The 41,650-nt window shown below is 72.3% G+C and carries 41 protein-coding genes and 1 pseudogene; 19 read left to right on the top strand and 23 right to left on the bottom strand.

From position 1 onward, the window contains the following. From AB0J64_RS45915 to AB0J64_RS45905, 3 genes are all read left to right on the top strand, one after another. Positions 1 to 1,541: AAA family ATPase (locus AB0J64_RS45915; RefSeq protein ID WP_364042279.1), on the top strand; the 1,541-nt coding region annotated here is incomplete at its 5' end. Positions 1,542 to 1,683: 142 nt separating this feature from the next. After that, entirely contained in the window at positions 1,684 to 2,160 is a 477-nt protein-coding gene (locus tag AB0J64_RS45910) for an RICIN domain-containing protein (protein ID WP_364042277.1), read from the top strand. A 94-nt stretch (positions 2,161 to 2,254) separates the two neighbouring features. Further along, positions 2,255 to 2,701 carry a hypothetical protein gene (locus AB0J64_RS45905; RefSeq protein WP_364042275.1) on the top strand — a complete coding sequence of 149 codons (447 nt, stop codon included), beginning with the start codon at positions 2,255 to 2,257 and terminating at the stop codon, positions 2,699 to 2,701. On the opposite strand, the gene AB0J64_RS45900 is transcribed toward AB0J64_RS45905, so the two are convergent. From AB0J64_RS45900 to AB0J64_RS45855, 10 genes are all read right to left on the bottom strand, one after another. Beyond that, positions 2,662 to 3,417: a hypothetical protein gene (locus AB0J64_RS45900; protein WP_364042273.1), complete on the bottom strand. Its 756-nt coding sequence runs from the start codon at positions 3,415 to 3,417 to the stop codon at positions 2,662 to 2,664. The two genes, AB0J64_RS45905 and AB0J64_RS45900, sit on opposite strands and share 40 nt — an antisense overlap. Further along, entirely contained in the window at positions 3,414 to 3,911 is a 498-nt protein-coding gene (locus AB0J64_RS45895) for a SigE family RNA polymerase sigma factor (RefSeq protein WP_364042271.1), read from the bottom strand. Before AB0J64_RS45895 ends, AB0J64_RS45900 begins: the two co-directional genes overlap by 4 nt. A gap of 69 nt (positions 3,912 to 3,980) precedes the next feature. Further along, positions 3,981 to 5,573 (bottom strand): phosphoenolpyruvate--protein phosphotransferase, encoded by a 1,593-nt coding sequence (gene ptsP / locus AB0J64_RS45890; RefSeq protein WP_364042269.1) that lies wholly within the window; start codon positions 5,571 to 5,573, stop codon positions 3,981 to 3,983. Then, entirely contained in the window at positions 5,566 to 5,847 is a 282-nt protein-coding gene (locus tag AB0J64_RS45885; RefSeq protein WP_364042267.1) for an HPr family phosphocarrier protein, read from the bottom strand. Before AB0J64_RS45885 ends, ptsP begins: the two co-directional genes overlap by 8 nt. A 10-nt stretch (positions 5,848 to 5,857) precedes the next feature. Then, a complete protein-coding gene (locus AB0J64_RS45880) occupies positions 5,858 to 6,862 on the bottom strand; it encodes a zinc-dependent dehydrogenase (RefSeq protein ID WP_364042265.1) in 1,005 nt (334 codons plus the stop codon). Beyond that, positions 6,859 to 7,287, bottom strand: coding sequence for a PTS sugar transporter subunit IIA (locus tag AB0J64_RS45875; protein ID WP_364042263.1), 429 nt, complete (start codon positions 7,285 to 7,287; stop codon positions 6,859 to 6,861). Before AB0J64_RS45875 ends, AB0J64_RS45880 begins: the two co-directional genes overlap by 4 nt. Next, positions 7,280 to 7,588 (bottom strand): PTS lactose transporter subunit IIB, encoded by a 309-nt coding sequence (locus tag AB0J64_RS45870; RefSeq protein WP_364042261.1) that lies wholly within the window; start codon positions 7,586 to 7,588, stop codon positions 7,280 to 7,282. Before AB0J64_RS45870 ends, AB0J64_RS45875 begins: the two co-directional genes overlap by 8 nt. Before the next feature lie 3 nt (positions 7,589 to 7,591). Continuing rightward, complete coding sequence (locus tag AB0J64_RS45865) at positions 7,592 to 8,725, bottom strand: PTS mannitol transporter subunit IICB (RefSeq protein WP_364042259.1); 1,134 nt, start codon at positions 8,723 to 8,725, stop codon at positions 7,592 to 7,594. Between the two features lie 33 nt (positions 8,726 to 8,758). Beyond that, positions 8,759 to 9,739 carry a 1-phosphofructokinase gene (gene pfkB, locus AB0J64_RS45860; RefSeq protein ID WP_364042257.1) on the bottom strand — a complete coding sequence of 327 codons (981 nt, stop codon included), beginning with the start codon at positions 9,737 to 9,739 and terminating at the stop codon, positions 8,759 to 8,761. Next, positions 9,736 to 10,497 (bottom strand): DeoR/GlpR family DNA-binding transcription regulator, encoded by a 762-nt coding sequence (locus tag AB0J64_RS45855; RefSeq protein ID WP_364042255.1) that lies wholly within the window; start codon positions 10,495 to 10,497, stop codon positions 9,736 to 9,738. Before AB0J64_RS45855 ends, pfkB begins: the two co-directional genes overlap by 4 nt. 88 nt (positions 10,498 to 10,585) lie before the next feature. On the opposite strand from AB0J64_RS45855, the gene AB0J64_RS45850 reads away from it, so the two are divergent. The 4 genes from AB0J64_RS45850 (at position 10,586) to AB0J64_RS45835 (ending at position 13,802) form a co-directional block, all read left to right on the top strand. After that, positions 10,586 to 11,440 carry a hypothetical protein gene (locus AB0J64_RS45850; protein WP_364042253.1) on the top strand — a complete coding sequence of 285 codons (855 nt, stop codon included), beginning with the start codon at positions 10,586 to 10,588 and terminating at the stop codon, positions 11,438 to 11,440. A gap of 28 nt (positions 11,441 to 11,468) precedes the next feature. Continuing rightward, positions 11,469 to 12,194 carry a LuxR C-terminal-related transcriptional regulator gene (locus AB0J64_RS45845; RefSeq protein ID WP_364042251.1) on the top strand — a complete coding sequence of 242 codons (726 nt, stop codon included), beginning with the start codon at positions 11,469 to 11,471 and terminating at the stop codon, positions 12,192 to 12,194. Positions 12,195 to 12,281: 87 nt separating this feature from the next. After that, positions 12,282 to 12,821 carry a hypothetical protein gene (locus tag AB0J64_RS45840; RefSeq protein WP_364042249.1) on the top strand — a complete coding sequence of 180 codons (540 nt, stop codon included), beginning with the start codon at positions 12,282 to 12,284 and terminating at the stop codon, positions 12,819 to 12,821. A 51-nt stretch (positions 12,822 to 12,872) separates the two neighbouring features. Continuing rightward, complete coding sequence (locus AB0J64_RS45835) at positions 12,873 to 13,802, top strand: aminoglycoside phosphotransferase family protein (protein WP_364042247.1); 930 nt, start codon at positions 12,873 to 12,875, stop codon at positions 13,800 to 13,802. A gap of 18 nt (positions 13,803 to 13,820) precedes the next feature. On the opposite strand, the gene AB0J64_RS45830 is transcribed toward AB0J64_RS45835, so the two are convergent. The 5 genes from AB0J64_RS45830 to def form a co-directional block, all read right to left on the bottom strand. Further along, on the bottom strand, positions 13,821 to 14,183 hold the full coding sequence (locus AB0J64_RS45830) for an MmcQ/YjbR family DNA-binding protein (RefSeq protein WP_364042245.1): 363 nt from the start codon (positions 14,181 to 14,183) through the stop codon (positions 13,821 to 13,823). Positions 14,184 to 14,193: 10 nt separating this feature from the next. Continuing rightward, the gene (locus AB0J64_RS45825; RefSeq protein ID WP_364042243.1) at positions 14,194 to 14,610 is read right to left on the bottom strand and encodes a CBS domain-containing protein; all 417 of its coding nucleotides are present in this window, start codon (positions 14,608 to 14,610) and stop codon (positions 14,194 to 14,196) included. A gap of 87 nt (positions 14,611 to 14,697) precedes the next feature. Further along, the gene (locus tag AB0J64_RS45820; protein ID WP_364042241.1) at positions 14,698 to 16,251 is read right to left on the bottom strand and encodes a pyridoxal-dependent decarboxylase; all 1,554 of its coding nucleotides are present in this window, start codon (positions 16,249 to 16,251) and stop codon (positions 14,698 to 14,700) included. Next, positions 16,244 to 16,864, bottom strand: a complete 621-nt coding sequence (locus tag AB0J64_RS45815) for an XRE family transcriptional regulator (RefSeq protein ID WP_364042239.1) — start codon at positions 16,862 to 16,864, stop codon at positions 16,244 to 16,246. The genes AB0J64_RS45820 and AB0J64_RS45815 overlap by 8 nt, the downstream gene beginning before the upstream one ends. Positions 16,865 to 16,871: 7 nt before the next feature. After that, the gene (gene def, locus AB0J64_RS45810) at positions 16,872 to 17,411 is read right to left on the bottom strand and encodes a peptide deformylase (protein ID WP_364042237.1); all 540 of its coding nucleotides are present in this window, start codon (positions 17,409 to 17,411) and stop codon (positions 16,872 to 16,874) included. Positions 17,412 to 17,529: 118 nt separating this feature from the next. Between def and AB0J64_RS45805 the strand changes: the two genes are divergently transcribed. Beyond that, a complete protein-coding gene (locus AB0J64_RS45805; RefSeq protein WP_364042235.1) occupies positions 17,530 to 18,276 on the top strand; it encodes a GntR family transcriptional regulator in 747 nt (248 codons plus the stop codon). 7 nt (positions 18,277 to 18,283) lie between these two features. Here AB0J64_RS45805 and AB0J64_RS45800 read toward each other — a convergent pair whose 3' ends face one another. Continuing rightward, the gene (locus tag AB0J64_RS45800) at positions 18,284 to 19,732 is read right to left on the bottom strand and encodes a VOC family protein (protein ID WP_364042233.1); all 1,449 of its coding nucleotides are present in this window, start codon (positions 19,730 to 19,732) and stop codon (positions 18,284 to 18,286) included. Between the two features lie 30 nt (positions 19,733 to 19,762). Between AB0J64_RS45800 and AB0J64_RS45795 the strand changes: the two genes are divergently transcribed. The 3 genes from AB0J64_RS45795 (at position 19,763) to AB0J64_RS45785 (ending at position 25,474) form a co-directional block, all read left to right on the top strand. Beyond that, positions 19,763 to 22,642: an FAD-linked oxidase C-terminal domain-containing protein gene (locus tag AB0J64_RS45795; RefSeq protein WP_364042231.1), complete on the top strand. Its 2,880-nt coding sequence runs from the start codon at positions 19,763 to 19,765 to the stop codon at positions 22,640 to 22,642. A 123-nt stretch (positions 22,643 to 22,765) separates the two neighbouring features. Further along, a complete protein-coding gene (locus AB0J64_RS45790) occupies positions 22,766 to 23,920 on the top strand; it encodes an FAD-binding oxidoreductase (protein ID WP_364042229.1) in 1,155 nt (384 codons plus the stop codon). Positions 23,921 to 23,947: 27 nt separating this feature from the next. Beyond that, a complete protein-coding gene (locus tag AB0J64_RS45785; RefSeq protein ID WP_364042227.1) occupies positions 23,948 to 25,474 on the top strand; it encodes an aldehyde dehydrogenase family protein in 1,527 nt (508 codons plus the stop codon). Here AB0J64_RS45785 and AB0J64_RS45780 read toward each other — a convergent pair. Then, positions 25,464 to 25,730, bottom strand: a complete 267-nt coding sequence (locus tag AB0J64_RS45780; RefSeq protein ID WP_364042225.1) for a substrate-binding domain-containing protein — start codon at positions 25,728 to 25,730, stop codon at positions 25,464 to 25,466. The two genes, AB0J64_RS45785 and AB0J64_RS45780, sit on opposite strands and share 11 nt — an antisense overlap. 159 nt (positions 25,731 to 25,889) lie before the next feature. Between AB0J64_RS45780 and AB0J64_RS45775 the strand changes: the two genes are divergently transcribed. Next, on the top strand, positions 25,890 to 26,684 hold the full coding sequence (locus AB0J64_RS45775; protein WP_364042223.1) for a methyltransferase domain-containing protein: 795 nt from the start codon (positions 25,890 to 25,892) through the stop codon (positions 26,682 to 26,684). A 113-nt stretch (positions 26,685 to 26,797) separates the two neighbouring features. Here AB0J64_RS45775 and AB0J64_RS45770 read toward each other — a convergent pair whose 3' ends face one another. Both AB0J64_RS45770 and AB0J64_RS45765 read right to left on the bottom strand, forming a co-directional pair. Continuing rightward, on the bottom strand, positions 26,798 to 27,313 hold the full coding sequence (locus AB0J64_RS45770) for a hypothetical protein (RefSeq protein WP_364042221.1): 516 nt from the start codon (positions 27,311 to 27,313) through the stop codon (positions 26,798 to 26,800). Positions 27,314 to 27,334: 21 nt separating this feature from the next. Further along, positions 27,335 to 28,261 carry a hypothetical protein gene (locus AB0J64_RS45765; protein WP_364042219.1) on the bottom strand — a complete coding sequence of 309 codons (927 nt, stop codon included), beginning with the start codon at positions 28,259 to 28,261 and terminating at the stop codon, positions 27,335 to 27,337. A gap of 133 nt (positions 28,262 to 28,394) precedes the next feature. Here AB0J64_RS45765 and AB0J64_RS45760 point away from each other — a divergent pair, with 133 nt between their 5' ends. Then, entirely contained in the window at positions 28,395 to 29,339 is a 945-nt protein-coding gene (locus AB0J64_RS45760) for a GNAT family N-acetyltransferase (RefSeq protein ID WP_364042217.1), read from the top strand. A gap of 148 nt (positions 29,340 to 29,487) precedes the next feature. Here AB0J64_RS45760 and AB0J64_RS45755 read toward each other — a convergent pair whose 3' ends face one another. Next, positions 29,488 to 30,246, bottom strand: a complete 759-nt coding sequence (locus AB0J64_RS45755) for a nucleotidyltransferase domain-containing protein (protein WP_364042215.1) — start codon at positions 30,244 to 30,246, stop codon at positions 29,488 to 29,490. Further along, positions 30,243 to 30,881 (bottom strand): nucleotidyltransferase domain-containing protein, encoded by a 639-nt coding sequence (locus tag AB0J64_RS45750; RefSeq protein ID WP_364042213.1) that lies wholly within the window; start codon positions 30,879 to 30,881, stop codon positions 30,243 to 30,245. The genes AB0J64_RS45755 and AB0J64_RS45750 overlap by 4 nt, the downstream gene beginning before the upstream one ends. 45 nt (positions 30,882 to 30,926) lie before the next feature. On the opposite strand from AB0J64_RS45750, the gene AB0J64_RS45745 reads away from it, so the two are divergent. Beyond that, a complete protein-coding gene (locus AB0J64_RS45745) occupies positions 30,927 to 32,792 on the top strand; it encodes a propionyl-CoA synthetase (RefSeq protein ID WP_364042211.1) in 1,866 nt (621 codons plus the stop codon). Between the two features lie 75 nt (positions 32,793 to 32,867). Then, on the top strand, positions 32,868 to 35,690 hold the full coding sequence (locus AB0J64_RS45740) for a hypothetical protein (protein ID WP_364042209.1): 2,823 nt from the start codon (positions 32,868 to 32,870) through the stop codon (positions 35,688 to 35,690). On the opposite strand, the gene AB0J64_RS45735 is transcribed toward AB0J64_RS45740, so the two are convergent. Next, positions 35,682 to 36,857: a HAMP domain-containing sensor histidine kinase gene (locus tag AB0J64_RS45735; RefSeq protein WP_364042207.1), complete on the bottom strand. Its 1,176-nt coding sequence runs from the start codon at positions 36,855 to 36,857 to the stop codon at positions 35,682 to 35,684. The two genes, AB0J64_RS45740 and AB0J64_RS45735, sit on opposite strands and share 9 nt — an antisense overlap. Continuing rightward, positions 36,854 to 37,510 carry a response regulator transcription factor gene (locus AB0J64_RS45730; RefSeq protein ID WP_364042281.1) on the bottom strand — a complete coding sequence of 219 codons (657 nt, stop codon included), beginning with the start codon at positions 37,508 to 37,510 and terminating at the stop codon, positions 36,854 to 36,856. Before AB0J64_RS45730 ends, AB0J64_RS45735 begins: the two co-directional genes overlap by 4 nt. Positions 37,511 to 37,659: 149 nt before the next feature. Here AB0J64_RS45730 and AB0J64_RS45725 point away from each other — a divergent pair, with 149 nt between their 5' ends. The 4 genes and pseudogenes from AB0J64_RS45725 to AB0J64_RS45710 form a co-directional block, all read left to right on the top strand. Then, positions 37,660 to 39,021, top strand: a complete 1,362-nt coding sequence (locus AB0J64_RS45725; protein WP_364042205.1) for a glycosyltransferase family 39 protein — start codon at positions 37,660 to 37,662, stop codon at positions 39,019 to 39,021. Positions 39,022 to 39,290: 269 nt separating this feature from the next. Next, positions 39,291 to 40,178, top strand: coding sequence for a hypothetical protein (locus AB0J64_RS45720; protein WP_364042203.1), 888 nt, complete (start codon positions 39,291 to 39,293; stop codon positions 40,176 to 40,178). A gap of 23 nt (positions 40,179 to 40,201) precedes the next feature. After that, the gene (locus AB0J64_RS45715) at positions 40,202 to 41,122 is read left to right on the top strand and encodes a hypothetical protein (protein WP_364042201.1); all 921 of its coding nucleotides are present in this window, start codon (positions 40,202 to 40,204) and stop codon (positions 41,120 to 41,122) included. Positions 41,123 to 41,143: 21 nt separating this feature from the next. Next, a pseudogene (locus AB0J64_RS45710) lies at positions 41,144 to 41,650 on the top strand (hypothetical protein); the annotation flags it as partial.

The raw sequence follows: 41,650 nt of genomic DNA, 5'->3' as shown, positions 1-41,650 counted from the left end.
TCGGCGCGGGCGCCGCCGAGGGCGCCATGGACGCGGCCAACATCCTCAAGCCCGCCCTGGCCCGCGGCGAGCTGCACGTCATCGCGGCCACCACGATCGACGAGTACCGCAAGAACATCGAGAAGGACGCCGCGCTCGAGCGCCGCTTCCAGCCCATCCTCGTCGCCGAGCCGACCGTGGAGCAGACGGTCGAGATCCTGGCCGGGCTGCGGGACGCGTACGAGGCGCACCACCAGGTGCGCATCACCGACGAGGCCCTGGACGCGGCCGCGACCCTGTCCGACCGCTACATCGCCGACCGGTTCCTGCCCGACAAGGCCATCGACCTCATCGACCAGGCCGGCGCCCGCGTGCGCCTGCGCTCGCGCACGCCCGGCGCCGACGTCCGCGAGCTGGAGGAACGGCTCGACGCGCTGCGCCGCGACAAGGACCAGGCCATCTCCTCCGACAACTTTGACCGCGCCAAGGAGCTCACGACGCAGATCGACAAGGTCAGGCCGGAGCTGGAGCGCGCCAGGCAGGGGACGGACTCCGTGCCCCTGGTCACGGTGGAGGACATCGCCGAGGTCGTCTCCCGCCGTACCGGCATTCCGGTCACCCAGCTCACCCAGCAGGAGCGCGAGCGCCTGATGCGCCTGGAGGAGCACCTGCACGAGCGGGTTATCGGCCAGGACGAGGCCGTCACCGCCATCGCGGAGGCCGTACGCAGGGCCAGGGCGGGACTGAAGGACCCGGACCGCCCGATCGGCAGCTTCCTGTTCCTCGGCCCGACCGGCGTCGGCAAGACGGAGCTGGCCAGGGCGCTCGCCGCGGCGCTGTTCGGCGGCGAGGAGCACATGGTCCGGATCGACATGAGCGAGTTCCAGGAGCGGCACACGGTCTCCCGCCTCATCGGCGCGCCGCCCGGATATGTCGGGTACGAGGAGGCGGGCCAGCTCACCGAGGCCGTCCGCCGCCGCCCGCACGGCGTGATCCTCCTGGACGAGATCGAGAAGGCCCACCCGGACGTCATGAACATCCTGCTGCAGATGCTCGACGACGGCCGGCTCACCGACGGCCAGGGCCGCACGGTGGACTTCACCAACACGATCGTGATCATGACGAGCAACATCGGCGCCCAGCTCATCCTGGAGTGGTCCGGCGCCGCCAAGGAGCTCGAGGACCGGCTCATGGACGTGCTGCGGCACTCGCTCCGGCCGGAGCTGCTCAACCGCATCGACGAGACGATCGTCTTCCAGCGGCTGGAACGCGACCAGCTCCGCCAGATCGTGGACCTGATGCTGGAACGCACCCGGCAGCGCCTGCGCGGCCAGGCGGTCATGCTGGAGGTCACGGAGGCGGCCAAGGACTGGCTGGCCGAGCGCGGCTACCAGCCCGAGTTCGGCGCCCGGCCGCTGCGCCGTACCGTGCAGCGGGAAGTGGACAACCGGCTGTCCACGATGCTGCTGACCGGTGAGGTCACCGAAGGCGGGACGGTCACGGTGGACGTCGAGGGAGACCACCTCGTGTTCCGGGCCACCGCCCCGGAACCGGTCGGCTGAAGGGGGCTCGGCGACCATAAGGATAACGGCGATAGAGCCGTGGCGGACCCCCTAATTATCGGGATTGGTGGAGAGATTCACGCGGGCCGATATTTGGTTTGCGTCATTCGACCTCCACCATTCCGTTCAAAGGGGAAATGCCATGAAACTGGCGACCCGGGTATTCAGTACGACGCTGGCGCTGCTCCTCGCCGGCACCGGTACGGCGTCGGCACAGCCTGAGAAGGCGGCGCCGTCCGTGCGGCACTTCTACAACGTGCGTTTCCAGCGCTGCCTGGACGCGGACACGAACACCGGCGGGAACGGCGGCAAGGTCCAGCTCTGGGACTGCGGCCCCTGGAACCAGCAGGACTGGGAGGTCCGGGCGGACGGCTCCCTTTACAACATGCGTTTCCAGCGGTGCCTGGACGCGGACACGAACACGGGCGGGAACGGCGGCAAGGTCCAGCTGTGGGACTGCGGCCCGTGGAACCAGCAGCAGTGGGTTCTCCGCGACGACGGCTCGGTGTACAACGTGCGTTTCCAGCGGTGCCTGGACGCGGACACGAACACGGGCGGCAACGGCGGGATCGTTCAGCTGTGGGACTGCGGCCCGTGGAACCAGCAGTGGTGGCGGTGATCAGGCGGGCGTCTGCCCAGGAAACATGTGGTCCTCCTCGTCCATGATCGGGACAATCCGGTATGAGAATTACCGCTGAAGAGGAGACAGCTGGATGGCTGCTTCGCGAGCCGCCCTCACACGCGACGACCTGAGGCTCAAAGTCGCCGTCCAGCGTGGGCGGCTCGGCGGCGCCCATCGCGCGGTGCAGTTCCGGCCCTCACGGTGGAAGCGACTGCGGGAGCGCGTCAACGCGGGGAACGCTCCCCGAGAGCTGCGCACCGCAAGCACCCCGGCAAGAGACCTGCCGGCCGACCACGGGCCGAACCCCTCAGTGCGAAGCGATCCGAAGCACAGCAACCTGCTCCACCAGGCCGTCTACGCCGAGACCCTGTTCCTGACGGGCGGCACGACGGCGTTCAGGGAGGCGGCACAGGAGATCTTCGCCGTCACCAAGGACGGGCCACCCCACGCCGCGACGCGGCATTACGTTCCATCTCGCCCATCGCGGAACGGCAGGCATCACGCACCGCCCGGGCCGGGGCGCGGCTCCTGGTCGTAGACTCCGACCGACCAGAGACCCCGCTGGGGGCCGGTCTCGGCCGCCAGGCGCTCCGGCATCGCGGTGATCGCCTCGCGATCCCACGGTCCGTCGCACTTGCCCGCCCGCCGGTCGGCGAGGGCGCACTTCTCAGCCAGCCCGGCCGATCCGATCGGCGCGTCGGCGGGGAAGACCCAGACCTCGAGATGCTGCGGTGCCCGCAGCCAGTCCTGTGTCACCGACGTCTGGTCGTACTGGACCTGGAGACCCGGGCCGAGCCGTACGCACGGGGTGAGATCATTCCACCTGCCCTTCGCGTCCCGGACCAGGACCCACCCCTTCGGGTCGGCGCACCGGATCCCGATCCCCGTGTGGACGCTGGTCGGCCGGAACGTGATCCGTACTCTTTCCCCCACGGACCGGTAGGACCGACCGTAGATCAACGACACCGGCCCGTACCTGCTCCCCACTGTCCGCGGCAGTTCGACTCCCTTCAGGAAGTGCGCCGTGACGCCGGTGGCCGGCTCGGCGTGGTTCGCGCCGGGCCACGGCACGCCGGCCAGAGAAACAACCGCCACGGCAGCCGCCGCCACAGCCGCCCCCGCCGTCACCCGCCTGCGCAGGCGCGTCCTGGCTCCCTGCCGTCTGATCTCGCTCACCAGGGGAGCCGGCCCGTCCTCGCGGACGCTGTTCTCGGCGAACGCCGCACGCAGGTCGTCCTCGGTGTACTGAGTCATTGAAGCGCCTCCAGCTTCAGGTCGTCCAGCGCAGGATCCACGCGAAGCCGCGCCAGCGCCCTGCTCAGCTGTTTCTTCACACTGCCGACCGAGCAGCCGAGCACGTCGGCCACCTGCTCCGGGGTCAGATCGTCGAAGTAGCGCAGGACGAGCGCCGCGCGTTGCCGGGCCGGCAGGCCGCCGACCGCCGCCCAGAGGGCCGAGCGGCGCGCGACGTCCGTCTCGAAGTCCGGCGCGGCCGGGCCCTCGGGCAGCGCCTCGGTCGGCACCTCGCCCCTCCAGCGCCGCCGCCACCAGGAGGCGTGCGTGTTGACGAGGATCCGGTACACGTACGGATCGGGGTCGTCCCCGATCCTGCGCCACGCCGTCCATGCCTTGACCAGCGCCGTCTGCACCAGGTCCTCGGCCGCCTGCCAGTCCCGGGTCAGCAGGTACGCCGTACGGCACAACCGCTCGTGTCGTTGCCCGACATATTCGGCGAACCCATCCGCCATCGCGCCCTCCAGATCCGTTCCCCGTCACGGTGTACTACCGGTTGGAGGGGCGGTCCGGGTGACAGGACCTCAGGACAGGGCGGCAAGGGCGCGGTCGCGGCACTCCGCCAGGGTGAGCCCCGCCAGCGCCTCCCGTACGGCGGGCACGCACACGGGGGCCATGGACAGGCTCGTCACGCCGAGCCCCACCAGCAGGGGCGCGAGCAGCGGGTCGCCGGCCGCCTCCCCGCACACCCCGACCGGCTTGCCCGCCTCCTGCCCGGCCTCGGCGCACATGGCGATCAGCTGCAGCAGCGCGGGCTGACGCGGATCGAGCAGGTCGGCGAGGGCGGAGTGCTGGCGGTCGGCGGCGAACGTGTACTGGGCCAGGTCGTTGGTGCCGACGCTGAGGAAGTCCACCTCACGCAGCAGCCGCCCGGCCCGCAGCGCCGCCGCCGGGACCTCCACCATCGCGCCAACCCGGGCGATGCCGCGGGCTCTCGCCCGCCGCACGAATCCGGTCGCCTCGGCCACGGTGGTGACCATGGGCGCCATCACCCACGCCTCGGCGCCCGTCTTGCGGGCCGCCTCGGCGATCGCGTCGAGCTGGGTGTCCAGGACGTCCGGCAGCAGGCGGTCCACGCGCAGGCCGCGTACGCCCAGGGCCGGGTTCGGCTCGGCGGGCAGGCCGAGGAACGGCAGCGGCTTGTCGGTGCCCGCGTCGAGCGTCCGCACGATCACGCTCTCCGTCTGCGCGAACACCTCCGCGTACGCGGCCACCTGCTCCTCGAACGACGGCGCCGTCGTACGGTCGAGGAAGAGGAACTCCGTCCTGAACAGCCCGACCCCCTCCGCGCCCGGCCGCAGGTCCTGGGCGGAGCCGATGTTGAGCAGCAGCTTGACCGGGTGGCCGTCCTTCGTCCTGCCCGGGCCCCTGCCTGCCGCCAGCCTGGCCCGCTCCGCGCGGTCGCCCTCCTGGACCTCGGCCGCCTGCTCCTCGGTGAGCCCGACGGCGACCTCGCCGGTGCCGCCGTCCACGCCGACGACCGTGCCGTCGGGGACGTCCATGATCCCCGCGCAGGCCACGACCGCGGGAAGGCCCCGGCCCCGGGCCAGGATCGCGGTGTGGCTCGTCGGGCCGCCCCGCTCGGTGACCAGCGCCAGGACGTCCTGGCCCAGTCCGGCGGTGTCGGCGGGGGAGAGGTCCTCGGCCACCAGGACGTACGGGTGGCCGGGGGCGGGCAGGCCGGGCATGGGCAGGCCCAGCGCGAACGCCACCGCCCGATGCCTGAGGTCGTCGAGGTCCGCCGCCCGCTCGGCCATGTACCCGCCGAGCGCCGCCAGCGCGTCCCGGTGCTCGGCGAAGGCCGCGTCCAGGGCGTGGGCGGCGTCCATGCCCTCCCGTGCCCGACGCTCGGCGTCCTCCAGGAGCATGGGATCCTCGGCGATCATGGCCAGCGCCTCGAGGATCTCCGCCGCCTCATGCGTGGCGGCGGAGGCGCGCCGGGTGAGGTCGGCGGCGAGCGCCGCCAGGGCCGAGGCGACGGTGGCCGCCTCGGCGGCGGGATCGGTGACCGGGCGCGGCGGGGGCAGCGTCGGAGGGGCGGCCATCCGGATCAACGGCCCGGCCGCGCGTCCCCGGCTCACCCCGAGGCCCGTGAGAGGCCCCGAGGGCTCAGGCATCGAGGGCCTCTTCCGCGTCCAGGTCGCGCGAGAGCAGCGCCACCAGCGAGTCCAGCGCCTCCTCCGCCCCCGGCCCGTCCGCCTCCAGCGTCACCTCCGTGCCGTGCACGGCCCCCAGCGACAGCACCCCGAGCATGCTCTTCGCGGGCACCGCCTTCTCCCCGAGCCGCACCGTCACCGGCACGCCGAGCCGCGCCGCCGCCTGCACGAACAGCTTGGCCGGCCGGGCGTGCAGGCCGCTGGCAGAGGCCACGACCACCGTTCGTTGTGCCATCCCGCACCTCCTAGGGTTCAATTGTGACCTTGATGGCCGCGCCCCGGCTGACGAGGTCGATCCCGTCGAGCACCTGGGGCAGCGGCAGCCGGTGGGTGATGAGGTCGGAGACCACCACGTCGCCGGAGGCCACCAGCCGCAGCGCCTCCGCGTTGTGGGCGGGGCTGGAGCCGTTCGCGCCGACGATGGTCAGCTCGCGGTAGTGGACGAGGTTGGAGTCCAGTGTGACCAGCGGATCGTCCTTGGGCAGGCCGCCGAAGAAGCTGATCCGCCCCTGCCTGGCCGCCATCCGCACCGCCTGCTCCTGCGCCGCGCCCGAGGCCGCCGCCGTGATCACCACGTCGGCGCCGCGCCCGCCGGTCAGCTTGAGCACCTGCTCGACGGGGTCGGCGTCGATCGCCGCGTCGGGGCGTACCAGCTCGGAGGCCATCGCCAGCCGCTGCGCGTTGACGTCCACCAGGAAGACCCGGGCGGCGCCGCGCGCCCGCGCCAGGCGTACGTGCAGGCAGCCGATCGGCCCCGCGCCCATCACCACCACGTCGTCGCCCGCGCCCACGCGTGCCAGCGACTGGCCGTTCAGCACGCAGGCGAGGGGCTCGGCCACCGACGCCTCCGCGAAGCCGACGCCGGGCGGGATGGCGTTGACGCCGTTCACGGCCAGCACCTTGGCGGGGATCACCATGTACTCGGCGAAGCCGCCGTCGTAGTGGTAGCCCATCGACTCCTGGTTGGGGCAGACCGTCAGGCGGCCCCGCCGGCACTCGGGGCACGTGCCGCACGGGATCGCGGCGATCACCTGCACCCGCTCGCCCGTGTCCACGACCTCGCCGGCGATCTCGTGGCCCATCACGCGGGGCGGCCTGATGTGGTGGTGCCCGAACTTGAGGATCTTGGCGTCGGTGCCGCACGTCGAGCAGTTCCGTACGCGGATCTTCAGCTCGCCCGGCCCGGCGACGGGCTCGGGCGCGTCCTCGATCCTGATGTCGCCGGGGGCGTGGAATCTGGCGACCTTCATGCGGCAAGCTCCTTCATCACCTGGGAGACCTCCGTGGCCTCGCGCAGCGTCCTGGCGCGGTCGGGGTCGAGCAGGATCTCGGCCAGCGCCGCCAGCAGCGGCACGTGCCCGTCGTCCTTGGCCGCGATGCCGACGCAGAGCGTGACCCGCTCGCCGTCCCAGTCGACGCCGCCGGGGAAGCGCACCACGCAGATGGCGTCCCGTTTGACGTCCTCCTTGGAGGCGTTCGTCCCGTGCGGGATGGCCACGCCCTCGCCGACGTACGTGGAGATCGTCCGCTCCCGCTCGAGCATCGCCTCGATGTACGGCTCCGCCACCGCCCCCACCTCGACCAGCGCCCGCCCGCACCGGCGGATGGCCGCGGCGCGGTCGGGGGCGCTCTCGTGCAGCAGCACGGCCCGCGGGTCGAGCAGGCCGTCACGCATCGACGGTGCCGCCGTTCTTGATCGTGTTGATCAGCTTGGTCACGGCGGGGTCGCCGAGGAAGATCTGGAACGGCACCAGCACCTTCCCGGGTGCGGCGGCCCTGGCGCGGTCGGCGAGCCCGGCGTGGCACAGGACCACGTCGGCGTCGTCGGGGATGGAGTTCACGGGCGTGTGCTCGACGGTGACGCCGGTCGCCTTGAGCTGCTTGCGCAGCGTGGAGGCGAGCATCACGCTGCTTCCCATGCCCGCGTCGCAGGCCACGACGATCTTGCGGATGTCCTTGCTGTCGATGCCGGCCATGGGTCAGGCCTCCCTGTTGGCGGGTTCGGTGGCGGATTCGGTGTCGGGTTCGGTGACGGCTTCCTGCGAGCCCTCGGGCTCGTCCTTCTTCTCGCCCCTGCCGAAGCCGAGCAGGACCGCGGCGACGGCGAACGACACGCCCGCGGCCACGAGAATGCCCAGGCTGGAGCCGAGCCAGCCGCCCTTCGGGGTGACCGCTATGTAGGCGAAGATGCTGCCGGGCGACGGCGTGGCGACCAGGCCGGCCCCGGTGACCATGAACGTGAACACCCCGGCCGCGCCGCCCGCGATGACGGCCAGGATGAGGCGGGGCTTCATGAGCACGTACGGGAAGTAGATCTCGTGGATCCCGCCGAAGAAGTGGATGATCATCGCGGCGGGCACGCTCGGGCGCAGCTGGCGCGGGCCGAACAGCAGGTACGCCAGCAGCAGGCCGAGTCCGGGCCCCGGGTTCGACTCCAGCATGAACAGGATCGACTTGCCCGTCTCCGCCGCCTGCGCGACGCCGAGCGGGCCGAGCACGCCGTGGTTGATGGCGTTGTTCAGGAACAGCACCTTGGCGGGCTCGATCAGCACGGAGGCCACCGGGAGCAGGTTGTGGCCGATCAGCCAGCTGACCGCGTGGCCGGCGGCCGTGGTGACCGCCTGGACGATCGGGCCGATGCCGAGCATCCCGACCACGGCCATGGCGCCGCCCACGATGCCCGCGGAGAAGTTGTCCACGAGCATCTCGAACCCGGCCTTGGTCCGTTCCTCCGTGAACTTGTCCACATATTTCAGGATCAGGGCGGTGAGTGGGCCGATGATCATGGCGCCGAGGAACATCGGGGCCTCCGTGCCCACCACGACGCCCATCACCGCCACCGCGCCCACGACCGCGCCGCGCTGCCCGTGCACCATCCGGCCGCCGGTGTAGGCGATGAGGATGGGGAGCAGGGTCGAGATGATCGGGCTGACCATCTTCGCGAGCGTCTCGTTGGGCAGCCAGCCGGTCGGGATGAAGAGCGCGGTGATCAGGCCCCAGGCGATGAACGCGCCGATGTTCGGCATGATCATGCCGGCCAGGTGGCCGCCGATGCGCTGGATGGTGGCCTTGACACCGGTTCCGGTGACCGGGGGAGTGTAACTGTCGGCCATGGGACTTGCTCCTTCGGGGGGATGAGCAGTTGATCAGCCGCTGTGCTGGGTCAGAGGGGTGCCTGCGGAGGTGAGGAGGCGGGACGGGTCCGGCGGGCCGACGGTGACGGCCGCGGGGTCGATGTCGGCGGCGGCGATGTCAGCGGGGCCCGGCATGCGGCTGCCGGGCAGGCGGACCGCCGCGGCGCCCCAGGCCAGCGCCCGCGCCAGCGCCCCGGGGCCGTGCCCGCCGCCGGCGAGGAAACCGGCCAGCATGGCGTCGCCGGCTCCGACGGAGCTGCGCGGCTCGGTGACGGGGGCCTCGCCGTACCAGATGCCCTGGTCCTCGACGAGTACGGCGCCGTCGGCGCCCAGGCTGGCCAGCACGGTACGCGCGCCCGCGGCCCGCAGCTTGCCGGCGGCCTCCACCACGTCGCCGAGGCAGCGGATGGGCATGCCGGTGACGCCGGAGAGCTCCTCGAGGTTCGGCTTGACCAGCGCGGGCGCGGCGCCGAGCGCGCTGGCGAGCGCCGGGCCGCTGGTGTCGACCGCCACGTGGATGCCCGCTCCCGCGAACCTGCGGCACAGCCGGGCGTAGACGTCGGCAGGGACCTCGGGGGGCAGGCTGCCCGAGGCGACCACCCAGTCCGCCTCGTGGGCGGCGTCGAGCACGGCGTCGGCGACCGTGTCCAGCTCGCCGGCCGACAGCGCCGTGCCCGGCTCGTTGATCTTGGTGATGGTGCCGTCGGGCTCGGCCAGCGTGACGTTCGACCTGGTCGGGCCGGCCACCGGGACGGTGACCATGTCGAGCCCCTCCGCCGCGAGGAGCCGTACGAGCTGCCTGCCCTCGTCGCCGCCGAAGGGCACCACCGCCCGGCTCGCCACGGCGTTGGCCAGCAGCGCGCGTGAGACGTTCACGCCCTTGCCGCCGGGGTCCAGGCGGGCGGCGGCGGCGCGGATGACCGCGCCGCGGTCGAGTGCGGCGATCTCGATGGTGCGGTCGAGGCTCGGGTTGAGCGTCAGAGTGAGGATCATGCCCTGATCACCTCCGGGCCCGCCGCCGCGAGGTCGGCGGCCAGGGCGACGTCCAGCCCGGTGTCGGAGATCACCACGTCGATCTCGCCCAGCTCGGCGAACCTCGCCAGGTACGTGTTCGTGAACTTCGTGTGGTCGGCCAGCAGCACGCTGCGCTGCGCGGCCTTGACCATGGCCCGCTTGATCGCCGCCTCCGCCGGGTCGGGCGTGGTCAGCCCCCGGGCCAGCGAGCAGCCGTTGGTCGCCATGAAGGCCACGTCCACGTTGAGGCCTGCCAGCGGGCGCAGCGCCCAGTCGTCGACCGTGGCGAGCGTCTTGCCGCGCACCCGGCCGCCCAGCATGATCACATGCAGGTTGGCGCGGGCGGCCAGCGCGGTGGCCAGCGGTGGCGAGTTCACCACGACGGTGAGCTCGCGGTCGGCGGGCAGCACCTTGACCAGGCGGCCCGTGGTGGTGCCCGCGTCGATGATCACGGAGCCGTCCTCGGGCAGCTCGGACAGCGCGGCCTTGGCGATGCGCTCCTTCTCGGCGGTCAGGACCTCGTCGCGGGCGGCCAGCGCGGGCTCGAACCCGAGGCGCTCCACGGGGATCGCGCCCCCGTGCACCCGGCGCAGCACACCCGCCCGCTCCAGCGACGTGAGGTCGCGGCGGATCGTCTCGGTGGTCACGTCGAGCTCGGCGGCCAGCGTCACCACGTCGACGCGGCCCGCGGCCCGCGCCCTGCGCAGGATCTCCTGCTGCCGTTCCTCGGCGTACATGATGTTGGTTCACCGCCGTTTCGGGTTGGTTTCTTCTGTATTTGAACCCGTTTTCGTTGGACGGTCAAGGGCTGGTAGGTATAGGCGAATGCGAAGGAAGCCCCTGGCCGCCGCAGCGGCAGCCGTACCCCTCGTCGTCGGGCTCGCCGCGCCCGCGTACGCCGCTCCGAAGGTCCCCGCGGGCACCACGGCGTCGTGGCTGGTGTTCGACCGGCAGGCCGGGAAGTTCGTGGCCACCCGGAACGCGCACAGGAAGTTCCGCTCCGCCTCGGTCGTCAAGATCCTCATCGCGATCGACTACCTGGAGCGGCGCAAGAGCGTGCCCGCCGCCGACGCCAGGCTCCTGAAGGTCATGCTGCGCTCCAGTGACGACGACGCGGCCTCGACCTTCTGGGACCGCGACGGCAAGGGGCTGATCATCGTGCGCATGGCGCGCAAGCTCGGCCTGTCCGACACCGCGCCGCCGCCCGCCTCGAAGCCCGGGTTCTGGGGCTACACCTCGCTGAGCGCGTACGACATCGTGCGGACCTACCGCTACCTGCTCGACAGGGCCGACGCCCGGGTCAGGGACACGATCCTCGGCCACCTGCGGCAGTCCACGCCGTGCGGGACGGACGGTTTCGACCAGACGTTCGGCATCCCCGACGCAGTGCCCCGGCCGTGGGCGGTCAAGCAGGGCTGGTCGGGCTTCGGCACGACCCCGCCCACGCGCTGCTCCGACGCCAGGGCCGTCGGGGCGCCCATCTCGTGGATCTCCCAGCGGGCCGTCGGCTCGGGGGTGCCCGACTACGGCCGCCCGGTGCTGCATACGACGGGGCTGGTGGGCAAGAACGACCGGTACGTCATGGCGGTGCTGACGGCGCACCCGGCGGGCGGCGCGTGGAGCGCCTCGGTCAAGCGCATCACCAAGCTGACGGGCGAGCTGTACCGCGGCCTGTCCTAGACGGCCGTCGTGGAGCGGAAGGAGGCCTATGGGCGACAGCGTGTCGTTGGCCCAGCTCGTCCATCGTCTGGAAACGGTGGTGGGCGAACTACGAGGAATCCCCGTCGACGTCGAGCGGGTGGATGACGACGCGCTCGTCCGGGAGCAGATCGCGCAGGTCGTCCCCGCGGCCGGCGAGCTGCGCGCCATGCAGCCGTTGAGCGCGACGGAGAAGGGCTCCGAGGAGCAGAAGAGCAGGCGCAGGGTGCTCGATGCTCTGGAGCGTGGCATGACGATGCGCACGATCGTCCACGCGAGCGTGCTGGACGACCCTCGCAAGGCGGCCCGGATCAGGCAGTTGAACGCCTCCGGTGACCTGCACCGGGTCGTCGACGAGCCGGTGCAACAGGTGCTCATCTTCGATCGTGCTGTGGCGTTCCTGCGGATGACCCCGTTCGTCCACGCGCCGGGCACTTTGGTGATCAGGCAGCAGAGTCTCCTCGCCGCCCTCATCGACCTGTTCGAGCGGACCTGGGCGACGGCCAGGGAGCTCGACGAGCCGACGCACAGACTGAGTGTCCGCGAACGCGAGGTGCTCGCGCTGATCGCGGAGGGGCGCTCCAACAGCGCCGTCGCGCGCGCCCTGTCGATCACGGAGGCGGCCGTCGGCAAGCACGTGGCCAGCCTGTTCGCCAAGCTCGAGCTGCCCGAGACCGCTGACGACAACCGGCGGGTGCTGGCGGTGCTCGCCTACCTGCGCGGCACGGTGAGGTAGTGCCAAACCCACCGCGATCTCGCCCTGGCCCCCATGCGAGCGGAGTCCCGGGCGAAGTTCAATGACGTCGTGCAAAGAATGACTGGATTGCTGATCGGCGCGATCTTCGGCGCGGTTTTCGTCGTTGTCAATGCGCAGAGCCCGCTGAACGCCGTGACCGTGAACCTTCTGCGGGCAGCCGCCTGCCTGGCGGCCGCGAGCGTCATCGCCATGTGGTTCGCCACAGCCCGGAGGGAGCGGCCCGCCGCGGGATCGCAGCGGAACATGTTCGGCCGCGGCTACCTGATCGTCGTCGCCGCCGAGGCGATCCTGCTCTTCGGCGGGCTTCGGGTGCTGGCCGCCTTGGGGCGTCCAGAACAGGCCAACGTGGCGTGGGTGGCATTGGTGGTTGGCGTGCATTTCATCGCATTGGCACCGATCTGGAAGGACTGGGGGATCGCCGTGCCCGGGGTGGTTCTCACCCTGCTCGGCGCCGGTGGCCTGGTTCTGACCTGGACGGCCGCCGTCGCCTGGGTACCGTTCGTGAGCGGCGTGCTGTCCGGGGTGATGCTGCTGATCGGCGCGGTCTCCTTCGGCTGGCGCGCTGTGACGACTCGGACGCCGCAGGGTGGCGCATCGCCACGCTGACGAACGAGCTGTACCGGAGCATCGTCAAATAGAGGTGACCGTTTGCGACATATGCCACGGGCGACCGGAGGCCGGCGCATCACCTGGGCCGAGGTGCCCGCCGAGGTGAGGGCCTCGATCGAGAAGCTGCTCGCAGGCGAGGTGGTCAGCGCGACCAGCCAGCCGGGCGGCTTCTCCGAGGGCGTGGCCGCCCGGCTGCGCCTCGCCGACGGCAGGCGCGCGTTCGTCAAGGCGGCGAGTGCGCTCGTGGCGCCTGGGGTGGCGCGGTTCCACCGCCGGGAGATCGAGGTTTCCCGGCGGCTCCCCGGTGAGGTTCCGGTGCCCCGGTTGCTCGACGCCTATGACGACGGCACGTGGGTGGCCCTGGTGTTCGAGGACATCGAGGGACGGCTGCCGGCCCAGCCGTGGCAGCGTGACGAGCTCGACCGCGTGCTCGCGGCCACCACCACGCTGGCGCGGGTGCTGACCCCGTCGCCGATCGACCCGGCCACGCCGGCTCCACCGCGGCTCGGCGGGTGGCTCGCGCTGGCGGGCGAGGGCGGCGCGGGGCGGCTTGCCTCGTTGTCGAAGTGGGGGAGCGATCACCTCGACGAGCTGATCGCTCTCGAGGAGGGGGCGGCTTCGTCCCTCACGGGGGAGACGCTCCTGCACGGAGATCTCTACCCCTTCAACATCCTGCTCACCCCAGAGCGCGTTCTCGTGATCGACTGGCCCCACGCGTGGATCGGCGCCCCGCACTGCGACGTGCTCACGCTCCTGTCGAGCGCGTCGCTGAGCGGGCTGCACCCGCAGGCGCTGTCCGAGGAGCATCCGCTGACCCGCGACCTCAGCCCGGAACCGGTCAACGTCTTCCTCGCCGTGCACGCGGGCTTCCTGCTGCGGCTGGCGGCCAACGCCGGGCCGGGCGCCGACCGGCATCTGGTCGACATGGCCACCGCGCTGGGCACGGCATCGCTGCACTGGCTCCGGCAGCGGCTGTAGGGCGCCTCGTCCGACCGCCTAAGCAGGCGGCCGGCCGGCTTGCAGAGCCTCCTGCTCCACGCGCACCTTCTTCGGCACGCACATCCGCCAGGCCTCCAGCACCAGCTCCCGCATCTCGGCCACGTCGAGGGCCGCCACGCGCGCCACCACCCAGTTGAAGCGCATGTCGGACTCCCTCGGCATCAGGAACCTGTCCGGCTCGGCCGCCACCAGCGCCGCGCGCTCCTCTTTCGGGAACCCGAAGCCCATCAGCGTCTCGTCCCGCGAGAACGCCACGTAGACGATCTTGCCGACCCGGAACTTCACCCGGTCCCGGATGAGGTGCTCCGACGAGCGTGGGAGCGTGCGCGCGAACTGCCGTACATCGTCGACTGTGAACACGCGGCACACGTTACTGGTTGCCCTCCGCGGCCGAAATGTCGGCGAGCGCCGAGTTGGGGTCGCGTTCGAGAGCGAGGTCGCCGAGGCTGACGATGCCGACCGCGCGGCCGTCCTCGACCACCGGCAGACGCCGCACGGCGTGCGAGCGCATGAGCTGGACCGCCTGGTCGATGCTGGTGTCCGGGCCGACGGCCTCGACGTAGGGGCTGCATGCCTCGCGTACCGGAGTCTCGGGGGTCTTGTCCGCCGCGACGACGCGCACGGTGATGTCGCGGTCGGTGATGATGCCCCGCATCCGCCCGTTGTCGTTGACGATGACGGCGCCCGCGTCGTTGTCGCGCATCAGCGCCGCCGCGACGGACACCGGCTGGTCGGCCTCGACCGTCGCGGGGTGGGACGTCATTACATCGGCCACGGTCTTCGCCATGGGAATCCTCCTGGTAGAGCGGTCCAGCCGACCCTCTACCCGGGCGGGTAGGCGACTCACGGGACTTTGTCGTGTCTCTGCGTTCGGCTAGAGCGTCTTGGCCGCCAGGCGGATCTCGTCGAGCAGGACGGTCAGGTCACGCTCGGTCGTGTCGGGGTGCAGGAAACACGCCCGCAGCGCATGACGGCCGCCCAGCCGGGTGCCGGTGATGAACGCGTTGCCGCGCGCCTGCACCGCGCCCGGGATCGCCCGGTTGACCGCGTCCGACCCCGGGCGGTAGCGGAAGGCGGTGATCGAGGTGGTGACGGGGGCGATGAGCTCGAAGTCGTCCGACTCCTCGACCATGGCGGCGAGCGTGCGGGCCAGCCCCGCCGTGTGGTTCACCAGCCGCGTGACGCCGGACCGGCCCAGGTGCGACAGCGTCGCCCAGGTCTTGAGCGCGCGGAACGGCCGGGTCTGCTCGGGCCCGTACTCGGAGAACCACCCCAGATCGCCCGCGTTGTCGTCGATCAGGTACGACGGCACCAGGCTGAACGCGGCCCGCGCCGCCCCCGGGTCGCGCAGCAGCGCGCAGCCGCAGCCCACCGGGACGCCGAGCCACTTGTGCGGGTCCAGGGCCAGCGAGTCGGCCCGATCCAGGCCCGCGTAGTGCGGCGCCGCGCCGTCGGCCAGCACGCCGAGCCCGCCGTACGCGCCGTCCACGTGGAACCAGAGCCCGTGCTCGGCCGCCACGTCGGCGATCTCGTCCAGCGGGTCCACCGCGCCGGAGTTGACGGTGCCCGCGCTGCCCGCCACGCAGAACGGCCGCAGGCCCCGCCCGACATCCTCCTTGATCATGGTACGGAGCGCGCCCACGTCCATCCGGTACGCGCCGTCCACCGGGACCGTGCGGACCTGCCGCGATCCCAGACCGAGCAGCTGGGCCGCCTTGTGCAGGCAGCTGTGGCCCTCCTCGGTGACGTACATGACCATGGGCGGCCGTCCGGACAGGCCCTCCTCACGGACGTCCCAGCCGTCGGCGAGCGCCGCCCGCTGGCGGGCGGAGGCCAGGCAGATCACGGTGGCCATGGACGCGCCGCTGGTCAGCAGCCCGCCGCCGGGCGGATGCGGGAACCCGACCAGCTCGGCCAGCCACCGCACCACGGCCCGCTCCAGGTGCGGGCCCGCGTGGTCGCCCCCGGCGCAGCTCGGGTTCAGGGCCGCGGCCAGCGGCTCGACCAGGACGCCTGCGGGGTTGGGCGGGGAGTTCACCCAGCCGAAGAAGCGGGGGTGGCCGTTGCCCATCGGGTACGGCAGCACGTGGGTGCGGGCGTCCTCGAGCAGCTCGTCGAGCGCCCGCCCGTGCTCGGGCAGCTCCTGGCCGCTCAGCCAGACCCGCTCGGCGTCCGGCACGGGCTGCCACACGGGCCGCTCACCGAGACCCGCCAGGTGCTCGGCCGCGATCGCGACCGCCGCGGCCCCGGCCCTGCGCAGCCCGCCGTCCGCCGCGTCGGCCAGGCGCATGCCCTGCGCGGTCGTGTCGCCGGGGCGCTCATGGTGTGCGCCCGCGTCGGCGAGGTGCTCGTGGTGTGTGCACGCATGGGCGGCGCGCTCCGGACGTGTGCTCGCGTCGGCTGCGAGGTGCGGGTCGCGGTCAGCCATCGGGCGATTCCTTCCATGGGTCGTGCTCCCCGGCGCCGCCCAGCTCCATCGCCAGGTAGTAGACGCAGTCGACGGCGCCGTCGTTGGCGAAGGCGTGGCGGCAGTCGCCCGGGTAGTACGCCGAGTCACCGGCCCCCAGCTCGTACGGCCTGCCGTTGATCGTCAGCCGTAGGCTGCCGCGCTCGACCGCGAGATACTCGCGCGACCCCGGCGCGTGCGGCGCGAACTCGCCCGCGTCCACGCCCGGCCCGATGGTCGTCCGCATGAACTCGAACTCCACGTCCGCCAGCACCGGCGACAGCACCCGCCGCTCCCAGCCCGAGGGGTCGCGCAGCACGCGCTGCCCGGCGTGGCGCAGCACCCGCATCGCCGCGTGCGCGGGCTCGTCGAGCAGCCGGGCGATCGACGTGCCGAGGGCCGTGGCCAGCCGGTCGAGCACCAGCACCGTCGGTGTCTTGGCGCCCCGTTCGACCTCCGAGACCATGCTCCGGCTGATGCCGCTCAGCGCGGCCAGCCGCTCGACGGTCAGCCCGCGCGCCCGCCGCTCCGAGCGGATCCGCTGCCCGAGCTCGGCCATCGACAGGCCGCTCGACAGGACCCCTTCGCCTTCCATGTGTCCACTATAGCGGCGGTTTGTCCGCGATAGCGGAATGGGCCTCCTTGTACGCGGCCAGCACCTGCTTGCGACGCTTGGCGGGAAGGCGGTCGATGTACAGGTGACCGTCGAGGTGGTCGGTCTCATGCTGGAGGCAGCGGGCCAGCAGCCCCGTGCCCTCGACGGTGACGGGCTCCCCGTCGGCGTCGAACCCGTGGACGGTGGCGTGGTCGGCCCGGGGGAGCGGCGCGTACTGGCCGGGGACCGACAGGCAGCCCTCGTCGTCCGCGTCGAGGTGACGTTCGCCGACTCCCGGCAGCTCCAGGGTGGGGTTGACGACGACGCCCTTGTGGTGCTGCCCGTCGGCGTCGGGGCAGTCGTAGATGAACACGCGCAGCGGCACGCCGATCTGGTTGGCGGCCAGGCCCACGCCCTCCGCCGCGTACATGCTCGCGAACATGTCGTCCACCAGCGCCTTGAGCTCACCGTCGAACCGGGTGACCGGCTCGCACGGATGATGCAGCACCGGGTCGCCCACGTGCACGATCGGCCGGACCTCTCCCACGACCAACGCCTCTCTCGAATCGTCAACAGTGCGTCCCGACATGGTAGTGCTCACCTGCGGAGACTGCCCCGGCGTGCGGGGATGATCGCGGCTCGTCCCGTACGGGTAACATGCCACCATGCCGCCCACCCGCGAACACGCCGAGCTGAAGCTGCAGCCGTTGCCGCAGGCGGGGCGGTCACTGGCCGAGCAGGTGATCTCGGAGGTGCGCCGGGCGGTGCACACGGGCGCGATGGTCCCCGGCCGCCTCTACTCCGTCTACCAGGTGGCCGAGCAGCTCAACGTCTCCAGGAGCCCGGTGCGCGAGGCGATGCTGCGGCTGGCGGAGGCGGGGCTGGTGCAGGTCGAGCGCAACCGGGGGTTCCGCGTCGTGCTGCCGCACCCCCGCGAGATCGTCGAGATCTTCGGGGTACGGCTCGCGCTGGAGCTGCCCGCCGTCCGGCGGGCGGCCGGTGGCGGGGCCGCCGGGCTCGGCGCGTCCCTGCGGGCGACGATGGAGGAGATGGCGGCCGCGGTGGGCGCGGGCGACGAGTCCCTCTTCTTCCACCTGGACCAGACGCTGCACGACCACATCCTGGCCGCGGCGGGCAACGGCAGGGCCCGCGCGATCGTCGGCGGGTTGCGCGACACCATGCGCATCCTCGGCACGTCCACCGACGACCGGTCCCGCACGCTGCGGCAGGTGCACGAGGAGCACGAGCCCATCGTGGCGGCCGTCGCGGCGGGCGACGCGGACGGAGCGGTACGCGCGATGCGGGCCCACCTGACCAACACCGGTCTCATCCTGGCCGGGCAGGCGGCCAGAGCGCAGGGGGAGCCGGTCGACGTGGACGCACTGTGGGCGGCCATCGTCGACGAGCCGTGAACGATGGTCAGGCAGCACCGGGCAGGGTGATCTCGCTGTCCAGGCCGAGCTCCGCGCGCACGCGTGCCAGCGACGCCGCCCGGACCGAGGCGTACAGCTCGTAGGGGTCGTGCAGCGCTCTTCCGAGGACCCCGGCCAGGGCGTCGGGGCCGAAGTCGGCGCCGGTCCTGGTCGCGTCCTTGGTGCCGTCGGAGGTCAGGTTGGACTGGAAGATCCCGGCGGCCGAGCGCGGCAGGAAGTCCTCGTACACGATGGGCCGGGCGCTCACCCAGCCTTCGGAGAGGAGGGCGGTGAGGTCGGCCGGGGGCGCGGCGCCGGGGCGGGCGTCGCGGACGTGGAAGGTGAAGTAGGCGAGGTCGCCCGTGACGAGCTCGGCCTCGCTGCGCGGCACGCGGCCTTCCCAGAGCTTCGCTGCGAGCTCGTTGCGTTCTTCCGCGGTGGCGGAACGGCCCGCGAGCATCACGTCGAGCTCCGCGGACAGGTCGTCGTAGAGCGCGCGCCCGGCCGGCGTCACCGCGATGCCCCGCGCCTCCACCTCCCCGAACCGCACCCGCAGGTCGTCCCGTACGACGCCGCCGTCATCCTCCTTGAACAGCCGCGGCTCGGCCAGCGCGCGGAAGGAGGTCTGGCGCAGCAGGAGGTCGGGGCCGTCCCAGCGGGGCGGGCCCTGAATCGCGTCGATCATGGTGATGCCGCGCTCGCTCATACGGGCGTAGAGGGCGTCGATGTCGAGCACGCGCGGGGTCAGGTGGTTGATGTGCGTGCTCGCCACGCCGCCGATGTCGGCGGCCACCGCTGACACCCGCTCCAGCTCGGCGTACCAGCTGCGCGAGACGGGCTCCGCGGACAGCTCGAACGCCCGCGTGGCGAGGGTGAGGAACTCCTCGGCCGCCGCGTCGTCCAGGCCGCCCTCGGCCTCGGCGCGGTCGGCCAGGTCGAGCAGGCGCGGCGGGAACAGCCGGCGGGCCCCGAGGAACTCGCCGAGCCGGCGTTCCAGGTCCTCGTCGAAGAAGCGCCGGTCGCCCGTCACGAGCATGGACGTGAACACCCGGAAGGGATTGGCGGCCAGCTCGGCCTCGTCCACGGGACGGAACGCCGTGGAGACGACCGGCACGGAGCTGCCGGCCGCCTCGCGCAGGTCGTAGTAGCCGACGGGGTACATGCCCATCGCGCCGAAGATCCGCGCGACCTGCGCCAGCTCGGCCGGGGTGCCCACGCGGATCGCGCCGTGCCGCTCCGCGGTGACGCGGCCGATGGAGCCGAGCCGCTCGGCGCCCGCTCCCATCCGCTCCATCACCTCGCCGTTCACTTCCTGGGCGACGTCGACGAGCGTGTTGTACGCCGGGACCTCCGTGCCGTACATCGTGGACAGGCGCCGGGCGAAGGCCGCCCGGAGCGCGGTGGAGCCGACCATCGTGCCTCTTCTCTCCTTGCCGCTGGTACGGGTGAGTGGCATGTTACAGGTGTCGCATGTAGCATGCTACTCATGGATCGGGCCGCCGCTCTCGCGAACGACCTCCGCCGGCGCGGAGTCACCGACGTGCTCACCGACTCCACCACGCGATCCGTCCACTCCTCCGACGCCTCGCTCTACCGGGTGCCGCCCCTGCTGGTCGCGCGGCCCAGGTCGGCCGAGGACGTGGCCACCGCGATCGAGCTGTGCGCGCACTATGAGGTCCCCCTGACAGCGCGCGGCGCCGGCACGTCCGTCGCCGGGAACGCCATCGGTCCCGGGCTCGTGCTGGACTTCAGCCGTCACATGAACCGGGTGCTGCACGTCGACACCGAGACGCGCACGGCGGTGGTCCAGCCGGGCGTCGTCCAGGCGGCCCTGCAGCGGGCGGCGGCGCCGTACGGGCTCAGGTTCGGCCCCGACCCGTCCACCCACACGCGCTGCACGATCGGCGGCATGATCGGGAACAACGCGTGCGGCTCCAGGACGCTCGGCTACGGCCGCACGAGCGACAACCTCGCCGGGCTCAAGGCGGTGGCCGGCGACGGCACGGCCCTGGACCTGCCCGCGCAAGGGGGCCCGGCCGCGCTGCGCGACCTCGTGATGGCCAACCTGGCCACGATCAGGACCGAGTTCGGCCGGTTCGGGCGGCAGATGTCGGGGTACGCGCTGGAGCACCTGCTGCCGGAGCGCGGCTTCGACGTCGCCGGGCTGCTGACCGGCAGCGAGGGCACGCTCGCCGTGCTGACCGAGGCCACGGTGAAACTGGTGACCGACCCGGCGCACCGGGCCCTCGTGGTGCTCGGCTACCCCGACATCGCCGCCGCCGGGGACGCCGCACCCGCCCTGCTGGAGCACCGGCCCACGGCCTGCGAGGGCATCGACGCGCGCATCGTCGACGTGGTGCGCCGGCGGCGGGGACCGCAGGCGGTGCCGCCGCTGCCGCGCGGGGCGGCCTGGCTGTTCGTCGAGGTCGCGGGGGACGACGCGGCCGAGGTGGGGGAGCGGGCCGCCCGGCTGGCCTCCGGCGGCGAGGACGCGCTCGTCGTCACCGACCCGGCGCGGGCCACGGCGCTCTGGCGCATCAGGGAGGACGGCGCCGGCCTGTCCGGGCGCAGCCCCGCCGGGCTGCCCGCGCACGCGGGGTGGGAGGACTCCGCCGTGCCGCCCGCGATGCTGGGGCGCTACCTGCGCGACTTCGAGGCGCTGATGGCCGAGCACGGCCTGACCGGCCTGCCGTACGGGCACTTCGGCGACGGCTGCCTGCACATCCGGCTCGACGTACCGCTGGACCGTCCAGGCGGGACCCTCGACCGGCCGGGCCTGGCTGGGACGCCGGTCGACGGGACGCTCGACCGGCCAGGTGGCACGCTCGACCGACCGGGCGGGGCCCTCGAGCGGCCGGGTGGGCCGAAGGCGCTCCGGGAGTTCCTGGTCGCCGCGGCCACGCTGGTCGCCGGCTACGGCGGCTCGCTGTCGGGCGAGCACGGCGACGGCCGTGCCCGGAGCGAGCTGCTGCCGCTCATGTACTCCGAGGCCGCGATCGACCTCTTCGCGCGGGTCAAGGCGATCTTCGACCCGGGCGACGTGCTCAACCCCGGCGTGCTCGTCCGCCCCCGTCCCGTGGACGCCGACCTGCGGATCCCGGCCGCCCGTCCGGTGCGCGACCAGCTCGCCCTGGCCTACCGCCACGACGGCGGCGACTTCAGCCAGGCGGTGCACCGCTGCACCGGCGTGGGCAAGTGCCGCGCCGACAACACCGCGGCCGGCGGCGTGATGTGCCCGTCCTACCTGGCCACCAGGGAGGAGAAGGACTCCACCCGGGGCCGCGCCCGTGCGCTGCAGGAGATGGTCAACGGCTCCGCCGTCGCGGGCGGCTGGCGCTCGCCCGAGGTCCACGAGGCCCTCGACCTCTGCCTGTCCTGCAAGGGCTGCGCCTCGGACTGCCCGACCGGGATCGACATGGCCGCGTACAAGTCCGAAGTGCTCCACCAGAGCTACCGCGGGCGGCTCCGCCCGGTCACGCACTACTCCCTGGGCCGCCTGCCGCTCTGGGCCAGGCTGGCGAGCCGGATGCCGCGCGCGGCGAACGCCCTGCTGCGGATGCCGGGGCTGCCCGCGATCGCGGGGGTGGACCGGCGGCGCACGCTGCCCGCGTTCGCGCCGGAGACCTTCCGGGCGTGGTTCAGGCGCAGGCGCCCGGCGGAAGGCAGGCCGGTGCTGCTGTTCGTCGACACCTTCACCGACCATTTCGCGCCGGAGGCGGGCCGCGCCACGGTGAAAGTGCTGGAGGCCGCGGGCTACCGGCCGCGGATCAGCGAGCGCCGCCAGTGCTGCGCGCTCACCTGGATCTCCACCGGCCAGCTCGACACGGCCAGGAAGATCCTCGGCCGTACGGTCACCGAGCTCGGCGAGGCCGCGGCGGAAGGCGTGCCCATCGTCGGCATGGAGCCGTCCTGCACGGCGGTCCTGCGCTCGGACGCGCTGGAACTCCTCGGCGAGCAGACAGCCGCACCGGTGGCGAGGATGACCCGTACGCTCGCCGAACTGCTGCTGGAAACCCCGGAGTGGCGGCCACCTCCGCTGCACGGGCTGGAGGTCGTGGCCCAGCCGCACTGCCACCACCACGCCGTCATGGGCTGGGATCACGACGCCCGGCTGCTGCGCGAGGCGGGCGCGGACGTGCGGCGGCTGGGCGGCTGCTGCGGCCTCGCGGGCAACTTCGGCGTGGAGAAGGGGCACTACGAGGTGTCCGTGGCGGTGGCCGGGCAGCAGCTCCTGCCCGCGCTCCGGCAGGCGGGGACGGAGACGGCGGTCCTGGCCGACGGCTTCTCCTGCCGTACGCAGATCGCCGATCTGACGTCCCGGCAGGGCGTCCACCTGGCCCAGCTGCTCGCCGATCGACTGCCATGAAGCCTGCTCATGCTCAATCCGCTGCACGTGCGAACTGCCGACAAATGGCGTTGCTTGACCGCTTCCTCCGGCTCTGTCCGATCCGCGATGCTGGAGGTGGTCACTGGTGAAAGGAACCGATCAATGGGACGTGAGCTCCCCTCGCATGCCTCGGCGGTCATCATCGGCGGCGGCGCCATGGGCGTCAGCTCGGCGTACGCGCTGGCCGCCGCCGGGGTGAGCGACGTGGTCCTGATCGACAAGGGGCCGCTGGGCTCCGGCTCGACCTCCAAGGCGGCCGGGGGCGTGCGCGCGCAGTTCTCCGACCGGGTCAACATCGAGCTCGCCGTACGCAGCCTGGAGACGTTCGAGACCTTCGGGGAGCGTTTCGGCCAGGAGATCGACCTGCACAAGCCCGGCTACCTGTTCCTGCTCGACTCGCCCGAGTCGGTCGCCGAGTTCGAGAAGAACGTCGCGGTCCAGAACGACCTCGGCGTGCCCAGCCGGATGATCTCGGTGCGGGAGGCCATGGAGCTGTCCCCGCTGATCGACGCCGACGGGCTGCTGGCCGCCGCCTACTGCCCCACCGACGGGCACTGCACGCCCGAGTCCGTGGTCCTCGGCTACGCGGGCGCGGCCCGGCGGCTCGGCGCGCGGCTGCTGCCGGGCTGCGCAGCGACCGGCATCGAGACGGCGGACGGCCGCATCGTCGCCGTCCTGACCGAGGGCGGCCGCATCGAGACCGACACCGTGATCTGCGCGACCGGCGCCTGGTCGCAGCCGATCGGCGCGTGGGCGGGCGTCGACCTGCCGGTGTCCCCGCTGCGCAGGCAGATCCTGGTCACCGAGCCCGTGCCGGATCTGCCGCCGACCGCGTTCACCATCGACTTCGGCACCACGTTCTACTTCCACCGCGAGGGCCCGGGGCTGCTGCTCGGCATGTCCGATCCCGACGAGACGCCGGGGTTCAAGCTCGACCGGTCCGACGCCTGGCTGCCGCGGCTCGGCGAGGCCATGGCCCGCCGCGCCCCCGCGCTGATGGAGACCGGCATCGCCACCGGATGGGCCGGCCTGTACGAGGTGACGCCCGACCACAACGCGCTCATCGGGACCGCCCCGGACGTCGACCGGTTCATCTACGCCACCGGCTTCTCCGGCCACGGCTTCCTGATGAGCCCGGCCGTCGGCGAGGTGGTCCGCGACCTCTACCTGGGCCGGACGCCGTTCGTGGACGTCTCCGGCTTCGACGCCCGCCGCTTCGCCCTGGCCGGTGCCAGGCCCGAGCTCAACATCGTCTGACAGACCGTCTGATAAGGGGAGAACTTGATGGTGCACACGCTGCCTGGCGCCGACGAACTGGCCGCGATGGCGCGGGAGACCGCCAAGCGCTGCGGTGTGGAGGTGCCGGACGGCGCCGTCACGATCACCTCGCCCATCAACGGCGCGTGCCTGGCCACGGTGGACTGGGTGGACGCCGGAGCCGTCGATGACGCCGTCGCGCGCGCCAGGCAGGCGTTCCTGACCTGGCGGGCGGTGCCCGCGCCGGCGCGGGGCGCGCTGGTGAAGCGGCTGGGCGAGCTGCTGTCGGAGCACAAGACGGACCTCGCCACGCTGATCAGCCTGGAGGTCGGCAAGATCACCTCCGAGGCGCTCGGCGAGGTCCAGGAAATGATCGACATCTGCGACTTCGCGGTGGGCCTGTCCCGCCAGCTGTACGGGCGCACGATCAGCTCCGAGCGGCCCGGCCACCGGCTCATGGAGACCTGGCATCCGCTGGGCGTCGTCGGGGTGATCAGCGCGTTCAACTTCCCCGCGGCGGTCTGGTCGTGGAACACGGCGATCGCCCTGGTGTGCGGCGACCCGGTCGTCTGGAAGCCGTCGGAGCTGGCGCCGCTGACCGCCCTGGCCTGCGCGGCCCTGCTGGAGCGGGCCGCCGCCGAGCAGGGCGCGCCGGCGTACCTGAGCCAGGTACTCATCGGCGGCCCCGACGTCGGGGAGGCGCTCGTGGACCACCCCGGGGTCGCCCTGGTCAGCGCCACCGGCTCGACGCGCATGGGCCGCGCGGTGGGCCCGCGCGTGGCCGCCAGGTTCGGGCGGTCGCTGCTGGAGCTCGGCGGCAACAACGCGGCCGTGGTCTGCCCCTCGGCGGACCTGGATCTGGCCGTGCGCGGCATCGTGTTCTCCGCCGCCGGGACGGCCGGCCAGCGGTGCACCACCATGCGCCGGGTGATCGCGCACACCGACGTCGCCGACGCGCTCGTCGAGCGCCTCGCCGACGCCTACGGACGGCTGCCGATCGGGAACCCGATGGCGCCGGGCACCCTGGTCGGGCCGCTCGTCAACGGGCGGGCGCACGCGGCCATGCGCGCCGCGCTGGAGGCCGCCGTGGAGCAGGGCGGCACGCTGGTGGCTGGCGGCGGCCGCCGCTTCGCCGACCAGGCGCCCGACGCCTTCTACGCCGAGCCGGCGCTGGTGCGGATGGCGGAGCAGACGCCGATCGTGACCCAGGAGACGTTCGCGCCCATCCTGTACGTCCTGCCGTACGAGACCCTGGAGGAGGCCATCGCGCTCAACAACGCGGTGCCGCAGGGCCTGTCGTCCAGCATCTTCACCCGCGACCAGGCCGAGGCCGAGCTGTTCCTGTCGCCAGAGGGCTCCGACTGCGGCATCGTCAACGTCAACATCGGCACCTCCGGAGCCGAGATCGGCGGCGCGTTCGGCGGCGAGAAGGAGACCGGCGGCGGCCGCGAGTCGGGCTCGGACGCCTGGCGCGCCTACATGCGTCGTGCCACGAACACGATCAACTACTCCGGCGAGCTGCCGCTCGCCCAGGGAGTGGAGTTCAGCGTCTGACCGCCGCCACGCTCTCGCGCTCGAGGAAGCGCGTCGGCACCACGGTGCGCCGCCCCTGGGCGGCGCCCGACCCGCCGATCTGGGCGAACAGACGGTCGGCCGCGGCCCGGCCCATGTCGTACGCCGACTGCACGACGACGGAGATCCGCGGGCGCACCAGCGTGGTCCACTCCAGGTCGTCGAACCCGAGCAGCGACACCTGGTCGGGGATCGGGATGTCGCGTTCGGACAGGAACGAGAAGGCAGATTTCGTCATGTAGCTGGTCGGCGGTGAACAGCGCGCTCGGCGGGTCCTCGACCGCGAGGCGCGCACGTCAAGGGCTGACTCGTGTCTCATATATAAAGACAATTCTTCTTGAATGATGAGACGAGCGCTAGTGTGGTCGTCATCGGAGCGGAACGAAGGAGCTTGGCGATGAACGCCGTCTACACGCATGGCCACCACGAGTCGGTGCTGCGCTCGCACCGCTGGCGCACTGCCGAGAACTCGGCCGCGTACCTGCTGCCGCACCTCAAGCCGCACATGAAGGTGCTGGACGTGGGCAGCGGCCCCGGCACGATCACCGCCGACCTGGCGGGGCTGGTCGGGCACCTGACGGCGTCCGAGGTGAGCGAGGAGGCGCTCGGCCTGGCCAGGGCCGAGCTGACCGCCAGGGGAGTGGAGAACGTGGACTTCGCCGTCGCGGACGTCCACGCGCTCGACTTCCCCGATGACACGTTCTGCGTGGTCCACGCCCACCAGGTGCTGCAGCACGTGGGCGACCCGGTGCGGGCGCTGCGGGAGATGCGCAGGGTGACCAAGCCCACCGGTTATGCGGCGGTGCGCGACAGCGACTACTCGGCGTTCGCGTGGTATCCGCTGCTGCCGGAGCTGGACGAGTGGATGGCGCTGTACCAGAAGGTCGCCCGGGGCAACGGCGGCGAGCCCGACGCGGGGCGGCGGCTGCTGTCGTGGGCCAGGGCCGCGGGCTTCACCGACGTGACGGCCACCTCGTCCACCTGGTGCTTCGCGACGCCTGACGACCGGGCCTGGTGGGGCGGGATGTGGGCGGACCGGATCCTGAGCTCGTCCATGGCCGAGCAGGCCCTGGCGAGCGGGGCCGCCACGGAGGCCGACCTGCGGCGGATCTCGGAGGGCTGGCTGAAGTGGGCGGCGGCCGAGGACGGCTGGATATCCGTCCTGCACGGCGAGATCCTCTGCCGCGCCTGACGCCCCGGGAGCCGCGGCTCAGGGCAGCGGGCGCCCACGTGTCTCACACGCCGAGCGTGCGGGTGTGGTGCAGGGCGGTCACAGGCCGAGTGTGCGGGTGTGGTGGAGGCGGGTCACAGGCCGAGCGTGCGGGCGCGCTGCCACTGCGGGTCGCGGTAGAGGACCATGTCGGCGCCGATCATCTCGTCGGGCGCCGACAGCATGGTGATCTCGCCCACGGCCTGCAGCTCCAGCAGCAGGTCGCGGACCCGCGGCCCGACCGGCAGCCGCCCCGCGGGCAGCCCCAGCCCGGCCCGCACCGCGTCGGCGATCTCGGACAGGTGGAACGGCCCCTCGAAGCCCGCCACGACCCCGCGCACGACGGCCGACGTGATGAGCTGCTCGGCCTCGGCGTACGCGAGCTGCCAGGTGATCTGCTCCTTGCGGCGCCCGGTGGCCGCGCACGCCGTGCAGGCCTGCGTCAGCCCGGGCGCCACCTCCTCCTGGGCGGAGCCGAGGCAGACCGAGCACAGCCCGTTCTCGACGGCGTGCAGCTCGGCCGTCATCCGCCCGGCCAGCACGGCGCCGCACTCACAGGCGAACGCGTCACCCAGGATGCCGGACTGCGGAAAGATCGAATGCGTCGTCACCGAGCCGACTCTACAGAACCTTCAGTTGTGCACGTCCGCCAGCCCGTGCAGCCGGCGCAGGGCCTTGCGGGCCGCGGCGGCGACCCGCTCGTCGGGATGGTGGTCGATGAACACCCGCAGCACCTGCCCCGTCCAGGGATGGTCCCCGAACGCCAGGATGGCGATCGTCCCCGCCTGCTCCTCGGCGCCCATCCCCATGGCGATGGACTCGATCACCTCGCCCGTCTCACCCCCGAACTCCAGCAGCGCCGCCGCCATGTCCACCAGCACCCACGCGATCTCGCCCGGCGCGGGCTGCCGGTCCTCGCGCCCCGTCCTGGCGGCGATCACCGCCCCGAGCCTGGGCTCCTCCAGCAGCCCCGACAGCGCCGACCGGCCGGACTCCCCGAAGTCCGAGGACAGCAGCTCCACGCCGACCGCCCGGCTCAGCGGGCTCACCGTGCCGAGCACCGAGGCGATCTCGGCCGCCGCCGCGTCCGTGTCCCGCCCCTTGAGCCATCCCGCCAGCTCCTCGCCGCGCTCCGCCTCCGGATAGGAGCGCAGGCCGTGCAGCAGCGCCGCCGCGTCGGCGTCCGCGAGCGACCCCATGACCGGGACGTCCTGCCCCGTGGTCTCCGCGATGATCAGCCGCGCCGTCCACAGGCCGAGCCAGCTCAGCGTGTACGGCTCCGCCTGCCGTACCAGGCCCAGACCGGTCAGCTCCTCGGGCACCCGGCCCGGATGCGGCTCGCGCGCCAGGAACATCCTGATGAGCTCCAGCAGCAGCCCCTCGTCGGTGGCCAGCCGTTCGCGGCAGTGGTCCGCCCAGAAGGCCAGCACCTCCGCGTCGGAGCCTTCCGGCTTCAGCTCCTCGGCCAGGGGAGCGGCGCGTACGGCTGCCGCGAGCGTGGCCTCCTCCGGCAGCCGGACCGGGGGTTGCAGGGGCAGGGTGTCGTCGTAGGACCTCACGAGCCCATCCTGTCGCGATATTTCCGCTACAGTGCCACCTGACACCGAAAAGTCGGAAGAAAGGGGGCGCTGAGATGTTCGGTATGGGTTCGGGCGCTTACTGCGCCGTCCACTTCTGCTTCTCGGAGGAATCGTGCTTTTCCGCACCGCGGTCGAAGAAGATCTAGACCGCCTGCTCGGCTGCGTCGTCGACGAGTCCATCAGCTGGGCGCATCCTGAACGGCTGCTCTCGTTCCTGGAGAACGGCAACTACCGTTTCGACCGCATCTGGCTCGCCGTCGCCGACGACGGCGAGATCCTGGCCCGCGCCGTCTGGTGGGGCTTCCCCGACGGCGACAAGCCGCTCGCGCTCGACTGCGTCTACGTCCACCCCTCGGTGAGCGACCGCGCCGACCGCGTCGGCCTCGCCGCCGAGCTGCTGCGCCACGCCCACGAGGCGTACGGGCTGGCGCCCGAGTACCACGTGTTCGTCGGCAACGGCTGGCGCGACGACCCCAAGGCCGCGGCGGCCATCGCCTGGCGCTGGGAGGCCGCGGGCCGCGTCGGGCTCACCCACGAGCTGGAACGGCTCCGCTACGAGTGGGCGGACGGGCCCGTGCCCGAGCCGTCGGACCGGCTCGTCTTCCGCGGCGAGGAGGACGACGAGGCGTTCGTGGAGGCGTTCCGCCGGGTGGCCGCCGGGACGCTCGACTTCCACACCCGGCAGGCCCTGGCCACCATGGACCCCGTGGCGCAGGCCCGCGAGGACGTCCACGACTACAAGTCCATGCCGGGCGACCGGTCGTGGTGGCGGCTGGCGTACGACAAGAGCGGGGACCTCGTCGGGGTCGCCCTGCCGTCGGCCAACAACGGCGGGCCGGTGGTCGGCTACCTCGGCGTGGTGCCCGAGCACCGCGGCCACGGTTACGTCGACGACCTGCTCGCCGAGATCACCCGGTTCCTCGCCGAGCGCGGGGTCCGGCGGATCGCGGCGGACACCGACGCCGGCAACGTCCCGATGGCCAGGGCGTTCGAACGGGCCGGGTACCGCAACTTCGCCGTCAGGCTCGTCCTGTCGCCGGATCCCGTGAACGCGTGACGCGCGCGGGCCGTCGCACGCGTCATCGTCGACCTCATGACATGGGACGTCGAGAAGCCCGACCTCGACGCGTACCTTGCCAGGATCGGCTGCGGCGGCCCGCTCGAGACGCTGCGCCAGGTGCACCTGGCGCACGCGCGCTCCATCCTCACCCCGCCGCCGTGTCCACCACTGGGCCCCGCGCCCGGGCGCGCAGCACCAGGTCGTGCAGCGCGTCCGCGGCGGTCGCGCGCTCGGGCAGCGCCGAGCCGTCCCGGGCGCGCTCCAGTTCCCCGGTCATCCGCTCCACATCCGACTCCAGCCCGGGCGCGGACGGCGCCGGCCCGTGCTCGGCCTCCCGCTTGGCGGCGACCAGGTCGGGCAGGTACGCGGGCCCGTACTCGTACAGGCGCGTCAGGTCGGCCTCCAGCTCTCCGGTACGCATGAGATGCGTCCCGGTGGCCAGCACGCGGAAGGTGTAGAGCAGCGGCTTGAGCTCCCCGCTCTTCGTGAACAGCCGCCACTGCGTACGCGCGAACCCCAGGTAGTGGTGGGCGTGATGCCGCGTCAGGCAGCCGGGGGCGAGCGCCACCAGCTCCTCGTGCACCGGCGACGACGTCACGACCAGCGGCGACAGCAACTGCTCGAGCACGTAGCCGTTGCGCCCCAGCAGCAACCGGCAGAACTTGGCCAGGTCGTGCGTGACGAGATCCACCTCCACGCCGTCGCGCGTCCACATCCGCTCCAGCGTCTCCGGCCCGTGCCGCAGCCCCGCCACCTCCTCGACCGGCAGCACGTGCACGCCCCGCAGGTCCACGTCCGAGTCCACCGAGGGGAACCCGTACAGGTGAGCCCCGCTCACCGTCGCGAACACCAGCGGGTACGGCTGCTCCCCAGCCACCTCAGCCAGCCATCCGGGCAGGTTCACAGGAACTCCTTGCGCACGCTCACCAGGAAATCCTCCACCCGCTCCCGATCCGGCCGCTCCGGCAGCACGCCGGGTGCCGCGGCCACCTCGGCGGACAGCTCCGCCCGCCAGGCGTCCACCTCCGCCCACGGCACTTCGCCGCGCCGGATTGCCAGCAGTCGCTCCCTGTACGGCCCCACCTGAACGAGCGGCTCCCCGTGGCGCACCAGGTGCAGGCCGCTGAGCAGCAGCCGCACCATGTGCATGGCCTGCTTCCACTTGGGCGCGGCCGGGTCGAGCCGGCGGAACTGCGCCTCGGCGTACCCGGCGAACGACTGCCGGGCCCGCTCCGACAGGAAGGCCGCGCGCAGGTCGCGCAGCCGCCGCCCGGCCGGCGTGATCACCTCCACGATGGGGGACCACAGGCACTCCAGCACGGTGGGGTTGGCCTCGAGTGCGAGGACGCAGAAGCGCTCGACCTCCCACGAGAACTGCTCGGGCAGCGGCCCGTCCCGGTGCGTCGCCGGCTTCTCCAGCCGCCAGAACGCGGCCGTCGGCGCCACGAAGACGCCCCGCCTGTCAGTGTCGGAGGCGTCCGTCTCGAGCCCGTACGCCCGCGACCCCATGACGACGGTAAGGATCATGTCATCGGTCACCCGGATATCTTGCGTCATGGGGGCGGTGGCTGGTCTGATCGAAAAGTGGGCGCTTATGACGAGGCTTACCGGCGGAGCATCGAGGACCCCGGCGCGTTCTGGGCGGAGGCGGCGCGCGGCATCGACTGGGACGTGGCCCCCGCCACCGTCACCGCGGACGGCCGATGGTTCCCCGACGGGCGGCTCAACACCTGTCACAACGCGGTGGACCGGCACGTCGCGGCCGGTCGCGGCGACCAGGTGGCGCTGATCTACGACAGTCCCGTCACCGGCGCCACGGCGACCTTCAGCTACGCCGAGCTGCTCGACCAGGTGGCCAGGACCGCGGGGATGCTCAGGGATCTCGGCGTGGAAAAGGGCGACACCGTCGTCATCTATCTGCCCATGGTGCCGGAGGCCGTGGTCGCGATGCTGGCCTGCGCCCGGCTCGGGGCCGTGCACTCGGTGGTGTTCGGCGGGTTCGCGGCCAGGGAGCTGGCCGTGCGGATCGACCACGCCAGGCCCAAGGTGGTGCTCTCGGCGTCCTGCGGCATCGAACCGTCCAGGGTGGTGGCGTACAAGCCGCTGCTGGACGCCGCGCTGGAGCAGGCCGAGCACCGGCCCGGCCACTGCGTGATCCTCCAGCGGCCGCAGTGCCCCGCCAGGCTCGAGGAGGGGCGCGATCTCGACTGGGCGCAGGCGGTGGGCGAGGCCGAGCCCGCCGCGTGCGTGAGCGTGGCCGCCACCGACCCCCTCTACGTCCTCTACACCTCCGGCACGACCGGCATGCCCAAGGGCGTCGTGCGCGACAACGGCGGCCACGCCGTCGCGCTGCACTGGAGCATGTCCCACGTGTACGGCGCCGCCCCCGGCGAGGTCTACTGGGCCGCCTCCGACGTGGGCTGGGTGGTCGGCCACTCCTACATCGTGTACGCGCCGCTGCTGGCGGGCTGCACAACCGTGCTGTACGAGGGCAAACCGGTCGGCACCCCCGACCCGGGCGCGTTCTGGCGGGTGGTGGCCGCGCACGGGGTCCGGACGCTGTTCACCGCGCCGACCGCGCTCCGGGCCATCAAAAAAGAGGACCCATCCGGAGATTTCGCGAAAAAGCATGATCTGTCCGGGCTGCGTTACCTCTTCCTGGCCGGCGAGCGCCTCGACCCCGACACCTACCACTGGGCCTCCGACCTGCTCGGCATCCCCGTCATCGACCACTGGTGGCAGACCGAGACCGGCTGGCCCATCGCCGCCGACTGCGTCGGCCTCGAACGGCTGCCGCTCAAACCGGGCTCGCCCACCAAGCCCGTCCCCGGCTGGGACGTACGCATCCTCGACCCCGACGGCAACGAGTGCCCGCCCGGTGTGGACGGCGCCGTCACCGTCAAGCTGCCGCTCCCGCCCGGCGCGCTGCCCACGCTCTACCGTGACGAGGCCCGCTTCGCCCGCTCCTACCTGGAGCGCTACCCCGGCCACTACCTCACGGGCGACGGCGGCCACGTGGACGCCGACGGCTACCTGTACATCATGGGCCGCATAGACGACGTGATCAACGTCGCCGGCCACCGGCTCTCGACCGGCTCGATGGAGGAGGTCATCGCCTCTCATCCCGACGTGGCCGAGTGCGCCGTGATCGGCGTGGCCGACCAGCTGAAGGGCCAGCTCCCCGTCGGCTTCGTGGTGCTCAAGGCCGGGGCCGTGCGCGACCCGGCGGAGCTGGAGCGCGAGCTGACCGCCCTCGTACGCGAGCGCATCGGCCCTGTCGCCGCCTTCCGCCGCGCCGTCGTGGTGTCCCGGCTGCCGAAGACGCGATCGGGCAAGATCCTGCGCGCCACGATGCGGGACATCGCCGACGGCCACCCGTACACCACGCCGTCCACCATCGAGGATCCGGCGGCGCTGCCGGAGATCGCGGAGGCCGTGAAGCGAACATGACGGGCCGGTAACTTCCGCCGAAAAGTCCGCCCGTACGGCGCATGATGGGACATCCCAGTCCCCGGGAGAAGGCACATGATCGAGACCCCGAGCTACGCCGACGCCCTGAGGATCCTCGGATGCAAGGACGCCAGGCTCGTCAAGGTGATCGGGTTCGCCTCGGCGGCGGCGCGCACCGGCTGGGCGCTTGCCGGCGCGGGGCAGCTCGCCGCCGGCCTGGCCGACCTGCGCAACAGCATCGCCCTGTACGGCGAGGACGTCGTACGCCGCATGCCGGAGCTGAAGAGCGGCGTCGACCGGTTCACCCGCACGCAGCGGCTGGCCGCCGCGCACGCCGTGATCGTCGTCTCCGCCTACTTCGAGGCGCTCGGCGAGGCGAAGCTGCCGTTCACGCTCGACAAGCTCGACCGCGGCGACAAGATCTCCCACGGGGTGCCGACGCCCGAGCGGTTCGCCAGGCTGGTGGCGAGCCTGCTCCTGGAGCGGCTGCCCACGCCCGAGCCGCACGTGCCGTACGCCGGGACCCGGCTGGCCGTGGAACGTGCCTACCTGCGCATGTCCGAGGCCCTGACCGGATACGTGAGCGGCCTGGCCCTCTGGGACGAGCTCTCCGTGGACGACCAGCTCCTGCTGCCTCGCATGCTCGCCGAGGGCCCGCCCGCGCACGCGCTGCGCATCTACGACGAGGACTACCGGTCGCTGGCGCTCGACAGCCACGAGTTCGGGGTGCGCAGCCTCGTCACCGAGAAGCCGCCGCCCGCCACGGCGCTGTCGCGGGTGGCCTGGCTGCTGGCCGAGCTGGCCCCGCCGCGGGTCGGCGACCGCCCCATGATCCATCTGGCCAGGATGGCCGCCAACCTGCTCGACCGGCCGCTGCTGCTGGCCGGAAAGCTCCCCGAGGCCGTCTCGCTCCCGCTGCTCGGCGAGGGCTACCTCAGCCCCCGCTTCCGGGTCGCCGAGCTGACCCGCGAGGCCGCGCCCGCGCAGCTGAGCTGGTGGGAGGAGCAGCGGCTGCTGCCCGACACCGAGGCGTTCCTGGTCGGCCACCTCACCTCGCTGCGCGCCACCCAGGCGCCGCTGCTCGTGCTGGGCGAGCCCGGCTCGGGCAAGACCAAGCTGACCGAGGTGTTCGCCGCGCGGCTGGCCAGGTCCGAGTTCCTGCCGATCAGGGTGGAGCTGGGCAGTGTGGCCGCGCGGGCGGGCGTCACCGAGCAGATCGAGCAGGCGCTCGCGGCCGTGCTGGGGGAGGAGGTGGGCTACGCCGAGCTGGTGACGGCCGCGGACGGGGCCATGCCGGTGATCCTCCTCGACGGGTTCGACGAGCTGGTGCAGGGCGGCGTCAACCGCTACGACTATCTCGAACGCGTGCAGGAGTTCCAGGCCAGGGAGGCGGAGCTGGGCCGTCCGGCGGCGGTGATCGTGACCAGCCGCACGGTGGTGGCCGAACGGATGCGCCTGCCCGAGGGGCTGCTGGGGCTGCAGCTCCAGCCGTTCGACGACGACCAGGTGCGGCAGTGGCTGACCATCTGGGACCAGGCCAACCGCGCCCTGCTCGCCCGCCGCGAACTCAAGCCCCTGCCCGCCGAGGCGGCGCTGGTCCACGGCGAGATGGCCAGGCAGCCGCTGCTGCTGTTGCTGCTCGCCCTCTACGACGCGGGAGGCAACGCGCTCCAGCACGACCACGGGCCGCTCGGCCGCGCCCGCCTGTACGAGGTGCTGCTGCGCGACTACACCGAGCGCGAGACAGGCGGCGTGCGGCGGGTGGCCATCGACCAGGAGCTGGTCCTGCTCGGCGCGGTGGCGCTGTCCATGCTCGCCCGCGGCCGCCAGCTCATCACCGACGAGGCGCTCGAGCGCGACCTGCCGGCCCTCTGCCACGGCGGCGAGGACGAGCCGGACGACGAGGACCGGATCGACTGGGCGCGCAAGGCCACCGAGCGGTTCTTCTTCGTGCGCGGGACCGGCCCCAGGACCGGTTACGCGTTCCTGCACGCCACGTTCGGCGAGTTCCTGGTGGCCTGGCTGGCCGTCTACGCGCTGCGCGACCTCGACAGGAGGCGCCGCCTGGCGGGGGACGAGCCGCTCGCGGTGGTGCAGGCCGTGGACGACGACCTGCTGTACGCGGTCACGTCCCACTCGTGCCTGGCCGAGCGCGGCCCGACCGTGGGGTTCGTCCTGGAGCTGCTGGAGGAGGTGCCCTCCGCCGTGCGGGCCCGCTGCGTGGAGCTGCTGGCCGGGCTGCTGCGCCGGTCGCTGCACGAGCGGCCGCGCCGCCACTTCACCGGATTCCGGCCCGTACGCCACACGCTGACCCGCCGCCTGGCCGCCTACTCCGCGAACCTGACCCTGCTCATCGTCTGCGCGTCCGAGGAGCCGGTCCGCGTCTCGTCGATCCTGCCCGGCCCCGACCACCTGGAGCAGTGGTCCTCGCTCAGCCACCTGTGGAAGGGGCAGCTCGGCCAGGAGGGCTGGACCGGGCTGGTCACCGCGCTGTCGGCGCAGCGCGTGGTCGAGGACGGCAAGGAGGACGTCGTGCTCGGCGGCGACGGGGCGGGCGGCATGGGCGACGTCGTCGTCGCGGTCGCCACCGGCCACACGCCCCGCCACCGGCGGCTGCTCGACCTGCTGATGCGGGCTCTGGGGGAGGGCCGCTTCCTGCCGTACCGGGACCGCCTGGCGATCCTGGAGGAGCTGGTGCGGACGGTGGCCGTGCGCTCGCCCGCCATGCACCGGGCGCTCGGGGCGATGTGGGCGGAGGACGGGTCCGACCACGCGGAGCTGCGGCCGCTGCTACGGGCCATGCTCGCCGACCCGGCCGACCGGATGGGCACGTGGGAGCAGCTCGTCAAGGCCGGCATACCGGAGACGGCGCTCTGGGAGATCCAGGGCCTAGACTGAGCCGCCCTCGGAGTGGACGGGCAGCTCGACGCTGATCGTCAGCCCGCCCTCGTCCCTGGGCGTGGCCGTGACCGTGCCGCCGTGCGCCTCGGCGATCACCCGTACGATCGACAGGCCCAGCCCGCTGCCCCGGTCCGAGCGCAGCCGGTCGCCGTGCAGCCGCCGGAACGGCTCGAAGATCGTCTCGATCTCGTACGACGGCACCTGCAGCCCCGTGTTGGCCACGACCAGCTCGACCCAATCGGCCCGCCGCCGGGTCGTCACCCACACCTCGCCCTTCGGGTGGTTGTGCCTGATGGCGTTCTCGACCAGGTTCTGCACCAGCCGCTCCACCAGCACCGCCTCGCCCGCCGTCGGAGCGGGGTCGAGCAGCCGGTGCATGATCACCTCGCGCTCGGCCGCCTCGCCCGCCGCCTGGTCCAGCACGTGCTCGGCCACGTCGGCCAGGTCGAACGGCCGCCGGTCCAGCACCGCCTGCTCGCCCTCGGTGAGCGCCAGCAGCCCGTCGATGAGGCGCTCGTGGCGGGCGTTGACCAGCAGCAGCGACTCGCCGAGCCGCTTGACGTCGTCGGTCGCGTCCGGCCGGCGCACGGCGACGTCCACGAGCGTCCTGTTGATGGTGAGCGGGGTGCGCAGCTCGTGCGAGGCGTTCGCGACGAACCTGCGCTGCCCGTCGAACGAGCGCGCGAGGCGGTCGAGCATCACGTCGTAGCTGTCGGTCAGCTCCTTGATCTCGTCGCGCGAGCCCTTGTACCCGATGCGCTCGCTCAGGTCGTGATTCTGGGCGATGCGGCGGGCGGTGTCGGTGACGTTCCTGAGCGGGCGGAGCACCATGCCGGCCGTCCGCCAGCCCACCCCGAACGCGAGCCCCGTGCCGGCGAGCACGCTCAGCACACCGGCGTTACGCAGGTTGCCGAGGACACTGTCCTGGTAGGTGCCGTGCACCTTGAGTGCGAACTTCCGGGCGAGCTCATAACCGTCATCGAAACGCTGGCTCGACAGCCAGCCCCATCGATCGTCGGGAAGCACGATCGAGTTGGGAGTGAACAGGCTCGCCCGGTATTGCAGGCTTGCCCGGACGACGAAGTAGACGGAGACCAGTGCGGTCCCGGCGATCACGAAGAAGACGCCCGCGCAGGCCAGCGCGAACCGCAGACGCATGCTCATGGGATGCGATACCCCGATCCGGGCACGGTCTCGATGACCTGCGGCTCGCCGAGCTTCTTGCGCAGCTTCATCATCGTCGTGCGCACCGTGTTCGTGAACGGGTCGATGTGCTCGTCCCACACCTTCTCCAGCAACGTCTCGGCCGACACCACGGCCCCCTGGGCGCGCAGCAGCTCCGCCAGCACGCCGAACTCCTTGCGGGCGAGCGGCACGTACCTGCCCTCCCTGAACACCTGCCGGTGCGCCCAGTCCAGCCGCACCCCCGCCCGCTCCAGCATCGGCGGGTCGGCCCGCCTGGCCCGCCGCCCGAGCGCGTGCACCCGGGCCACCAGCTCCTCGAACGCGAACGGCTTGGGCAGGTAGTCGTCGGCCCCCAGCGACAGCCCGGCCACCCGGGCCCGCACGTCGCCCGCGGCGGTCAGCATGAGCACCCGCACCAGCCAGCCCTGCTCGACCACGGTCCTGCACACCTCGTCGCCGTGCACCATCGGCAGGTCCCGGTCGAGGATCAGCACGTCGTAGTCGTGCACACCGAGCCGTTCGAGCGCCGCGTCCCCGTCATAGGCGACATCGACGGCCAGTGCCTCTCCCCGTAACCCCTCGGCGATCGAGTCGGCGAGCATCCGCTCGTCCTCGGCGACCAAAACGCGCACCACGCCCCCAAAAGATCTAAAAGCCGCCAGTCTGCTCCGAACGGCATAACGCGCGCATAACCAATATCAGTGACGATCAGGTTATAGGCGACGCACTGGACTGGCCGCCCGAAGTCGGGATCCGCCCGGCTCTTCTCGGGGAGAAGGCCATGACGTCCACGCTCGTGGGGGCGCGCCTGGAACGTCCGAGCCTCCTGCGCGCTCATGGGCTGTTCGGGTGCGTGCTCGTCCTCGCCGCCGCGCTGCGCGTGCTGGTCATGCTGGGGTACGACACGGCACGGCTCTACTGGTACGACTCGTTCACCTACCTGGACACGGCCGCGCACATGCGACCGCAGGGCGCGTTCCACCCGGCGGGCTATTCATGGTTCCTGTGGGCGCTGCGGCCCTTCCACAGCGTGGAGCTGGTCGTGGGCGTGCAGCACGTGATGGGGCTGGCCACCGGGGCGATGATCTACCTGCTGCTGCGCCGCCGGTCGCTGCCGGGCTGGGGCGCGGCGCTGGCGGCGGCGCCGGTGCTGTTCGACCCGGCGTTCGTCCGGCTGGAGCACGCCGTGCTGTCGGACACGCAGGTCATCTTCCTCATCGTGGCCGCGCTGCTCGTGCTGCTGCTGCGGCCCGAGGCGTCCACGCGGGCCGCTGCGGTCGCGGGGGTGCTCCTCGCGCTCGCCGGCCTGACCCGTACCGCCACCGTGCCGCTGATCGGCCTGGCCGCCCTCTACCTGCTGGCGCGGCGCGTGTCGTGGCGGCAGGCCCTCGCGCTGGCGGTGGCGGGCACGCTGCCGCTGCTCGCCTACGCCGGCTGGTACGCCCAGCACCACGGCAGGTTCGCGCTGAGCGGCTCGGACGGCGTCGCCCTGTGGGCGCGCACCATGACCTTCGCCGACTGCTCGATCATCAAGCCGCCCCCTGAGCAGGCCGTGCTCTGCCCGAACGGCACCGTCCTGGACGCCGCCTCCGAGTACGTCTGGGACCCCCGGGCCTCGCTCAACCGCCTGCCCGGCGACCGGTTCGCCCACAACGACCTGGCCAGGTCGTTCGCGCTCAGAGCCATCGCCGCGCAGCCCCTGGACTACCTGCGCGAGGTCGTCCGCGACACCTCGCTCGCCTTCACCTGGGAGCCCGTCGCCCACCCGAAGCGGATGACCCCGTCCACGGCCTTCTCGCGCGGCACGTGGCCGCTCCCCTCGGGATACCCTCTCATCGACCAGGTGCGCAACGACTACGACCCGGATATTCGCGGCATGCGCTCGGTCGAGCCCTTCGCCTCGGTGCTGGCCGCCTACCCGTACCCGTGGTTCCTGCACGGCACGCTCTTCGGCGTCCTGCTGCTGGCCGGGGGAGTGGGTGCGGTGGTGCGCCGCCGTCCGGTCGCGCTGCCGTGGTCGTTCGCGATGTTCCTGCTCGTCGCGCCGGTGGCCGCGCTCGACTTCGACCACCGGTACGTCCTGCCCGCCATCCCGGTCGCCTGCGTGGCCGCGGCGCTGACCGTGCACGGGACCCGTCGCTGACGAGCGGGCCCGCATTATCCCGATGGCTACGATCATGTTGCGCGCCGGAGAGCATCGGCGAGCGCGCCTCACGCGTCCAAAGGGGCGGGGGCGGCCGCTGCGGTGCTGGTGGAGGCCGTGGTGATGCCTGCCCGCCGTCCTGGAAGCGCCCTCTGAGCGAGCTCTGTGGTTCCCCCGTCTGACCTTTCAGAGGCTGACACTTCGGTGGAATGTTACGTAATATCACGAACATCACGAGCGTTGGGGGCGCCAGGGTGCCAGGACAGAGCGTGGGTGTGGTCGTCGATCCCGGAGTATCTCCGGAAGTTGCCGGACTGCTGCGTGCCAACGCCCCGCTGCTGTCCAGGATCAGGGCCGGATGGGTGCCGCCCGCCGAGGTGCCCTCGCCGCGGCCCAAGAGCCCCACCAGTGCGGCGCTCCTGGCCGCCACCCCCGTCATGATCGCCCTCATGGCCGTCCTGCTCGCGTCGCCGATCAGGGCGGCCGGATTCGTGCTGCTCGGCACGTACGTCTTCATCGTCCTCGTCAGGATCGCCACCATGAACGAGGTGACGGAGGGCCGCCGGCCCTACGATCGCGGCGTGTACGAGCAGGCCCGCTGGTACGACGGCCGCTACCTGCTCCCCGAGGACTTCGACCAGGAGGCCAGGGCCGTCCTGCTCAGGGCCCAGCGCGCCATCGGATCCGTGCTGCGCTCCCACGTCAACGCCGAAGGGCTGCTCGACGACGCCCGCAACGCCGTGATGCTGCCCGCCCAGGAGTGGGAGATCGCCCGCCTGCTCGCCAAGCTCTCGGCGCTGCGTGTGGAGCACAGGGAGCTGCTGGCCAGGGGCATCGCGCCCGAGGTCGCCGCGGTGATCGAGCCGCTCGAGCGCGCGCTGGTCAACAGCGAGGCCGCCGTGCTCGCCCGCGTGGAGGCGCTGGAACGTTACGCGTCCAACGTGGCCGACGCCGAGCGGGCCTTCCACGCCCGCAGCCAGATCGAGGAGCTGCGCGCCCGGCTGCCGCGCTACGAGGAGCTGCTGGCCGAGTCGGGTGCGGACTCGCTCGCCGTACCCGAGATCGAGCGGCTGACCGACGACGCCGACGTGCTCGAACGCACCTTACGACGCAGCGTCCAGTCCGCCCACGAGGCCTTTCGCTACCTCGAAGGTTGACTAATCCGCATAGGATCACAAACGTGCCCGGACGTCATGCCAAGGTGATAGTCGATCCGGCGGTGCCCGACGATGTCGCGGCCCTCTTACGTGACAACCGCAAGCTCCTGTTACGCATCCACGCCGGCTGGGTGCCCGCGCACAAGCGCCGCCGCTCCCTTTCGAGCCCCCTCCTCGGCCTCGCCGCCCGGATCGCGGCGACGGTGACCGCCGTGGCGGCGGCCGTCTACGGCCTGACGCTCTTCGTCGCCGAACGCTACCCGCCCTTCGTCGTGATCATGACGTGCTCGGCCCTGCTGATCGTCGGCGTCCTGCTCAGGCCCAGGCCCGACGCCGAGGTGGAGCGCACGCACGCCCTGGAGCGGGAGGTCTACGACAGCGCGGGCAGGCACGAGGGCCACTATGTGCTCCGCGAGCAGCTCGACGAGCCCGCCAGAGCCCTGATGACCCGCGCCCAGGGGGCCATCGACCAGGTCATGTACTCCAGCGTCAACACGGAGGGCCTGCTCGACGGCGTGCGCAACGCCGTGATGCTGCCGGCCCAGGAGTGGGAGATCGCCCGGCTGCTGACCAAGCTGTCGGAGCTGCGGGCCGAGCACCAGGAGGTCGTCTCGGAGGGCCTCACCCCCGAGGTCGCCGCCGTCGCCGAGCCCCTCGCCCAGGCGCTCGACAGCAGCCAGCAGGCGGTGCTGGCCCGCGTCGAGGCACTGGAACGTTACGCGGGCCACGTCGCCGACGCCGAGCGCGCCTACCGCGCCCGCTACCAGATCGAGCGCCTCAGCGCCAAGCTGCCCCGCTACGAGGAACTCCTCGCCGAGTCGGGCGCCGACGGGTCGTCCATGCCCGAGCTGAGCAGACTGTCCGACGACGCCGACCGCCTGGAGCAGGCACTACGCGACAGCGTCAGCTCCGCGCATGAAGCTTTTCGCCACCTTAAGGGGTGACTTCCCTTAGTATCCGGATTTGTGGCTGATGTGGTGGTTGACCCCGAGGTGCCGCCGGATGACGCGCAGCTGCTCCGGGAGAGCCGCCGGGTGCTGATCAAGATGCGCCAGGGCTGGGCCCCCGAGTCGAAGCGGGCCATGTCGAGCACGCACTACCGCATGATGGCGATGGTCGGGTCGATGATCTTCTTCGGGGTGCTGTCCGGCATCGGATGGGTGGGCCGGGGCCTCGGATTCATGCTCGTGCTCCTCGGCATCCCCTTGATGATCGCGCTGTTCGTCCGCACCGACGAGCCGGGGGAAGAGGAGGAGGAGCACGAGCGCGAGGTGTACGAGCAGCTGCGCTTGTACGAGGGGCGTTACGTGCTCGTGGAGGACCTCGACGAGTCCTCCGCCCGCCTCCTGTCCCGCGCCCAGCGCGCCATCGCCGCCGTCACCGAGTCCCGGGTCAACGCCGAGGGGCTGCTCGACGACGTGCGCAACGCCGTGATGCTGCCGGCCCAGGAGTGGGAGATCGCCCGGCTGCTG

The sequence above is a fragment of the Nonomuraea sp. NPDC049695 genome, from assembly GCF_040674955.1.
GTDB classification, from domain to species: domain Bacteria; phylum Actinomycetota; class Actinomycetes; order Streptosporangiales; family Streptosporangiaceae; genus Nonomuraea; species Nonomuraea helvata.
The sequence above is the reverse complement of the archived record's forward strand: the minus strand, read 5'-3'. Positions and strand labels throughout refer to the sequence as shown.

What these genes read in the sequence shown, in the direction of transcription:
- AB0J64_RS45910 (WP_364042277.1), top strand. Translation starts at nt 1,684, where the DNA reads ATGAAACTGGCGACCCGGGTATTCAGTACGACGCTGGCGCTGCTCCTC.
- AB0J64_RS45905 (WP_364042275.1), top strand. Translation starts at nt 2,255, where the DNA reads ATGGCTGCTTCGCGAGCCGCCCTCACACGCGACGACCTGAGGCTCAAA.
- AB0J64_RS45900 (WP_364042273.1), bottom strand. Translation starts at nt 3,417, where the DNA reads ATGACTCAGTACACCGAGGACGACCTGCGTGCGGCGTTCGCCGAGAAC.
- AB0J64_RS45895 (WP_364042271.1), bottom strand. Translation starts at nt 3,911, where the DNA reads ATGGCGGATGGGTTCGCCGAATATGTCGGGCAACGACACGAGCGGTTG.
- ptsP (WP_364042269.1), bottom strand. Translation starts at nt 5,573, where the DNA reads ATGCCTGAGCCCTCGGGGCCTCTCACGGGCCTCGGGGTGAGCCGGGGA.
- AB0J64_RS45885 (WP_364042267.1), bottom strand. Translation starts at nt 5,847, where the DNA reads ATGGCACAACGAACGGTGGTCGTGGCCTCTGCCAGCGGCCTGCACGCC.
- AB0J64_RS45880 (WP_364042265.1), bottom strand. Translation starts at nt 6,862, where the DNA reads ATGAAGGTCGCCAGATTCCACGCCCCCGGCGACATCAGGATCGAGGAC.
- AB0J64_RS45875 (WP_364042263.1), bottom strand. Translation starts at nt 7,287, where the DNA reads ATGCGTGACGGCCTGCTCGACCCGCGGGCCGTGCTGCTGCACGAGAGC.
- AB0J64_RS45870 (WP_364042261.1), bottom strand. Translation starts at nt 7,588, where the DNA reads ATGGCCGGCATCGACAGCAAGGACATCCGCAAGATCGTCGTGGCCTGC.
- AB0J64_RS45865 (WP_364042259.1), bottom strand. Translation starts at nt 8,725, where the DNA reads ATGGCCGACAGTTACACTCCCCCGGTCACCGGAACCGGTGTCAAGGCC.
- pfkB (WP_364042257.1), bottom strand. Translation starts at nt 9,739, where the DNA reads ATGATCCTCACTCTGACGCTCAACCCGAGCCTCGACCGCACCATCGAG.
- AB0J64_RS45855 (WP_364042255.1), bottom strand. Translation starts at nt 10,497, where the DNA reads ATGTACGCCGAGGAACGGCAGCAGGAGATCCTGCGCAGGGCGCGGGCC.
- AB0J64_RS45850 (WP_364042253.1), top strand. Translation starts at nt 10,586, where the DNA reads ATGCGAAGGAAGCCCCTGGCCGCCGCAGCGGCAGCCGTACCCCTCGTC.
- AB0J64_RS45845 (WP_364042251.1), top strand. Translation starts at nt 11,469, where the DNA reads ATGGGCGACAGCGTGTCGTTGGCCCAGCTCGTCCATCGTCTGGAAACG.
- AB0J64_RS45835 (WP_364042247.1), top strand. Translation starts at nt 12,873, where the DNA reads ATGCCACGGGCGACCGGAGGCCGGCGCATCACCTGGGCCGAGGTGCCC.
- AB0J64_RS45825 (WP_364042243.1), bottom strand. Translation starts at nt 14,610, where the DNA reads ATGGCGAAGACCGTGGCCGATGTAATGACGTCCCACCCCGCGACGGTC.
- AB0J64_RS45820 (WP_364042241.1), bottom strand. Translation starts at nt 16,251, where the DNA reads ATGGCTGACCGCGACCCGCACCTCGCAGCCGACGCGAGCACACGTCCG.
- AB0J64_RS45815 (WP_364042239.1), bottom strand. Translation starts at nt 16,864, where the DNA reads ATGGAAGGCGAAGGGGTCCTGTCGAGCGGCCTGTCGATGGCCGAGCTC.
- AB0J64_RS45805 (WP_364042235.1), top strand. Translation starts at nt 17,530, where the DNA reads ATGCCGCCCACCCGCGAACACGCCGAGCTGAAGCTGCAGCCGTTGCCG.
- AB0J64_RS45800 (WP_364042233.1), bottom strand. Translation starts at nt 19,732, where the DNA reads ATGCCACTCACCCGTACCAGCGGCAAGGAGAGAAGAGGCACGATGGTC.
- AB0J64_RS45795 (WP_364042231.1), top strand. Translation starts at nt 19,763, where the DNA reads ATGGATCGGGCCGCCGCTCTCGCGAACGACCTCCGCCGGCGCGGAGTC.
- AB0J64_RS45790 (WP_364042229.1), top strand. Translation starts at nt 22,766, where the DNA reads ATGGGACGTGAGCTCCCCTCGCATGCCTCGGCGGTCATCATCGGCGGC.
- AB0J64_RS45785 (WP_364042227.1), top strand. Translation starts at nt 23,948, where the DNA reads ATGGTGCACACGCTGCCTGGCGCCGACGAACTGGCCGCGATGGCGCGG.
- AB0J64_RS45780 (WP_364042225.1), bottom strand. Translation starts at nt 25,730, where the DNA reads ATGACGAAATCTGCCTTCTCGTTCCTGTCCGAACGCGACATCCCGATC.
- AB0J64_RS45775 (WP_364042223.1), top strand. Translation starts at nt 25,890, where the DNA reads ATGAACGCCGTCTACACGCATGGCCACCACGAGTCGGTGCTGCGCTCG.
- AB0J64_RS45740 (WP_364042209.1), top strand. Translation starts at nt 32,868, where the DNA reads ATGATCGAGACCCCGAGCTACGCCGACGCCCTGAGGATCCTCGGATGC.
- AB0J64_RS45735 (WP_364042207.1), bottom strand. Translation starts at nt 36,857, where the DNA reads ATGAGCATGCGTCTGCGGTTCGCGCTGGCCTGCGCGGGCGTCTTCTTC.
- AB0J64_RS45725 (WP_364042205.1), top strand. Translation starts at nt 37,660, where the DNA reads ATGACGTCCACGCTCGTGGGGGCGCGCCTGGAACGTCCGAGCCTCCTG.